General features: G+C 73.2%; 53 protein-coding genes and 1 pseudogene. 29 read left to right on the forward strand and 25 right to left on the reverse strand.

Annotation, left to right across the window (positions count from 1 at the left end):
• The 4 genes and pseudogenes from SLP03_RS04775 to SLP03_RS04790 all read left to right on the forward strand — a co-directional run.
• The coding region (locus SLP03_RS04775) for a sugar ABC transporter permease (protein WP_319459282.1) at window positions 1-759 on the forward strand (759 nt) is incomplete at its 5' end.
• Window positions 759-1,625: a carbohydrate ABC transporter permease gene (locus SLP03_RS04780; RefSeq protein ID WP_319459283.1), complete on the forward strand. Its 867-nt coding sequence runs from the start codon at window positions 759-761 to the stop codon at window positions 1,623-1,625. The genes SLP03_RS04775 and SLP03_RS04780, both read left to right, overlap by 1 nt.
• Window positions 1,626-1,742: 117 nt before the next feature.
• Window positions 1,743-2,585: pseudogene (locus SLP03_RS04785) on the forward strand (alpha/beta fold hydrolase).
• Window positions 2,586-2,800: 215 nt separating this feature from the next.
• Window positions 2,801-3,406 (forward strand): class I SAM-dependent methyltransferase, encoded by a 606-nt coding sequence (locus SLP03_RS04790; protein WP_319459284.1) that lies wholly within the window; start codon window positions 2,801-2,803, stop codon window positions 3,404-3,406.
• A gap of 12 nt (window positions 3,407-3,418) precedes the next feature.
• On the opposite strand, the gene eccB is transcribed toward SLP03_RS04790, so the two are convergent.
• Window positions 3,419-4,804: a type VII secretion protein EccB gene (gene eccB / locus SLP03_RS04795; protein ID WP_319459285.1), complete on the reverse strand. Its 1,386-nt coding sequence runs from the start codon at window positions 4,802-4,804 to the stop codon at window positions 3,419-3,421.
• 179 nt (window positions 4,805-4,983) lie between these two features.
• Between eccB and SLP03_RS04800 the strand changes: the two genes are divergently transcribed.
• The 5 genes from SLP03_RS04800 (at window position 4,984) to SLP03_RS04820 (ending at window position 8,921) form a co-directional block, all read left to right on the forward strand.
• Window positions 4,984-5,253 (forward strand): metal-sensitive transcriptional regulator, encoded by a 270-nt coding sequence (locus tag SLP03_RS04800; protein WP_319459286.1) that lies wholly within the window; start codon window positions 4,984-4,986, stop codon window positions 5,251-5,253.
• Between the two features lie 131 nt (window positions 5,254-5,384).
• Window positions 5,385-6,785 carry an MBL fold metallo-hydrolase gene (locus tag SLP03_RS04805; RefSeq protein ID WP_319459287.1) on the forward strand — a complete coding sequence of 467 codons (1,401 nt, stop codon included), beginning with the start codon at window positions 5,385-5,387 and terminating at the stop codon, window positions 6,783-6,785.
• Between the two features lie 126 nt (window positions 6,786-6,911).
• Complete coding sequence (locus SLP03_RS04810) at window positions 6,912-7,469, forward strand: rhodanese-like domain-containing protein (RefSeq protein WP_319459399.1); 558 nt, start codon at window positions 6,912-6,914, stop codon at window positions 7,467-7,469.
• Window positions 7,466-8,374, forward strand: a complete 909-nt coding sequence (locus tag SLP03_RS04815; protein WP_319459288.1) for a sulfite exporter TauE/SafE family protein — start codon at window positions 7,466-7,468, stop codon at window positions 8,372-8,374. Before SLP03_RS04810 ends, SLP03_RS04815 begins: the two co-directional genes overlap by 4 nt.
• Window positions 8,313-8,921, forward strand: a complete 609-nt coding sequence (locus SLP03_RS04820; RefSeq protein WP_319459289.1) for a class I SAM-dependent methyltransferase — start codon at window positions 8,313-8,315, stop codon at window positions 8,919-8,921. The genes SLP03_RS04815 and SLP03_RS04820 overlap by 62 nt, the downstream gene beginning before the upstream one ends.
• A 37-nt stretch (window positions 8,922-8,958) precedes the next feature.
• Here SLP03_RS04820 and SLP03_RS04825 read toward each other — a convergent pair whose 3' ends face one another.
• On the reverse strand, window positions 8,959-9,963 hold the full coding sequence (locus tag SLP03_RS04825) for a zinc-binding dehydrogenase (RefSeq protein WP_319459400.1): 1,005 nt from the start codon (window positions 9,961-9,963) through the stop codon (window positions 8,959-8,961).
• A 167-nt stretch (window positions 9,964-10,130) separates the two neighbouring features.
• On the opposite strand from SLP03_RS04825, the gene SLP03_RS04830 reads away from it, so the two are divergent.
• The gene (locus tag SLP03_RS04830) at window positions 10,131-10,844 is read left to right on the forward strand and encodes a spermidine synthase (RefSeq protein WP_319459290.1); all 714 of its coding nucleotides are present in this window, start codon (window positions 10,131-10,133) and stop codon (window positions 10,842-10,844) included.
• Window positions 10,845-11,162: 318 nt separating this feature from the next.
• The gene (locus tag SLP03_RS04835) at window positions 11,163-12,845 is read left to right on the forward strand and encodes a long-chain-fatty-acid--CoA ligase (protein WP_319459291.1); all 1,683 of its coding nucleotides are present in this window, start codon (window positions 11,163-11,165) and stop codon (window positions 12,843-12,845) included.
• Between the two features lie 117 nt (window positions 12,846-12,962).
• Here the strand turns inward: SLP03_RS04835 and SLP03_RS04840 are convergent, their stop codons facing one another.
• The 3 genes from SLP03_RS04840 to SLP03_RS04850 all read right to left on the reverse strand — a co-directional run bounded on the left by SLP03_RS04840 (window position 12,963) and on the right by SLP03_RS04850 (window position 18,769).
• Entirely contained in the window at window positions 12,963-14,777 is a 1,815-nt protein-coding gene (locus SLP03_RS04840) for an acyl-CoA dehydrogenase (RefSeq protein ID WP_319459292.1), read from the reverse strand.
• 23 nt (window positions 14,778-14,800) lie between these two features.
• Window positions 14,801-16,306: an ATP-binding protein gene (locus tag SLP03_RS04845; RefSeq protein ID WP_319459293.1), complete on the reverse strand. Its 1,506-nt coding sequence runs from the start codon at window positions 16,304-16,306 to the stop codon at window positions 14,801-14,803.
• Window positions 16,307-16,450: 144 nt separating this feature from the next.
• On the reverse strand, window positions 16,451-18,769 hold the full coding sequence (locus SLP03_RS04850) for a lamin tail domain-containing protein (RefSeq protein WP_319459294.1): 2,319 nt from the start codon (window positions 18,767-18,769) through the stop codon (window positions 16,451-16,453).
• A 356-nt stretch (window positions 18,770-19,125) separates the two neighbouring features.
• On the opposite strand from SLP03_RS04850, the gene SLP03_RS04855 reads away from it, so the two are divergent.
• Window positions 19,126-19,809, forward strand: a complete 684-nt coding sequence (locus SLP03_RS04855; RefSeq protein WP_319459295.1) for a triacylglycerol lipase — start codon at window positions 19,126-19,128, stop codon at window positions 19,807-19,809.
• A gap of 130 nt (window positions 19,810-19,939) precedes the next feature.
• On the opposite strand, the gene SLP03_RS04860 is transcribed toward SLP03_RS04855, so the two are convergent.
• Together SLP03_RS04860 and SLP03_RS04865 are read right to left on the reverse strand one after the other, a co-directional pair.
• Entirely contained in the window at window positions 19,940-21,073 is a 1,134-nt protein-coding gene (locus SLP03_RS04860; protein WP_319459296.1) for an acyl-CoA desaturase, read from the reverse strand.
• Window positions 21,074-21,085: 12 nt separating this feature from the next.
• Window positions 21,086-22,177 carry a ferredoxin reductase gene (locus SLP03_RS04865; protein WP_319459297.1) on the reverse strand — a complete coding sequence of 364 codons (1,092 nt, stop codon included), beginning with the start codon at window positions 22,175-22,177 and terminating at the stop codon, window positions 21,086-21,088.
• A gap of 83 nt (window positions 22,178-22,260) precedes the next feature.
• On the opposite strand from SLP03_RS04865, the gene SLP03_RS04870 reads away from it, so the two are divergent.
• Together SLP03_RS04870 and SLP03_RS04875 are read left to right on the forward strand one after the other, a co-directional pair.
• A complete protein-coding gene (locus SLP03_RS04870) occupies window positions 22,261-23,487 on the forward strand; it encodes a helix-turn-helix domain-containing protein (RefSeq protein WP_319459298.1) in 1,227 nt (408 codons plus the stop codon).
• Window positions 23,488-23,766: 279 nt separating this feature from the next.
• Entirely contained in the window at window positions 23,767-26,061 is a 2,295-nt protein-coding gene (locus SLP03_RS04875; protein WP_319459299.1) for a hypothetical protein, read from the forward strand.
• A 10-nt stretch (window positions 26,062-26,071) separates the two neighbouring features.
• Here the strand turns inward: SLP03_RS04875 and SLP03_RS04880 are convergent, their stop codons facing one another.
• Window positions 26,072-26,560 (reverse strand): MarR family winged helix-turn-helix transcriptional regulator, encoded by a 489-nt coding sequence (locus SLP03_RS04880; protein ID WP_319459300.1) that lies wholly within the window; start codon window positions 26,558-26,560, stop codon window positions 26,072-26,074.
• A gap of 84 nt (window positions 26,561-26,644) precedes the next feature.
• Here SLP03_RS04880 and SLP03_RS04885 point away from each other — a divergent pair, with 84 nt between their 5' ends.
• From SLP03_RS04885 to SLP03_RS04910, 6 genes are all read left to right on the forward strand, one after another.
• A complete protein-coding gene (locus tag SLP03_RS04885) occupies window positions 26,645-27,292 on the forward strand; it encodes an FMN-dependent NADH-azoreductase (protein ID WP_319459301.1) in 648 nt (215 codons plus the stop codon).
• A gap of 109 nt (window positions 27,293-27,401) precedes the next feature.
• Window positions 27,402-27,860, forward strand: coding sequence for an AraC family transcriptional regulator (locus SLP03_RS04890; protein ID WP_319459302.1), 459 nt, complete (start codon window positions 27,402-27,404; stop codon window positions 27,858-27,860).
• 9 nt (window positions 27,861-27,869) lie between these two features.
• Window positions 27,870-28,301 (forward strand): VOC family protein, encoded by a 432-nt coding sequence (locus SLP03_RS04895; RefSeq protein WP_319459303.1) that lies wholly within the window; start codon window positions 27,870-27,872, stop codon window positions 28,299-28,301.
• A 168-nt stretch (window positions 28,302-28,469) separates the two neighbouring features.
• Window positions 28,470-28,820 (forward strand): hypothetical protein, encoded by a 351-nt coding sequence (locus tag SLP03_RS04900; RefSeq protein ID WP_319459304.1) that lies wholly within the window; start codon window positions 28,470-28,472, stop codon window positions 28,818-28,820.
• The gene (locus SLP03_RS04905) at window positions 28,817-29,266 is read left to right on the forward strand and encodes a MerR family transcriptional regulator (protein WP_319459305.1); all 450 of its coding nucleotides are present in this window, start codon (window positions 28,817-28,819) and stop codon (window positions 29,264-29,266) included. Before SLP03_RS04900 ends, SLP03_RS04905 begins: the two co-directional genes overlap by 4 nt.
• A complete protein-coding gene (locus tag SLP03_RS04910; RefSeq protein WP_319459306.1) occupies window positions 29,263-29,532 on the forward strand; it encodes a hypothetical protein in 270 nt (89 codons plus the stop codon). Before SLP03_RS04905 ends, SLP03_RS04910 begins: the two co-directional genes overlap by 4 nt.
• A 24-nt stretch (window positions 29,533-29,556) precedes the next feature.
• Here SLP03_RS04910 and SLP03_RS04915 read toward each other — a convergent pair whose 3' ends face one another.
• The 14 genes from SLP03_RS04915 to coxB form a co-directional block, all read right to left on the reverse strand.
• The gene (locus SLP03_RS04915; RefSeq protein WP_319459307.1) at window positions 29,557-29,733 is read right to left on the reverse strand and encodes a YbiU family protein; all 177 of its coding nucleotides are present in this window, start codon (window positions 29,731-29,733) and stop codon (window positions 29,557-29,559) included.
• Between the two features lie 10 nt (window positions 29,734-29,743).
• A complete protein-coding gene (locus SLP03_RS04920; protein ID WP_319459308.1) occupies window positions 29,744-30,187 on the reverse strand; it encodes a PPC domain-containing DNA-binding protein in 444 nt (147 codons plus the stop codon).
• Between the two features lie 293 nt (window positions 30,188-30,480).
• Window positions 30,481-31,563 carry an enolase C-terminal domain-like protein gene (locus SLP03_RS04925; RefSeq protein WP_319459309.1) on the reverse strand — a complete coding sequence of 361 codons (1,083 nt, stop codon included), beginning with the start codon at window positions 31,561-31,563 and terminating at the stop codon, window positions 30,481-30,483.
• A 3-nt stretch (window positions 31,564-31,566) separates the two neighbouring features.
• Window positions 31,567-34,677, reverse strand: a complete 3,111-nt coding sequence (locus tag SLP03_RS04930) for an FAD-binding and (Fe-S)-binding domain-containing protein (RefSeq protein ID WP_319459310.1) — start codon at window positions 34,675-34,677, stop codon at window positions 31,567-31,569.
• The gene (locus SLP03_RS04935; protein ID WP_319459311.1) at window positions 34,674-36,440 is read right to left on the reverse strand and encodes a thiamine pyrophosphate-dependent enzyme; all 1,767 of its coding nucleotides are present in this window, start codon (window positions 36,438-36,440) and stop codon (window positions 34,674-34,676) included. Before SLP03_RS04935 ends, SLP03_RS04930 begins: the two co-directional genes overlap by 4 nt.
• Window positions 36,441-36,753: 313 nt before the next feature.
• Entirely contained in the window at window positions 36,754-38,526 is a 1,773-nt protein-coding gene (locus SLP03_RS04940) for a cytochrome bc complex cytochrome b subunit (RefSeq protein ID WP_319459312.1), read from the reverse strand.
• Complete coding sequence (locus tag SLP03_RS04945) at window positions 38,523-39,386, reverse strand: Rieske (2Fe-2S) protein (RefSeq protein WP_319459313.1); 864 nt, start codon at window positions 39,384-39,386, stop codon at window positions 38,523-38,525. The genes SLP03_RS04940 and SLP03_RS04945 overlap by 4 nt, the downstream gene beginning before the upstream one ends.
• A complete protein-coding gene (locus SLP03_RS04950) occupies window positions 39,383-40,180 on the reverse strand; it encodes a c-type cytochrome (RefSeq protein WP_319459314.1) in 798 nt (265 codons plus the stop codon). Before SLP03_RS04950 ends, SLP03_RS04945 begins: the two co-directional genes overlap by 4 nt.
• 3 nt (window positions 40,181-40,183) lie before the next feature.
• On the reverse strand, window positions 40,184-40,579 hold the full coding sequence (locus SLP03_RS04955; protein ID WP_319459315.1) for a c-type cytochrome: 396 nt from the start codon (window positions 40,577-40,579) through the stop codon (window positions 40,184-40,186).
• Window positions 40,576-41,490, reverse strand: a complete 915-nt coding sequence (locus SLP03_RS04960; protein ID WP_319459316.1) for a cytochrome c oxidase assembly protein — start codon at window positions 41,488-41,490, stop codon at window positions 40,576-40,578. Before SLP03_RS04960 ends, SLP03_RS04955 begins: the two co-directional genes overlap by 4 nt.
• Window positions 41,478-41,870: a hypothetical protein gene (locus SLP03_RS04965; RefSeq protein WP_319459317.1), complete on the reverse strand. Its 393-nt coding sequence runs from the start codon at window positions 41,868-41,870 to the stop codon at window positions 41,478-41,480. The genes SLP03_RS04960 and SLP03_RS04965 overlap by 13 nt, the downstream gene beginning before the upstream one ends.
• On the reverse strand, window positions 41,870-42,499 hold the full coding sequence (locus SLP03_RS04970; protein WP_319459318.1) for a cytochrome c oxidase subunit 3: 630 nt from the start codon (window positions 42,497-42,499) through the stop codon (window positions 41,870-41,872). Before SLP03_RS04970 ends, SLP03_RS04965 begins: the two co-directional genes overlap by 1 nt.
• Window positions 42,496-44,424 (reverse strand): cytochrome c oxidase subunit I, encoded by a 1,929-nt coding sequence (ctaD, locus tag SLP03_RS04975; protein WP_319459319.1) that lies wholly within the window; start codon window positions 44,422-44,424, stop codon window positions 42,496-42,498. The genes SLP03_RS04970 and ctaD overlap by 4 nt, the downstream gene beginning before the upstream one ends.
• Before the next feature lie 16 nt (window positions 44,425-44,440).
• A complete protein-coding gene (gene coxB / locus SLP03_RS04980; RefSeq protein WP_319459320.1) occupies window positions 44,441-45,484 on the reverse strand; it encodes a cytochrome c oxidase subunit II in 1,044 nt (347 codons plus the stop codon).
• Between the two features lie 134 nt (window positions 45,485-45,618).
• On the opposite strand from coxB, the gene ccsA reads away from it, so the two are divergent.
• The 5 genes from ccsA to SLP03_RS05005 are packed head-to-tail and all read left to right on the forward strand — an operon-like array spanning window position 45,619 to window position 50,173.
• Entirely contained in the window at window positions 45,619-46,374 is a 756-nt protein-coding gene (gene ccsA, locus SLP03_RS04985) for a cytochrome c biogenesis protein CcsA (RefSeq protein ID WP_319459321.1), read from the forward strand.
• Window positions 46,371-46,781 carry a cytochrome c maturation protein CcmE gene (locus tag SLP03_RS04990; protein ID WP_319459322.1) on the forward strand — a complete coding sequence of 137 codons (411 nt, stop codon included), beginning with the start codon at window positions 46,371-46,373 and terminating at the stop codon, window positions 46,779-46,781. Before ccsA ends, SLP03_RS04990 begins: the two co-directional genes overlap by 4 nt.
• Entirely contained in the window at window positions 46,771-48,708 is a 1,938-nt protein-coding gene (locus SLP03_RS04995) for a heme lyase CcmF/NrfE family subunit (RefSeq protein WP_319459323.1), read from the forward strand. Before SLP03_RS04990 ends, SLP03_RS04995 begins: the two co-directional genes overlap by 11 nt.
• A complete protein-coding gene (locus SLP03_RS05000; RefSeq protein ID WP_319459324.1) occupies window positions 48,705-49,271 on the forward strand; it encodes a TlpA family protein disulfide reductase in 567 nt (188 codons plus the stop codon). Before SLP03_RS04995 ends, SLP03_RS05000 begins: the two co-directional genes overlap by 4 nt.
• Before the next feature lie 17 nt (window positions 49,272-49,288).
• Entirely contained in the window at window positions 49,289-50,173 is an 885-nt protein-coding gene (locus SLP03_RS05005) for a cytochrome c-type biogenesis protein CcmH (RefSeq protein ID WP_319459325.1), read from the forward strand.
• Window positions 50,174-50,281: 108 nt separating this feature from the next.
• Here the strand turns inward: SLP03_RS05005 and SLP03_RS05010 are convergent, their stop codons facing one another.
• A complete protein-coding gene (locus SLP03_RS05010; RefSeq protein ID WP_319459326.1) occupies window positions 50,282-50,464 on the reverse strand; it encodes a hypothetical protein in 183 nt (60 codons plus the stop codon).
• A gap of 459 nt (window positions 50,465-50,923) precedes the next feature.
• Here SLP03_RS05010 and SLP03_RS05015 point away from each other — a divergent pair, with 459 nt between their 5' ends.
• Window positions 50,924-51,784 (forward strand): alpha/beta hydrolase, encoded by an 861-nt coding sequence (locus SLP03_RS05015; protein WP_319459327.1) that lies wholly within the window; start codon window positions 50,924-50,926, stop codon window positions 51,782-51,784.
• Complete coding sequence (locus SLP03_RS05020) at window positions 51,703-52,152, forward strand: aspartate 1-decarboxylase (protein ID WP_319459328.1); 450 nt, start codon at window positions 51,703-51,705, stop codon at window positions 52,150-52,152. Before SLP03_RS05015 ends, SLP03_RS05020 begins: the two co-directional genes overlap by 82 nt.
• Before the next feature lie 3 nt (window positions 52,153-52,155).
• Here SLP03_RS05020 and SLP03_RS05025 read toward each other — a convergent pair whose 3' ends face one another.
• A complete protein-coding gene (locus SLP03_RS05025; RefSeq protein WP_319459401.1) occupies window positions 52,156-53,379 on the reverse strand; it encodes a multidrug effflux MFS transporter in 1,224 nt (407 codons plus the stop codon).
• Between the two features lie 189 nt (window positions 53,380-53,568).
• On the opposite strand from SLP03_RS05025, the gene SLP03_RS05030 reads away from it, so the two are divergent.
• The gene (locus tag SLP03_RS05030) at window positions 53,569-53,964 is read left to right on the forward strand and encodes an NAD(P)-dependent oxidoreductase (RefSeq protein ID WP_319459329.1); all 396 of its coding nucleotides are present in this window, start codon (window positions 53,569-53,571) and stop codon (window positions 53,962-53,964) included.
• 548 nt (window positions 53,965-54,512) lie between these two features.
• Window positions 54,513-54,776: a hypothetical protein gene (locus tag SLP03_RS05035; protein WP_319459330.1), complete on the forward strand. Its 264-nt coding sequence runs from the start codon at window positions 54,513-54,515 to the stop codon at window positions 54,774-54,776.
• A 430-nt stretch (window positions 54,777-55,206) separates the two neighbouring features.
• Here the strand turns inward: SLP03_RS05035 and SLP03_RS05040 are convergent, their stop codons facing one another.
• The gene (locus tag SLP03_RS05040; protein ID WP_319459331.1) at window positions 55,207-55,740 is read right to left on the reverse strand and encodes a hypothetical protein; all 534 of its coding nucleotides are present in this window, start codon (window positions 55,738-55,740) and stop codon (window positions 55,207-55,209) included.
• Window positions 55,741-56,338: the final 598 nt, after the last annotated feature.

Below are 56,338 nucleotides of genomic sequence, written 5' to 3' on the forward strand. Positions count from 1 at the left end.
GCCACCCTGCGCAAGACCGGGCTCCTCGGCGAATTCACCATGAGCAACTTCGACCGGGTGCTGCACACCCCAGGGTTCGCCGACACGCTCTGGACCACGCTGCTCTACAGCCTCGGCGGGACCTTCGGCTCCATCGTGATCGGGCTGGTCGCCGCGCTGGTCGTCCGCCGGCCCTTCCGCGGGCGCACGCTGGTCCGAGCGTCGATGCTGCTGCCGTACGTGGCGCCGGTGGTCGCCGTGGCCTTCGTCTGGCAGGTGATGCTCGACCCGCAGCTCGGCATCGTCAACGCCTGGGGGCAGCGGTTCCTCGGCTGGGACGCGCCGATCCCGTTCCTGTCCCAGGACTCGACCGCGCTGTGGACGGTGATCGCGTTCGAGGCGTGGCGGTACTTCCCGTTCGCGTTCCTGTTCCTGCTCGCCCGGTTGCAGGCGGTGCCGGCGGACCTGGAGGAGGCGGCCCGGGTCGACGGCGCCACCCCGACCCAGCGCTTCCGGCACATCCTGCTGCCCCAGCTGATGCCGGTGATCGCGCTGCTGGCGGTGCTCCGGTTCATCATGACGTTCAACAAGTTCGACGACGTCTACCTGCTCACCGGCGGTACCGCCGGCACCGAGGTGGTCAGCGTCCGGGTCTACCAGTTCCTCACCGCCCGTACCGACGTCGGCGCGGCGGCGGCGCAGGCGGTCGTGCTGGCCGTGGTGCTGATCGCGTTCGTCGCGATCTACCTGCGCTTCTTCACCGCCCGCAGGGAGGCGTGATGGACCGGGACCGGGTCGAGACGGTCAGCCTGCGCTGGCTGCGTCGGCTGGTGATCGCCACCTTCCTGCTCGTCACCGTGCTGCCCTTCTGGTACATGCTGGTGCTCTCGGTGCGCCCCATCGAACGCCTGCTGCTCGACCCCGGCTCGCTGTGGGTGCCGGTCAGCGAGTTCACCGTCGCGACGTACGCCGAGGTGCTCAAGGCCGCCGAGGACGGCGGCCAGGGATTCCTCACCTTCATCCGCAACAGCGGCCTGGTGGCGCTGGCCGCCACGCTGCTGACCCTGGTGGTCGCCATTCCCGGCGCGTACGCGGTGTCCCGGCTGCGGTTCTTCGGCCGCCGGCAGGTCAACGCCCTCTTCCTCGCCGTCTACCTCTTCCCGTCGATCGTCATCGCGATCCCGCTGTTCGTGGTCTTCACCCGGGTCGGGCTGCGCGGCTCGCTGTTCGGGCTGGTGCTGGTCTACATCTCGCAGACCCTGCCGGTCTCGGTCTTCATGCTGAAGAACTACTTCGAGACGATCCCGATCAGTCTGGAGGAGTCCGCGGCCATCGACGGCGCCAGCCGGCTCGGCATCATCCGGCGGGTCAGCCTGCCCCTGGCCGCACCGTCGATCATGGCGGTGGCTCTCTACGACTTCATGATCGCCTGGAACGAGTTCCTCTTCGCCCTGCTCTTCCTGGTGGACAAGCCGAACCGGTGGACGGTGTCGCTCGGGCTGTCACTGCTCTCCGACGGCGTCGAGGTGCCGAAGACCGTGCTGATGGCGGGCTCGGTGATCCTCACCCTGCCGATCGTGATCCTCTTCTTCGCCAGCGAGCGGCTGCTCACCGAGGGGCTGACCAGCGGCGCGGAGAAGGGCTGACGTCTGCGCTGCCAGGTGCCGGGGTTTCTCGCCGGCGCCTGGCAGCGCCGCCTTTTCGACCCGAATTCGCCCGGTTACGGACTAGTGTCGGCGTTAGTTCACGGCGATCGGGGTCGTATGGCGGCGGTACGTGAGGCACTCAAGGTCCCCCGGGCCGGGCACCTGCTGCATGTCGAGGTGGCCGGTAGCGAGGGGGTGCCGCTGGTGCTGCTGCACGGCTTCCCCGACAACCTGCACCTCTACGACGAACTGATGCCGCACCTCGGCGATCGGCGGGTCGTCCGCTTCGACTTCCTCGGCTGGGGCCGCTCCGACAAGCCCGCCGGCTACCCGTACACGGCGGACAACCAGACCGGTGACCTCGCGGCGGTGATCGACCACCTCGGGCTCGAGCGGGTCGTGCTCGTGGCCCATGACGCGTCCGGGCCACCAGCGATCGACTGAGCGCTGCTGTATCCGCACCGGGTCGCCGCGCTGGTGCTGCTCAACACCTACTACCACCAGACAGCGGCGCTGCGCCGACCACCCGTCATCGCGCTGTACTCGACTCCGCTGCTGCGCAACGCAGCTCGGGCGCTGGCCGGCCGTGGGTCGGACCTCGCTCGGCGCCTCTACATCTGGCAGGTGGGCAGGTTCATCCGGGACGACCAACGCAGGGATCCTGTGGTGAACCGCCTGTACGACGACTTCACCGCGGCCCAGCCGGCATTCTGGCGGCTCAACGACGACCTGCTCGGCACCGTCTTGACGCGCCGGCGCCGGCTACCCGACCTGCGCCGATTCGACCGGCCGGTGCGGGTGATCTTCGGTGCGGAGGACCGCTCCCTCAACCCGAGGGTCGCGCGCCGCTTCGCGGAGCTCTTTCCGCGCGCCGACCTGCACCTGCTGCGGAATGCGAGCCACTTCGTGCAGGTCGACCAACCGGAGCGGACCGCGGAGCTCATCCTCTCCGCCGGTTGACGGGACGGTTCGAAAGGTTGACCGGCGGCGCGGAGACGGGCTGAACTTGACCTTGAACGTGGGGGGACACCAGGGTGACCCGGTGCGAGCGACCACGGTGGACGCGGACCGGTCGGCGAGCCGGTGGCTGGCGACATCGTGCCTGGTCACGCACGGTGGCGGCGCCCGGCAACCCATCCGGCTCCCGCCAACGAAGATCCGGTTACGGTGGTCCCATGAGCAAGCCGACCCGTTGGGTGACCGAGACGCAGCCCGGGCACTCGCAGTGGTACATCGACCGGTTCCGCCGGCTCGCCGCCGAGGGGGCGGACCTGGCCGGTGAGGCGCGGATGCTGGACGCGATGGTGCCCCCGGGGGCCCGCATCCTGGACGCGGGCAGCGGCACCGGGCGGGTGGCCGCGGCGCTGGCCGCCCGGGGCCACACCGTGGTCGGGGTCGACGCCGACCCCGCCCTGGTGGAGGCCGCCCGCGCCGATCACCCCGGGCCGCGCTGGCTGGTCGGCGACCTTGCCGAGTTGGACCTCGCCGCTCAGGATGAGGCGGAGCCCTTCGACGCGGCGGTGATCGCCGGCAACGTCATGGCGTTCGTCGCACCCGGCACCGAACGGGCGGTGCTGGCCCGGGTCGCCGCCCACGTCCGCCCGGACGGCATCGTGGTGGTGGGCTTCGGTACCGACCGGGGCTACCCGCTGACCGACTTCGACGCCGACGCGGTCGCCGCCGGGCTGCGGTTGGAGCATCGCTGCGCCACCTGGGACCTGCGCCCATGGCGGGACGACGCCGATTTCGCGGTCAGCGTCCTGCGCCGGCCGGCCGACTGAGCCGAGCCACGGTCAGGCCGGGGCGGCGACGGCGCGGGCGGCGGCGGGGTCGAGCGGGCTGCCCGCCGGCACCAGGCTGACCAGGCTCGCCGGCAGCCGCACCGGGCGAACACCGGCGTAGCCGAGCATGCCGAGCACCGCGCCGTCGGCGAGCACGTACCGCCGGCCCAGGTCGGTGACCACGGAGACCGCGGCGCCGGAGGCGCCCGGCGCCGCCGCGGACTCGACCACCGCGCCACGTCCGGGCTCCACCACCACCTGGTCGGCGAGCACCCCGCCCCGACCGGCCGGCGTGCGCGCGGTGGCGGCGAGGTCCGGCGGGGTGACGCCCAGCCGCACGTCGGGTACGCCGGTGTCGTCGCCGACCCGGGCGCAGACCGCGCCGCCGTCGACGGTCGCCAGCCGGGGCGGGGCGGGGGGCGGCGCGGTCGGCCCGGTGGGGACCCGGTCGGGCAGCTTGGGCAGGGCGGCGAACCGGCCCAGGGTGATCGGCTCCGGCTCACCCTGGCCGGTCCGGGCGAGCAGCAGGCCGGCCTGGAGTTCGGTGATGCCGGCCAGGCCGTCCCGCTCGGCCACCGCGTACTGCCGGCCACCGCCGGAGTTTCGGACCAGGTAGACGTCGCCGATGGTGGCGCCGGTGACCCGGGCGGAGCGGTCACCGAGGCCGCGGACCGTGGGCGGGGCCAGGTCGGCGCCGGCCGGCACGGTGTTCAGCAGCGCGGGCGCCACCGGCACCGCCCGTTCCCGGGTCGCGGCCAGCGCCGCCAGCACCCGGTCGGGGTCGCGGAGCAGGTAGCGCCGCTGGTGCCACAGCAGGTGCAGGCTGCCGTCCGAGTGCCGCAGCAGCACCCCCTGCTCGCCGAGGGGACGGCCGCCGGTGGCGTCCCGGCCGATCAGCAGCGCGGAGCGCGGCTCGGTACCCCCGGCCTCGGTCGAGGTGACCGAGCAGACCGTCCACGGCACGGTGGAGAGCCGACCCGGCGCGGGCAGCGAGTCGGGCGCGTCGGCGATGCCCAGCGGCAGCCCGCGCGGCACGCCCTCGATCGAGCGGCGGGAGACCAGCACCGTCTTCGGCCGGTCGGCGCCGATGATGAGCAGGGCGGAGGCGTAGTTGAGCACGGGGTGCAGCCGCTGCTCTCGGTAGACGAACCGGGCGCCGGACTCCTTCTCCACGATCACGGCGCCGGAGTTTCGCCAGGAGGTGCCACCGCCGGCGAAGAGGCCGTACAGGGCGAAGCCGCCGAGCCCGATGACCGCGACCAGGACGCTGGCCAGGCCCGCGCCCGCCAGCCGCCGGAACGGGGACTGGGCGGGGTCGGTCTCTCGCATCACCAGCGCGGCCACCGCCCGCTGGACGGTGAACTGGTACGAGTGGAGCTGGTCCTGCCGCGACGGCATGGGATCCCTTCCGGTGGGTCGGCCGGGGCACAGGATAAGCGTTCCGTCGATGTGTCGAGGACCCTGCGTCGCCATTCGGCGCTGAATGGGCGTTTCAGGCGGCCCGGCCGGCAATACCCTTGGGGGTATGTGGCGGACGGCTACCCCCGGGGGTATGTTGGAACGCAGGAGGTGGCGCGGTGAAGCTACGACCGGAGATGACCGGCGAGGCGTTGACCCGGCTCAAGCGGGCCCGGGGGCAACTCAACGCGGTGATCGAGATGATGGAGAGCGGGCAGGACTGCCGGGAGGCACTGACCCAGCTCGCCGCCGTGTCCAAGGCGATCGACCGGGCGGGCTTCAAGATCATCGCGTCGGGGATGCGGCACTGCAGCGCCGCGCGGGAGCGTGGCGAGACCCCGGAGATGACCGAGGAGGAGCTCGAGAAGCTCTTCCTCGCCCTCGCCTGACCGACGACCGTACGACCTGACACCCGCGCCGTGTGAACCCGGCGCGGGCGGGTAGGCGCACCCCGTGACCCGGGCGGACGTCTATCTCCCGCAAACCCCCCCGGGTATAAGACAGCGAAGGAGAATCGAACATGACCGTCGAGGTGTCCGTGATCACCACGTCCTCGTTGGGCGACCGGAGCTACCTGGCCAGCGACGGCACGATCGCGCTGGTGGTCGACCCGCAGCGCGACATCGACCGGGTGCTGCGCCTGGCGGGCGAGCAGGGCGTCCGAATCACCCACGTGCTGGAGACCCACGTACACAACGACTACGTCTCCGGCGGCCTGCACCTCGCCCGGGTGGCCGGCGCGCAGTACCTGGTCGCCGCCGCCGACGACGTCCGGTTCGACCGGGTGGGGGTCGCCGACGGCGACACCGTCGCCGTCGGGGACTCGCTGCGCCTGCGGGTGGTCGACACGCCCGGCCACACCTTCCACCACCTGTCGTACGTCCTCGACGAGGCCACCGCCGGCGCCTGGCGGCCGGTCGGGGTCTTCACCGGCGGCTCGCTGCTCTTCGGCACCACCGGCCGCACCGACCTGCTCGGCGAGCAGCACGCCCACGAGCTGGCCCACCACCAGCACGCCTCGGCACGGCGGCTCGCCGACCTGCTGCCAGACGGGGCGCAGGTGTGGCCGACCCACGGCTTCGGCAGCTTCTGCTCGGCCGCCCAGGCCGACGCCCCCGAGTCGATCATCGGGCGGGAGAAGCAGGCCAACCGGGTGCTCCGACTGGCCGCCGACGAGTTCGTCACCGAGACGCTCGCGGGACTGGACGCCTACCCGGCGTACTACGCGCACATGGGGGTGGCGAACGCCGCCGGTCCGGCACCCGTCGACCTGACCCCGGCGACCCGGGCCGACGCCGGGCAGCTGCGGGACCGGATCGCCGCCGGCGAATGGGTGGTCGACCTGCGCACCCGCAAGGCGTACGCGGCCTCCCACCTGGCCGGCACGGTCAGCCTCGGGCTGGACGGCCCGATGTCGACCTGGCTCGGCTGGCTGATCGACTGGGGCGTACCGATCACCCTGCTGGCGGAGACGCCGGAGCAGGTCGCCGACGCCCAGCGCGAGCTGGTCCGGATCGGCATCGACCGGCCCGCCGCCCAGGCCACCGGCGAGCCCGAGCAGTGGGCCAGCGACCCCGCCCAGCTCCGCGAGCTGCGGATGGCCGACTTCCCGGCGCTGGCCGCCGCACGCGCGGGCAACCCGCCCGCCGGCCTGCCCGCCCCCGACGTGGTCCTCGACGTCCGGATGACCAACGAGTGGCGCGGCGGCCACATCGACGGCGCCGTGCACGTCCCGCTGCCCGACCTGCCCAGGCGGCTCGCCGACGTGCCTGCGGGCACCGTCTGGGTGCACTGCGGATCCGGCTACCGCGCCACCGCCGCCGCCTCGCTGCTGGCGAACGTCGGCCGCCAGGTGGTCGTGATCGACGACAAGTTCGGCGAGGCCGAGGCGGCGGGCGTGGCCATGGCCGACAAGCCCTGACCCAACTGCGACACCGGCCGGCGCGGCTCCGCGCCGGCCGGCCCCACCCTGCCCGCCGAGAACGGCGTTGAGCCACGAACGAGGAGACATGAGCACTTCCGCCCCGCCACGCTCGACGCCGGCGCCCTGCGCCAGCTGATCGACTCGGGCCAGGGGCCCCGGCTGCTCGACGTGCGCACCCCCGCCGAGTTCGAGACGTCCCACATCCCCGGCGCCTACAACGTTCCGCTGGACCTGCTCCGGGAGCACCGGGCGGAGCTGCGCAACCACCTGGGCGAGGACGTGGTGCTGATCTGCCGCTCCGGCGCCCGCGCCAGCCAGGCCGGACGGTCCCTCGCCGGGGTCGGACTGCCGAACCTCAAGGTCCTCGACGGCGGCATGCTGGCCTGGCAGGCCGCGAACGCACCGACCCGGCAGGGCACCCCCCGCTGGGACCTGGAACGGCAGGTCCGCGTCGTCGCCGGCTCGATCGTGCTGCTCAGCATCCTCGGCTCGGTCTTCCTGTCCGGGCTCACGTGGGTCGCCGGCTTCATCGGCGCCGGCCTCACGTTCGCGGCCGTCACCAACACCTGTGCGATGGGCATGCTGCTCGGCAAGCTGCCGTACAACCGGGGCGCGAGCTGCGACCTGGACACCATCGTCGGCCAACTGCGGGAGGGCTCGACCGCGGGCAGCCGCTCATGACCGGCGCCCTGGCGCTGACCGTCGGGCTGGCCGTGCTCATCGGGGTGAGCCTCGGCCTGCTCGGCGGCGGCGGATCCATCCTCGCCGTACCCCTGCTGGTGTACGTCGCCGGACTGCCTGCCCAGGAAGCCATCGCCATCTCGCTGCTCGTAGTCGGGGTGACCAGCGCCGTCGCGCTCGTGCCGCACTCCCGGGCGGGCCGGGTCCGCTGGCGCACCGGCCTGCTGTTCGGGCTGGCCGGCATGGCCGGCGCGTACGCCGGCGGCCGGCTCGCCACCTTCATTCCGACGGCGGCGCTACTCACCGCGTTCGCCGTGATGATGCTCGGCACCGCCGTCAAGATGCTGCGCGGTCGTCGGGCCTGCGACGAGCCGACACCGCGGGAGCTTTCCGTGGGGCGGGCGCTGGCCGCGGGGGTCGCGGTCGGCCTGCTCTCCGGCCTCTTCGGCGCTGGCGGCGGGTTCGTCGTCGTTCCCGCGCTGACCCTGGTCGGGGGCCTCCCCATGCCCGCCGCGGTCGGCACCTCGCTGCTGGTCATCGCCATGCAGACCCTCGCCGGCTTCACCGGCCACCTGTCCAGCGTCTCCATCGACTGGCGCCTGGCCGCCGCCGTCACGGCCGCGGCGACCCTCGGCAGCCTCGCCGGTGGCCGGCTGGCCGGGCGGATCCCCGCCGACCTGCTGCGCCGGGCGTTCGGCTGGTTCGTCGTGGTGATGGGCGTCTTCGTCCTCGCCCAGCAGCTTCCCGCCGATCTGGGACTGGGGCTGGCCGCGGTGGCGGCGCTCGCGGTGGCCGGTACGGTCGCAGTGGCGGTGGTGCGACACCGCCAGAAGGAGAGACACAGTGGACAGCAGCGACTGGGACGCCCGGTACGCCAACACGCCAGGTCTGGTGTGGAGCGCTGAACCCAACCGTTTCGTCGTCGAGTCGGTCACCGGGCTGGCCCCCGGCAGCGCGCTCGACCTGGCCGCCGGGGAGGGACGCAACGCGGTCTGGCTGGCCGAGCAGGGTTGGCGGGTCACCGCCGTGGACTTCTCGCCGGTGGCCGTCGAGCGGGGCCGCGAGCTGGCCGCCGCGCGGGGCGTACCGGTCGAGTGGCGGGTCGCCGACGTGACCGCGTACCGGCCGGTGCCGGGCAGCTACGACCTGGTCCTGATCAGCTACCTGCACCTGCCCGCCGAGGAGCTGGCCCGGGTGCTCGCCGCCGCCCGGAGCGCGCTGCGCCCCGGCGGCACGATCGTCGTCGTCGGCCACGACCGGACGAACCTCGACGGCGGGACGGGCGGGCCGCAGGACCCGGCGATCCTGCTCACCCCCGAGGCGGTCGTTGACGGGCTCGCCGGGCTGCGGATCCAGCGGGCCGAGACCGCCCGCCGGCCGGTGCCCACCGACGATGGTGGCAGCGTGGACGCCCTCGACACGGTGGTCGTCGCGGCCCGCCCCGTCGGCTGACCCCGCACCGGCGCACGGGGCGCGCCCGGCCGACCGGTCAGGGGCGCAGGATGAGCCGGATCGGGTTGCCCTCCTTGTCGCGGACCCGGCGCACCGCCTCGGCCGCCTCGGCCAGCGGCAGCACGTCGCTGACCGAGGCGGTCAGGTCGAGCCGTCCCTGAGCGGCGAGCGACACGAGCTGCTCGACGTGTTGCGCCTCCGAGCCGTAGTGGCCGAGCACGGCCTGCCGGCTGTAGTTGAACCGGCTGTCCGAGGGGATGGTGACCGGCTGGTTGGCGATGCCGCTGAGCACCAGCCGGCCCTGCCGGCCGAGCACGGTCATGGCCTGCTCGCGTGCCGGGGTGACGCCGGCGAAGTCGAACGCGACGTCCAGGCCGCGGGCGTTGGTCACGTCCAGCACGACATCCCGGAAGGCGTTGTCCTTCGGGTCCAGGGCCATGTCGGCGCCGAGGGTCAGCGCCCGGTCCCGGGCCGCCGGCAGCGGGTCCACGGCGATGACCGGCGCCGCACCGACCAGCAGCAGCAGTTGCACCGCGTGCGCGCCGAGGCCGCCGACCCCCCACACCGCGACCGCCTCCCCCGCCCGGGTGCGGGCGGTGTCGGTCACCGCCGCCCACGGGGTGGAGACCGCGTCGGGGATGATGCAGGCCTGCTCGAACGGCAGGGCGTCGGGGATCGGCATGACGGTGTCCTCGCGGGCCAGCGCGTACTCGGCCCAGCCGCCGTCGTAGTCGACGCCGCGGGTGAGCACCGTGCCGCGCCGGTCCCGCTCCCCCGCCTGGAGCAGCACCCGCTGGCCCGGCTGCCAGCCCTCGACCCCCTCCCCCAGCGCGTCGACGGTCCCGGCCACCTCGTGACCGAAAGTCACCACGTCGCCGCGCAGGTACACCGGGGTGAGCGTGCCGTCGATCAGGTGCACGTCCGACAGGCACACCCCGGCGGCGGCGACCCTGATCCGGACCTCCCCGCGACCCGGCTCGGGCACCGGCACCGACTCCACCCGCAACTCCCGCCCGGTCACGTGCAACCGTCCGGCCAACATCTCCGCCACCGCGGTCCCCTTCCGCCGTCACCATCGACCGGGTGGCTTACCCGGGTCGGGGCGCAGGATGCCGAGGGCGGCGGAAAAGCCCGGCGCGGTCCGGTTCGTCCGGCGGCGGGCCGACGGGCCGGTAGCATCCGGTGACGGAACCGGCGGAGAGGACCCCCGTGGGCGCGCGATTCGAAGAACTGGCCTGGCGGGAGACCCCGATCGGCGAGATCAGCCTGCGCCGACGGCGCGACCCGTCGCTCGACGTCGACGTGTACGAGGTGAAGCTCGACGACGAGTTCCTGATGTCCAGCCTCTTCCCGGTCGCGGAAATCGAACTCGCCCGGCTCGGGCTGGCCACGCTGGCCGGCGACGCCCTCGACGTCGTGGTCGGCGGGCTCGGCCTCGGCTACACCGCGCGGACCGCCCTGGAGGACCCGCGGGTCCGTTCGCTGGTGGTGGTGGAGGCCATCGAGGACGTGATCGACTGGCACCGCCGGGACCTGCTGCCCTTCACCGCCGGGCTGGCCACCGATCCGCGTACCCGGTTCGTCCGGGCCGACTTCTTCGCCGCCGTCGCCGACGGGGTCGGGTTCGACCCCGACGCGCCGGGGCGGCGGTTCCACGCCGTGCTGCTCGACGTCGACCACTCGCCGCGCCAGGTGCTGCACCCCAGCCACGCCGACTTCTACACGGCGGCGGGGCTGCGCCGGCTCGCCGCGCTGCTGCACCCCGACGGAGTCTTCGCGCTCTGGTCGAACGACCCGCCCGACCCGTCGTTCCAGCGGGTGCTGACCGAGGTGTTCCCGACCTCGGTGGCGCACGTCGTCCGGTTTCCCAACCCGCTGCAGGGCCGGGAGTCCGCGAACACCGTCTACGTCGCCCGGCACTGACCCCCGACGCGCCCGACCGGGGGCGGTCCGCTGGCTGGTGATCATCGGGGTGATCGCGCTGGTGGTCGTCATCGTGCTGGCCGTCGTGAAGGGCCGCCAGGCCCGCCATCCGGCCGCCGGCCGCCGCTGACGACGACCCGACGGGTACGGCTCCGCGCAGCGCCGCCAGCACCTGGGGCCCGACGCCGGGGGAGCTACCTTCCGATGGTCGGGGCCGCCGCACCTCAGCTCCGGGGCCAGGGACCTACGCGGCGGTAGGTTACTGGCCCGTAGATTAAGGTGGTGGTGGCGCCACCCCACCAGCGAGGAGACACGGCGATGGACGTGACCGCGGATCGGCCCTGGACGCGCAGCTACGCCCCAGGCGTACCGGCCACCATCGCCACGCCGGCGGAGTCGCTGGTCGACCTGCTGACCGACGCCGCCCGCCGGTTCGGCTCCCGGGTGGCGTTGGACTTCTTCGGCGCCACCACCACGTACGCCGAGCTGGCCGCCCAGGTCGCCCGGGCCGCCGAGGCGCTGCGCCGGCTCGGCGTGGCGCGCGGCGACCGGGTGGCGCTGGTGCTGCCGAACTGCCCCCAGCACGTGGTCGCCTTCTACGCGGTGCTGCGCCTCGGCGCGGTGGTGGTCGAGCACAATCCGCTCTACACCGCGCAGGAGCTGGAGCACCAGCTCACCGATCACGGCGCCCGGGTGGCCGTGGTCTGGGACAAGGTCGCCCCGCTGGTCGCCGGCCGGGGCTCGGTGGAGACGGTCGTCGCGGTCGACCTGACCGGCGCGCTGCCCCCGTTCAAGCGCTGGGCCCTGCGGCTGCCGCTGCGCAAGGCCCGCGCCGCGCGGGCCGCGATGACCGCGCCGGCGCCCGGCACGCTCTCCTGGGCGGAGCTGGTCGCCGCCGCCGGCCCCCTGCCGGCCGACCATCCGACGCCCGGCGCGGACGACATCGCGCTGCTCCAGTACACCGGCGGCACCACCGGCACCCCGAAGGGCGCCATCCTCACCCACTGCAACCTGCGGGTCAATGCGGCGCAGGGCCGCGCCTGGGTGCCGGGCCTGCGCGACGGCGAGGAGACGGTGTACGCCGTCCTGCCGCTCTTCCACGCGTACGGGCTGACGTTGTGCCTGACCTTCTCGGTGAGTATCGGCGCCACCCTGGTGCTCTTCCCCCGGTTCGACCTCGAGCAGGTCCTCGACGCGGTACGCCGCCGCCCGCCGACCTTCCTGCCCGCCGTGCCGCCGATCTACGAGCGGCTCGCCACCGCCGCCCGGGAACGCGACATCGACCTCACCTCCGTCCGATACGCGATCTCCGGCGCCATGGCGCTGCCGCCGGCCACCATGGAGCTGTGGGAGTCGGTCACCGGTGGCCTGCTCGTCGAGGGGTACGGCATGACCGAGACCTCCCCGATCACCCTGGGCAACCCGGTCTCCCCGGCCCGCCGGCCCGGCACGGTCGGGGTGCCCTTCCCGTCCACCGAGATCCGGATCGTCGACCCGGAGGACCCGGCCCGGGACCGGGCCCCGGGCGAGGCCGGCGAGCTGCTGATCCGGGGCCCGCAGGTGTTCGCCGGCTACTGGGGGCGCCCCGAGGACACGGCGGCGATGCTGCTGCCGGACGGCTGGCTGCGTACCGGCGACGTGGTGACGATGGACCCGGACGGCTTCGTGACCGTGGTGGACCGGATCAAGGAGCTGATCATCACCGGCGGTTTCAACGTCTATCCGTCCGAGGTGGAGGAGGCGCTGCGCTTGGTGCCCGGCGTCCTCGACGCGGCCGCGGTCGGCCTGCCGGGCGAGCGCGGCGGCGAGGACGTCGTGGCCGTGGTGGTGCTGGACCCCGAGGCCGCCACCGCCCCCGAGGATGTCCGATCCGGCTGCCGGCAGCACCTCGCCGGCTACAAGGTGCCCCGCCGCGTCGTCGTGGTGGAGGATCTGCCCCGGTCCCAGATCGGCAAGGTCCTCCGCCGCGAGGTCCGCGACCGGCTGCTCGCCGGGGACTGACCCCTGGGCCGTGGTCCGGCGCGCGATGCCGGCGTCCATCGTGCGGTGCCGAACGTGCCGGCGGCCGCGGCGGCAGCAGCCCCGCCGGTCGAGGGCCGGCCCCGGCGCGCCGGGCGGTCAGAACCAGCTCTCGCGGGTGTCGAGGGTGGTCCGGTCGAGGCTCTCCAGCAAGTCGAACTGGGGGCCGGTGCGGGGCAGTTCGTAGCGGAAGAAGTACCGGGCGGCCTGCCGCTTGCCGGCGAGGAAGTCGGCGTCCGGCCCGTCCGGAGCGCCGGCCGCCTCGACGACGAGCAGCTGCTCCAGCCACATCCAGGCGATCACGACGTGGCCGACCGCCTCCAGGTAGGCGCTGGCGTTCGCCAGGGCCAGCTCCGGGTCGCCGGTGGCCCAGAGCCGGCGGGTCACCACGCCGATCCGGTCCACCGCCGCGCCGAGCTGGGCGGCGAGCTCCGCCGCCTCCCCCTCGGCCTTCCAGGCCCGGGTGACCGTCGCGCCGATCGTCTCCAGCAGCAGCGCCAGTCCGGCGCCGCCCTGCATGGTGGCCTTGCGGCCGAGCAGGTCCAGCGCCTGGATGCCGTGGGTGCCCTCGTGGATCGGGTTGAGCCGATTGTCCCGCCAGTGCTGCTCGACGTCGTAGTCCCGGGTGTAGCCGTACCCGCCGTGCACCTGGATGGCCAGGTCGTTGGCGGCGAGGCACCACTGCGACGGCCAGCTCTTGGCGATCGGGGTGAGCATGTCCAGCAGCAGGTGGGCGCGGTCACGGTCGGCCTCGGCGGGGGCGGTCTTCTGCTCGTCGAGCAGCCGTCCGCAGTAGAGGACGAGGGCGAGCGCGCCCTCCACGTAGCTCTTCTGGGCCAGCAGCATCCGGCGGACGTCGGGGTGGGCGACGATCGGCACCTGCGGCGCGGTCGGGTCCTTGTCGGCGAGCGGACGGCCCTGCGGCCGCTGGCGGGCGTACCCGACGGACTTGAGGTAGGCGGTGTAGCCGAGTGCGGTCGCGCCGGCGCCGACGCCGATCCGCGCCTCGTTCATCATGTGGAACATCTGCGCCAGCCCCTGGTGCGGTTGCCCGACCAGGTAGCCGACCGCACCCGCCCGCCCGTACGGCCGGTGCACCCCTTCCCCGAAGTTGAGCAGCGTGTTGGTGGTGCCCCGGTAGCCCATCTTGTGGTTGAGGCCGACCAGCACCACGTCGTTGCGCGGCCCGGGCGCGCCGAAGGCGTCGAGGAGCACCTTCGGCACGATGAACAGCGAGATGCCCTTGACCCCGGCCGGCCCGCCGGGGATCCGGGCCAGCACCAGGTGGACGATGTTCTCGGCCAGCTCATGGTCGCCGCCGGAGATCCACATCTTGGTGCCGACCAGCCGGTACGTCCCGTCCTCCTGCGGCTCGGCCCGGGTGGAGATGTCGGCCAGGGAGCTGCCGGCCTGCGGCTCGGACAGGCACATGGTGCCGAAGAAGCGCCCCGCCAGCATGGGGCGTACCCAGGTGTCGATCTGCTCGGCGCTGCCATGGGTGAGCAGCAGGTTGGCGTTGCCCAGGGTGAGGAACGGGTACGCTGCGGTGCCGACGTTGGCCGCCTGGAACCACGCGAAGCAGGCGGCGGAGACGACGTGCGGCAGCTGCATCCCGCCGACCGACTCGTCCAGGCTGGCGGCCAGCAGCCCGGTCTGGGCGAAGACGTCCAGGGCGGCCTTGACCTGTGGAATGGTGTGCACCCGGCGGCCGTCGAAGGTGGGCTCGGCGGCGTCGGCGGCCCGGTTGTGGGTGGCGAAGTGCTCGGCGGCCACCCGGGCGGCGAGGTCCAGCACGTCGTCGAAGGTTTCCCGGGAGTGCTCCGCGTATCGGGGCCGCCCGGTCAGCCGGGTCACGTCGAGCCAGTCGTGGAGCAGGAACGCCAGGTCGCGACGGGACAACAGGGTGGACGACACGGGTCTCCTTCCATCGTGCCGTCTCAGCCCCGGCGCAGCCCGGCGACGGCCTCTCGCAGGTCATCCTGGCTGATCGGGGCGGCCGGCGCACCCTCCGTCGCCTCCCGCATCGCCTTGGCCAGCTGTACCCGTCGCAGCACCTCCCGGATGTCCGCGCCGGTCAGGCCGGGGGTGAGCGCGGCCAGCTCGGCCGCGTCGACGTCGGCGGCGAACATCCGGAAGCCGGGCCGCTCGTGCCGGTCGATCAACTCGCGGATCATCTTGGTGATGATCTCGGCGCGGCCGGACTCGTCGGGTGTCGGGATGGCGAGTTTGATGTCGAAGCGGCCGGACCGGATCAGCGAGGCGTCCACCCGCTGCGGGAAGTTGGTGGTGGCCACCACGATGACGTCCGGGTTCTCCTCGAACAGGGTGTTCATCTCCTGCTTGAAGATGCCGGCGACCGCGTTCACCGCCTGGCTGGCGGCGTCCCCGCCCGCGCCGGCGTAGCTGATGATGCTGTCGAACTCGTCGAAGAGCATCACCGTCGGCTGCCGGTAGCGGCGGGCCTCCCGGAAGATCTGCTTGATGTTGCGCTCGGAGCCGCCCAGGTACTTGTCGAGGATCTCCGGGGTGCGGATCTCGGTGAAGTCGGCGCCGATCTCGTTGGCCAGTGCCCGGGCCAGCATGGTCTTGCCGGTGCCGGGCGGGCCGTACATGAGGATGCCCTGCGGCCGGCGAGCCCCCCAGCGGGCCATCACCTGCGGGTGGCAGAACGACACCGCGATCTCCCGGAACCGGGCGACCACCTCGGCCAGGCCGCCGACCTGGTCGAGGGTCACGGCCGCGCTGGCCGGCGCCGTCGCGGGTGGCTCGGCGTGCCGACCGATCGCGTACGACCGGCCGCGCAGCACCGCCGGCTCGGGGGTGTCGCCGGCCAGCTCGCGAACGGCCTGGAGCACGAGGGCGACCATCGCCCGCAGGTGCGCCGGGGTTACCTCGGCGCTGGGCACCGCGCCGCGGACGGTCACCGTCCGGCCGCCCGGCCCGGTGTCGTGCCCGATCACCGGCGCCAGGCCCAGCTCCTCGGCCTCCGCCAGCACGGCCAGGCCGGCGGGGTCGCGGGCCGGCTCGGCGAGCGGTGCGGCCGCCGGTGGGCGCAGGCCGAGGCGTCGGGTGGCCTCCGCCGCCACCCGGCCGGCGCCGGCCACCATGCCGCCGCCGACGTGCTCGAGGGCGGCGAGCCGGTGGGCGAGCAGGATCCCGGCCGGGCCGGCCAGGCTGACCGCGAGCAGGCCCGCCGTCATGCCGGGCCGGTCCGCCGTCAGATGCGCGTCGAACCGGTGGGTCGGCCGGCCGGCCCGGTTCTCGGTACGCACGGTGAAGCGGACCTGGCGGACCGGGTCGGGGAAGGCGGCGTGGGCGAGCAGCTCGACCGGGCCGGCGCCGGCGGCGGTCAGCAGCGCGGCCGCCTCGACGAGGGTGACCCGGGCGCCGAACAGCGTCACGGTCTCGGTGTCCGGTCGGAGGTCGTACCCGTGTCCCGTCATGCGCCCACGTCCCTCGCTGTGGTGGTCTCCGCTGGAAGTCTGACACCGGCCCACCCCGGCTGCCACCGGGTCCGCTGACGGCGGCCGGTCCCGCCTTCCACCGGTTGGTAGGTGGGAGCCGGGACCGGGCGGTGCCGCCGGAGGTCAGAAGGTCAGCCGGACCACCTGGGGCTCGTGGTCGGAGACCTGCGTCGGGAACTCGCTGTTGACGTGCACCACGTCGTAGACGTACGGCTGGGTGGCGAGCCAGGACGACAGCAGGATGTGGTCGAGGACCTGCGAGTTGCCCTCGTACACGTAGGTGTAGCGCTCGGCCACCGGCAGCGTGCGCGGCAGGTCGACCAGCTCGCCGGAGCCGACCAGCAGGTTCGTGGTCTGGCTGAAGTCGTAGTCGTTGATGTCGCCCAGGACGACGACCGCCGCGTTCGGGTCGACGGCCCGGATCGAGTCGACGAACGAGTTGACGATGGTGGCCTGCTGGTGGCGCTGGGTCTCCGACGACGCCGACGGCGGCTGGTAGCGACCCATCAGCGGGTCATCGCCACCCTTGGAGTTGAAGTGGTTGGCGATGACGAACAGCGGCCGCCCGTTCCAGCGGAACTCGCCCGCGAGGGGCTTTCGGCTGGCGTTGAACGCGGCGTCGCCCGGCTGCACCCGCCCCGGCGAGTACGACAGCTGCGGCACCCCGCTGACGGTGTTCACCGTGGTCGTGGCGGTCGCGGTGCCACCGGCCCGGTCGGTGAAGGAGAGCCCCCGGTCGGTACGGAACAGGAAGACCTGGCGGATGTTGCCGCCGGGCTCGCCGCCGTCCGCGTCGTTGGTCGGGTTGATCTGCCGGTACCCGTAGGACGGGCCGCCCTTGGCGCTGATCGCCGAGATCAGCTTGCTCATCGTCTGGTCACAGGCGACGACGCCGTTGTTGGTGGCCCCGTTGTTGTCCTGGACCTCCTCGAGTGCCACCAGGTCGGGTGAGCGCAGGTTGGTGACGATCTGGCCGGCCAGGGCGTCGAACTTGCTCTGCGGGTCGGTCGGGTCGAGGTTCTCCACGTTGAACGTGGCCACGGCGAGCTGGCCGGTGGCCGCCGCGGTGGTGGTCTCCGCGGTCAGCCCGCCGGAGACGACGGCCGGGAACGACGAGGGCAGCAGTAGGTAGTCGCCGAAGTCGTAGCTGAGAACGCCGGTCAGGGCCGCGCCGAAGGTGTCGCCGACCGCCACGGTCGGCGCGGTGGCCAGGGTGTCGCCGACGATCACCCGCTCCGGGTTGAAGTCACCGGCCTGGGTGACGATGCCGCCCCGGGCACTGCGTACGCCGGAACCGCCCGGCACGACCGGGAACTCGCCGTACTGATTCGTCGGGCCGACGACGGCGGCCGAGGCGATCTGCACCCGCATGCCCTCCAGCGACTCCCAGAAGTCGAGGCCGTCGCTGGCCGGGTCGAAGGTGCCGGAGGTCTCGACGTTGCCGGTGGCGTCGTCCTCGATGACGGCGCCGGGCGGTACCCGCCCGCCGGAACCGACCACGGTCGCCGCGGGCAGCGGCTTGCCGGTGCCCAGGGTGCCCTTGTTCGAGTACGCCATGGTGGTGACGGTCAGGTTGGTCGCCGCGCCGCCGGGCCGGACGTCGCTGACGCTGCCGGTCACCGACACGTCGTCGCCGACGCTGACCGTCGGCGAGCCGGAGGTGGAGACGTAGAGCCCCTCGGAGGTGGCGTCGGAGCCGTCCGGGCAGGGGTCCTGGAGCCAGAAGCCGGCGGTGGACTTCGCGGTGACGATGCCGCGGGTGGTCCGGCTGCCGGTCAGCGCCGCCAGGTGGCCGGCGCCCTGGATGTCGCGGATCCGGGTGCCCGTCGGGCAGGAGTCGGTGCCGGCGGCGTTGCGCGGGGTGGGCGTGCCGGCGGCGAAGTCGGCCGCGTTGTTGTCGCTGTCGACGGCCGGGTTGGTGCGGGCGACCGAGGCGGTGTTGGAGCCGCCAGCCGCGCGGGTGCCCTCCGCGTCGTTGGCCGAGCCGTAGCCGACGAAGTCCCGGTTGCCGGAGACGAACGCGCAGCTGGTGGAGCAGGTAAGGGCGGTAGTCGTGGTGCGCAGCGCGATCTTGCCCGAAGTAGCGGAGAGGTTGGTGGTGCCGGTGGCGTCGGCGGTGGGCAGGGCCGCGCCGGCGGTGCCGCCGGATGCGAGCTTGACCAGGTAGTACCCGCCGGCCGCGATGGAGCCGGACAGCCCCGTCACCGACCAGGTGCTGCCGGACGCCGATGCGTACTGGACGCTCCACCCGGTCAGGGTGACGCTGACCGAGGAACGGTTGTAGAGCTCGACGAAGTCGTGCTGGTACGTGGCGCCGGTGTTGCCGCCACCGCCGTAGATCTCGCTGATGACGACGTCGGGGGACGCCGCCGCAGCGGGCGCGGCACACAGTGTCGCCGCGAGAACTCCGACCGCGAGACCAGCCAGCACATGTCGACGCATCTTGCCTCCAGACAGGACGCTCGGGCGGAGGGGGTGTGCGCCCGAGCGGAGCGGGTCGGCCCGGATGATCCCAGGCCGCATAGGGGTGCGTCTATCATCGCCGACTCCGTCGATCTTGCGGAAGCCCCGCCGGGCAACGCGATGTGAACAGCGCGTGACCGTCCACCGACCGCCGCGCGCGTTCGACACCGCAGGAGTAGTCCTCCGGTGGCCATCCCGACCTGCCCACCGCAGTTAAATTGATGTATTGACATATGAAGGCAACCAGCCGGTAACATTCCGGCACCTCGGACGGCTCGTGGGCGGCCCGCCTACCGGCGGCGCATCGCCCGTCTCCCCCGGAAGGACACACTCCCGTGAAATCGCTGATGTCGAGGTGGCTGCTCGCCCTCACCGTCACCGCGGCGACCCTGGTCAGCCTGCAAACCCCCGCCCACGCGGCCTCGTACACGCCGTCGAGCAACCCGATCCTCTTCGTGCACGGCTGGAACAGCAGCGCGTCCACCTGGAACACGATGGTCAGCCGCTTCCAGGCCGACGGCTGGCCGGCCAGCCACCTGCGGGCGTTCTCCTACAACACCAGCCAGTCCAACGCCACCACCGCGCAGACCATCAGCCAGGAGGTCGACCAACTGCTCGCCGCCACCGGCGCGACCAAGGTGGACATCGTCACCCACTCGATGGGCGGGCTCTCCTCGCGCTACTACCTGAAGAACCTGGCCAGCAGCGGCAAGGTCGACCGCTGGGTCTCCCTGGGCGGGCCCAACCACGGCACCAGCTCGGCGAACACCTGCACCAGCACCGCCTGCGTGGAGATGCGGGTCGGCTCGACCTTCCTCGCCGCCGTGAACTCCGGCGACGAGACGCCCGGCGCCTTCGTCTACGGCACCTGGCGCTCCCCCTGCGACGGGGTCATCAACCCGGTGGACAGCACGATCCTCTCCGGCGCGACCAACACCCAGACGGCCTGCGTCTTCCACACCAGCCTGCAGAACGACGCCACCATCTACGGCCAGGTGCGCAACTTCGTCAACCCGTGACGCCCGCCGCCCGGCAACAGCAGCCCATGCGCACCAACAGGAACGACACCGGCCCGACCGGCCCGGGCACCGAGAGATCGGCGTCGGGACGGCCGGGCCGGCGTGCGAGCGGTCCCGGGTCGGCGACGGGTCAGGCCGCCGCGGAGGAGAGCAGCGCCGGCGCCATCGGCTGGGCGGTACGCCGGTTCGGCAGGGAGAGCCGGATGACCTTCCACCAGGCGGAGGCGACCTGCTTGGGCAGCGGACCGGTGGTGTACTTCAGCCCGTACCGGTCGAAGAGCGCACGGACCTGCGGGGCGATCTCCTGATAGCGGTTGCTCGGCAGGTCGGGGAAGAGGTGGTGCTCGATCTGGAACGACAGGTTGCCGGTCATGAGGTGCATCAGCTTGCTGCCGCTGATGTTGCCGGAGCCGAGCATCTGCCGCAGGTACCACTCGCCCCGGGTCTCGCCCTCGATGGAGGTCTTCTCGAAGGTCTCCACACCGTTCGGGAAGTGCCCGCACATGATCACCGAGTGGCTCCACACGTTGCGGATCAGGTTCGCGGTGAAGGTGGCGGCCAGGGTGCTGAGGAAGGACGGGCCGGACAGCAGCGGGTGGACGATGTAGTCCTTGAGCACCTGGCGGCGGATCTTGCGACCGACCGCGCGGGCCCGGGCCCGGAACTCCGGGGCCTTGCGCCGGTCCTTCTGCAGGTTGCGGCCGAGCTCCAGGTCGTACGCGGCGATGCCGTACTGGAAGAAGCAGGCGTTGAGGAGGTTCCACAGCGGCTGGCCGAGGTGCATCGGGTGCCACTTCTGGTCCTCGTCGACGCGCATGATGCCGTACCCGAGGTCGTTGTCCTTGCCGACCACGTTGGTGTACGTGTGGTGCAGCTGGTTGTGCGAGTGCTTCCACTGCGCGGCCGGGGAGACGTGGTCCCACTCCCAGGTGGTCGAGTGGATCTTCGGGTCGCGCATCCAGTCCCACTGGCCGTGCAGGATGTTGTGCCCGATCTCCATGTTGTCCAGGATCTTGGCCACCGTGAGGCCGGCGGTGCCCACCACCCAGGCCGGCGGGAAGAGCGAGAAGAGCAGCACCGCGCGGCTGCTGATCTCCAGCGTCCGCTGGGTCTTGATCACCTTGCGGATGTACCGCGCGTCGCGCTCGCCCCGGTCGGCGATCACCCGGTCCCGGATGACGTCCAGCTCCTTGCCGATGATCTCGATGTCCTCGGCGCTCAGGTGGGCGATCGGGTTACGGGCCTTCTTCTGGATGACGGTCACGTCGGCCTCCTGTCAGAGTTCGATGTCGCAGGTACCGGCCGCGGCCGACACGCAGGTCTGGATGAGCACGCCGTCACCGGGGACGGCGGTGGTGAGGTCGCCGTTGCGCAGGTCGCGGACGGCGCCCTGACGCAGCGGGAGGACGCAGCCGAAGCAGATCCCCATCCGGCAGCCGGAGGGCATCAGCACGCCCGCGTTCTCGCCGGCATCGAGGATCGGGGTGGCCCCGTCCGCCTCGACGGTCGTCCCGGAGCCGGTGAAGGTGACCGTGCCGCCCTCCCCGGGCGAGATCACGGTGGGTCGGAACCGCTCGGTGTGCAGCCGCTCCGACGCCCCCCGGGAGGCCCAGTACCCGTCGACCGCGTCGAGCATGCCGACCGGGCCGCAGGCCCAGGTCTCCCGCTCGACGTGGTCGGGCACCAGGTCGTCGAGTTCGTGCACGCCGAGCAGACCGTCGACGTCGGTGTGCCGCTCGACCAGCCGCAGCGCGCCCTGCCCGGCGAGCGCCCGCAGCTCCGCGCCGAAGATCACGTCGTCCGGGGTGGGCGCGGAGTGCACCAGCACGACGTCCGCCCGGGTGTGCAGGCCGGCGCGGAGCATCGCCATGATCGGCGTGATGCCGCTGCCCGCGGTGAGCAGGAGGACCCGCTCGGGGGTCGCCTCCGGCAGCACGAAGTCGCCCTGGGCCTGGTCGAGCTGCACGATCGTGCCGGGCCGCGTGCGGTGGACGAGGTGGTTGCTGACCTTGCCGTCCGGGATCGCCTTGACGGTGATCGCGAGGTGGCCGTCCCGACCGCGGGGCACCGAGGTGACCGAGTACGCGCGCCACTGGCGCACCCCGTCGACGTCCACGCCGAGGCGTACGTACTGTCCGGGGGCGTGGCCGCGCCAGCCGCGCCCGGGCTGGATGACCACGGTCGCCGCGTCCCGGGTCTCCGGTCGCACGGCGACGATCCGGCCGCGCAGCGGGGCGCCGGCGCGCAGCGGGGCGACCAGGTCGAGGTAGTCGTCCGGCAGCAGCGGGGTGGTGACCGTCTCGGCCAGCCGCAGCAGCCGGTCCCGGAGGGAGACCTTCGTGGGGGGCCGCGGGACAGTTGTGGTCATATAACCAGGGTGGACGCGCTATCGCATAACATCTTGACCGTCAAAGGTGAATCAGCAGCGGGTATTTGTTCGGGGAGAACAACATGTCGGACCAGTCCGGGACGACCCGGCGCGCCGCCCACCTCGAATTGGACGAGCGGGTAGCCGCCCAGCTCCGCGACCGCCTCCCCGTGGTGGCGGAGCGGACGGTCAGCGCGATCACCGGCGAGGTGCCCGGCTACTCCGGCGCCCTCACCGACACCATGCGGGAGAAGATCGAGAACGCCGTACGCATCGCGCTCGGCACGTTCCTGCAGCTCGTCGAGAAGGCCCAGTCCTCCGACCCGAGCACCCCGCTGACCCCCGCCCTGGAGGCCGCGTACGCGCTCGGCAGCGGGGAGGCACGCTCCGGCCGCAGCATGGACGCGCTGCTGGCGGCGTACCGGGTGGGGGCGCGGGTGGCCTGGCGGGAGGTTTCCACCACCACCGTGCGCGGCGGGCTGGCCGCCGAGACGGTCGCCGAGTTCGCCGAGCTGATGTTCGCGTACATCGACGAGCTCTCCGCCGCCAGCGTGGCCGGGCACGCCGACGAGCTGGCCACCGCCGGCCGGGTCCAGCGCCGCTACCTGGAGCGGCTCACCCAGCAGCTGCTCGCCGGCGAGCCGGAGGAGACGCTGCGCCGCAGCGCCGAGCGGGCGGACTGGCCGCCGCCGCAGACGCTCACCGTCGTCCTGCTGCCGCGCCGCAACCTGCGCGCGGTGCTCGCGCTGCTCAGCCCGCACACCCTGGAGAGCGGGGAGGACCTGCCCGGGGTGGACCTCGCCGAGGAGCTGGCCGTGCTGCTGGTGCCGGACGCGCACGACGCCGGACGCCGCCAGCTCGCCCGGGTGCTGCAGGGGCACCGGGCGGTGCTCGGGCCGGCACGCCCGTGGAGCCGGGTGGCGGCCTCCTACCGGCGGGCGACGCGGGCGCTGGCGCTCGGCCTCGGCCGGCCCGACTCGGGGCCGGTGGACACCGAGGAGCACCTCGCCGAGCTGGTGCTCAGCATGGACCCGGAGGGGCTGGCCGACCTGCGGGCCCAGGCGCTGAAACCGCTGGAGTCGCTGCCGCTGGCCACCGCGCACCGGCTCGCCGAGACGCTGCGTTCCTGGCTGCTGCACCAGGGCCGGCGCGACGACGTGGCGGCCGAACTGTTCGTGCACCCGCAGACGGTGCGCTACCGGATGGGCCAGCTGCGCGAGCTGTACGGCGACCGCCTCCACGACCCGGCCACCGTCCTCGACCTGACCCTCGCGCTGGCGCTGCTCCCGGCCGCCCCCGAGTCGGAGTGAGCAGGGGCGGCCGGCCCGGTGGCCCTGGGCCGTCCGGCCCTGTCCCCCGCCGGTCCCGTGCCGCAGGGTCGAAGGGGGACGAGTGCCCGGCGCGCCGGACGCCCACCGAGGTGACCACGGTCGCACGACCCGCCCCGGCGACCACCGGGGCCGGCGTGCCGGGAGCGCGGTTGGCGGGCCGCCGGGCGGGTAGTCAGCCCGGCCAGCCGGGTGGCGGCGCAACTCGTCGTCGGTCCGCGACCCGTGACGAACTGCTGGCCGCGCAGCGGGGGCGGGCCGATGTCGGAGGAGTCACCGCCGCCCGGACGCCAGGGCGTCCCGGGCGACGTCGTGGAGCTGCGGGTCCACGGCGTCTCGGGCGCCGGGGCCGGGCAGATGCTCGACCGGCCGCACGTCCACCAGGTGGCCGGGGACCGCAGCGGCGGCTTCTACCGGCCCCGGCCCGACTACCCGGACAGCAGCGGACCGGGCGGCGTGGTGCTCGAGGCGTACCGGTGGAGCGACCTGCCGTCGGGCACGGCCGCGCGGACGCTGTCCCTGGTGTTCCTGCTGCCGTTCATGCTCAGCAACGTGGCGTTCTGGATGCGCCCGGCGGACCGGGGCTCCGGCTCCGGGGTCAAGGTGCTCTGCCGGCTCATCGCGCTCAACCTCTCCCTGCTGTACGTGCTCTCCGCGGCCGGCGTCGCCCTCGACCTCATCGCCTGGAAGTGCATGGGCTCGTCCCGCTGCCTGACCGGGCGCACCTGGCTGTCCTGGCTGGGCGGCCGCCCGGTCGGACTCCGCCTGGTGGTGCTCGCCGTGCTACCGGTCGCCGCCCTTGGGCTGCTCTGGCTGCTCAGCGTCCGGCCCGGTCGCTCGTACGACGCCTTCCGCACGCCCGGTGGTGACCCCGAGGGCGACCGGCTCAGCGCCGTCGGCCAGTGGGACGCCATGCCGATGGTGGGCCGGTTGCGAGCGATCCACGTCGCCGCCGCGTTCGCGGTGCTGAACCTCACCCTCCTCGCCGCGCGGGGCGCCGGCGGGCCGTCGCCCCTGGTGATCGCGCTGGCCACGGTCGCCGGCGCGGTGCTCGCGGCCTGCCTGGCGATGCTCTGCGCCGGCGCGCCGCTGGAACGGGCGTCGGCCGGCCCGACCGACCGGCTGGCCGCCACCGCGCGCGTCGTCGCGTGCGTCCTGACCGTGCCGACCCTCGGGGTCGTCGCGCTGGACGGCGCCCCCTGGCAGCAATCCACCGGACTGCCCGGGTACAGCCGGATCGTCGCCTGGGCGTTCTTCGCGCAGATGACGTTGCTCTTCGCGCTGGCCGTGCTGACCCTGTGGCGGCGCCACGGCCGGGATCCCCGGTCGGCGCTGCTGCGCGGCCTCGGCGCGCCGGTCATCGCGGCCGTCGGGGTGGGCCTGGCCAGCGCGCTCTCCGCCGAGCTGGTCTACCGGACGGCGTACTTCCTCAACCGGCGGGCGATCACCCAGAGCGCCGGCGACCTGGTGCCCCCGCCGCTGGCGTACAAGTGGGCGATCTTCACGTTCTTCCTGTCGGCGATCGCCACGGTGGCGACGGGCGGCGCGGTCACCCTGCTCACCCGGCCGGGCCGGCGACGGGCCGCCGCGGCGATCGTCGCCCAAGACTTCCCGGACGCCCCACCGGAGGCGGCCGACCGCCTGGACCGGGTGGCGAAGACGATTGCCCGGGCCCGGTTCACCGAGCGGCTCGGGCCGCTGGCCATCGTGTACGCCTGCCTGGCCGCAGTCGGCCTGGCCGCGAGCGTGCTGGCCCTGTTCGAGTTCCATCCCAGCCCGTTGGCCGAGCAGTTCCTCGGCATACCGGGTGACTTCGTGAGCTTCGGGCTCACCGTCGGCAGCTACCTCATCGCCGGGATAATCGCCGGGCTGGTGGTGGGCGGCCTGTTCGCCTATCGAACGGCCGAGTTCCGCCGGTACGTGGGCGTGTTGTGGGACCTCGGCACCTTCTGGCCCCGGGCGGCCCACCCGTTCGCGCCGCCCTGCTACGCGGAGCGGGCCGTGCCCGAGCTGGCGAAGCGGATCTGCTACCTGGCCAACCAGCACGACGGCGTCCTGCTCACCGGCCACAGCCACGGCTCAGTCCTGCTCGCCGCGGCCGTGCTGCAACTGCCGGCCCCGGTGCGCCGCCGGGTCGCGCTGCTCACCTACGGGTCCCCGCTGGACCGCCTGTACACCCGGCTCTTCCCGGCGTACCTGGGCCGCGACGTGCTGCGCGAGGTCGGCGCCCGGATCGGCTGGCGATGGGTGAACCTGTGGCGGGACACCGACCAGATCGGCGGCTGGCTGTTCGCCGCCCACCGCCCCGGCGACCCGCCACCGGGGACCGACCCGAGCGAGCGGGTGGACCGCCGGCTCCGGGACCCGGAGGACGTGGTGGTGCCCCCGAGCGACAGCGTCCCGCCGCCCATCCGCGGCCACTGGCCGTGCGAATCCGACGAACGGTTCGCCGCGGCCGTCCGCGAACTCGTCGGCCGGCTCCAACGGGTGGCTGCTGCAGGAGGTGCGGACCAGGGCTCCGGGGCGATGAGGGAGCGCGAGGAGGGCGCGGCGTGAACGGCCGACCTCAGCAGGCCTCGGCGTCACCCGGCGGATTCTCCAACGTTTCGGCGCAGCAGACCGGGGTGCCGGTGGCGGCCTGCTGGAGCAGCTGGTAAAGCGTCTCGCGCTGGCCCGGGTCGAGGCCGCCGAGCACCTCCCCCTCCACCGTGGCGAGGGCGCATTCCGCCTCGCTGAGCCGTCGGGCGCCGGCGTCGGTGAGCTCCACGACGTGGCGCCGGCGGTCCTCCGGTGAGCGTCGCCGCTCGATCAGCCCCTCCCCCTCCAGCTCGTTGAGCAGGCCGACGATGTTCGTGCCGTCCATGGCGAGGGTGCCGGCGAGCGCCTGCTGGCTGCTGCCCCCCTGCGCGCGCAGCACGGTCAGGGCGACGAGGTGACGCGGCCGCAGACCCAGCGGCGCCAGCACCGTCTCGGCCCGCAGCCGCATCCGGCGCGCGAGGTGGTCGAGCAGCGGACCCAGGCGGTGCTCTGGCTGGTTGACCGGCGCGGCGGGCATGTGACCAAGTCTACCGACCAGCCGAGGAGTCTGCGTGTTACAAATGATTTGCGCACCACTAACTATTGACGGAGAGGCAAGCCAATGCCGCACCTTTTGCACATCGACTCGAGCATCCAGGGAGAGCGCTCGGTGAGCCGCCGGCTCACCGCCCGGGCGGCCGACGCCTGGCGGGCCGCCCACCCCGGCGGCAGGGTGACCTACCGTGACCTGGGCCGCGAGCCACTGCCGCACCTCGACGAGGCCGGCGGCCTGGCCCGGATGATGCCGGCGCAGCACCACACCCCGGCACAGCGGTCATCCTGGGCGTTGACCGAGCAGCTGGTAGACGAGGTGAAGCAGGCCGACACCGTCCTGCTCGGGCTCCCGCTCTACAACTTCGCCGCGCCCAGCAGCGTCAAGGCGTGGGTCGACCACCTCATCGCACCCGGACTGTCGTACCACCCGGAGACCCAGGCCGGCCTGCTCGACGGACGTGAGTTCATCGTGCTGGCCACCCGGGGCGGCGGTTACGGCGCGGGCACCCCGCGCGCGGGTTGGGACCACGCCGAGCCCTGGCTCCCGCACGGCCTGGCGATGACCGGTCTCCAGCCCCGCTTCATCACGGCCGAGCTGACCCTCGCCCAGCTGAACCCGGCCATGGCCGGGCTGATCCCGCTGGCCGAGGAGAGCCTCGCGGCGGCCGAGCGCGCCATCGACGACCTCTGGGTGCCGGCCGCCGCCGCCGCGTAGCGGCAGCCCGTTTCGTCTGGTCGTGACCCGCGCTCGCGGGCCGCGCCGGTCACGACCAGGCAGGTGCTGGCGCGGGCCAAGGCCCACCTGGGTCCTAAGCTGCCAGGTGATGAGCGCGCCGCCCCGTCGGGCCCCGGGTGACCTGCTGGTCCACCTGCGCCGGGCCCGCGACCACATGGACCGGAACTACGCCGAGCCGCTGGACCTCGCGGCGGTCGCCGCGGTGGCCGGCGTCAGCAAGTACCACTTCCAGCGGCTCTTCACCGCCACCTACGGCCTCTCCCCCGCCGCGCACCTGTCCCGCCGCCGGGTCGAACGCGCGCAGGACCTGCTGCGCGCCACCAACCTCACGGTCACCGAGGTCTGCCACGCCGTCGGCTTCTCCAGCCTCGGCTCGTTCAGCAGCCGGTTCCGGGAACTGGTCGGCGAGACGCCGAGCGAGTTCCAGCGCCGCTGGGCCGCGACCGGCGCGCCCCGCGTACCGGGGTGCTTCGTGCTCATGTGGGGCCTGGCCGAACGGCGCGGATCCGCAAGCCAGGAGAAGCCGGAATCCCGCGACGGTTCCTAGCCTGGTCGCATGATTACCAACATCTCCATCACCAGCGTGTTCGTGCAGGACATCGACACGGCCAAGGCGTTCTACCTCGACGTGCTCGGGTTCGCCGAGCACACCGACATCACCATCGGGGACGGGTCCTACCGGTGGTGCACCGTCATGCACCCGAGCCAGCCGGAGCTGGAGGTCCACCTGACCCTGCCCGGTCCGCCGTACTCGCCGGAGATGGCGGACACGCTGCGCCGCGCCCAGGCCGAGGGCGGCATGTTCGGCCTTGGCCTGGCCGTGGACGACTGCCGCAAGACCCACGAGGAGCTGCGCGCCAAGGGCGTGGAGTTCATCCAGGAGCCGTCCGAGCGGCCGTACGGAGTGGAAGCGGTCGCCCGCGACAACTCCGGCAACTGGCTGGTCCTGGTCGAGCAGCGCGAGTTCGACCCCGCCGCGCTCGGCTGACCCGCCGGAAGCCGGTGCCACGCAACCCCGACCAGGGACTGCGGAGTCCCCGGACACGCCGCCCCTGGTCGGGGTCGACACCGGTGCGACGGTCGAGCCGTGACGTCGTCCGCCGGTGACCTCACCGACTTGCATCCGGTACCCAGGTACGGGCTTACCGTTGGGCCCATGACCACCGACGTGAGCCTTGACCAGGGCTGGGTGCCCGAGGCGTGCACCCTGCCCACCGCGCAGCGGCCGCTGCGGCTGGCCGAGTTCGACGAACTGTTCGCCACCGCCGTGCGGCAGGCCGAGCGGCTCGACGACAGGCGGCTGCGGCTGACGCTGACCGGGCCGGCCGAGTTGGAGACCACCGTGCGGGACCTCACGGAGCGGGAGAGCCGCTGCTGTTCCTTCTTCACCTTCGGCGTCAGCACGCGGCGGCCGGGGCAGGTCGTCCTGGATGTCGCAGTCCCGGCCGGGCATGTCGACGTCCTCGACGCCCTGGCCGCCCGCGCCGTCCAGCAGGGCACCCCGTGAGCGGGTCCGACCCGGTGGTCGGGGCGCTGCGCAGCGGGGAGTTGGCCGAGGCCGCCGGGGTGAACCCGCAGACACTGCGGTACTACGAGCGCCGCGGCCTGCTCGCCGAACCCCAGCGCAGCCCCGGCGGGCACCGCCTCTATCCGCCCGACAGCCTGACCCTCCTCCGGGTCATCAAGACCGCTCAGCGGCTCGGTTTCACCCTCGACGAAGTCGCCGACCTCGTCGACCTCGGGCGGCACCGGCACGGGCGCCGCGAAGCGGGCCTGCAGGCGCGCGCCGCCGCGAAGCTGACCGAGATCGAAAGCCGCATCGCCGACCTCCAGGTCATCGCCACCACGCTGCGATCGGCGATCGACGCCGGCTGCGACGACCTGACCGCCTGCGCCACCAGCTCCTGTTGCCCGCTGCCGTTCGCCGACCTGCACCGAGGAGACACCCCGTGACCCGTACCGTCGAACGACTGCGCCGGCTGCTGCCCACCGGCCTGGGCTCCCTGGCCGGGGTGGCGTGCGCGGCGTGCTGCGCCATCCCGTTGCTGCTCGCCGCCGGCGTCCTCGGCGGCGCGGGATGGGCGGCGGCCGCCCGGTTCATGCCCGGCGTCGCCGTGGGCCTGACCGTCCTGGCCGCCCTCACCTGGTGGTGGAACGCCCGCCGCCGCGCCCACCCGAACGGCTGCGCCGGCGGCACGTGTTCCTGTCCTGCTTCCTGAACCGCGCCGACCACCCCGACATTCTCAGTCGAGGCCGAGACCGCGGCGTCCGGTCGCGTTGAGGTCTTCGGGCGGGAAGCGGTTGGGCCAGGTGCGTTCGTAGTGTTGGTCGGTGACGGGCGCCACGCTGTGGATCATGTCGCAGTGCCACCAGACGGAGTCGCCGGCCTTGACGTCGGGGATGCCGGCAAGGGCGCGCATGAGCAGGGGGTCAGCGCGGCGGGGCGCCGGCGATCAGGGCAAGGCCGGTCTCCGGATCCACCCGCTTGGCCAGCTCGGGCGCGACCTCGGTGACGACGACCTCCAGCGTCGGCCACACCTCGCCGCGCAGCAGATGCCCGCCCAGAGTGCTGCCGTCGGGTCGGCCGAGCACCGTGTGCACGTGCAGCGCCGGCTCGCCGTCCCGCTCGGCCACGTCGCCGAGCAGCGACAGCACCTCGACCTGCCCGCCGATCGGGATCCGGAGGTAGTCGCCCCGGTCCCGGTCGAAGTAGCCGACCTCGCCGCCGGAGAACCCGCCGACGGCGCTCACCTGGCCGGACCGGACGCCCTGCGCGGTCAGGGCCCGGCCGATGGTGGCCACCGCCTCCTCGCCCTTGTCGCAGACCACCACCAGGACCCGCCGGGTCTGGTGGTGCACCTCCTGAACCCTCATGCGTCTCCTCCTGTCCGTTTCCGCCGACGGCCGACCGGTCGGCCGTCCGCCACCCGCTGCGGGGTTGGCCCGCGCACCCCGGACGGCGGTCGGAGCACGGTGACCATTCGCCTGGGCAAGCTGCCGGACGCCGAGCACGCGCAGCGTCCACACGGCTGTCCCGCTCGGGAGGCCGACCCGCCTGAGCACCGGACGGGCGGCGACCAGCAGGGTCGTGCCCCAGGCCAGCCTGGCACCCGCCCGCGCCCCGATCATGCGGACCTCCCTCGGGGCGGCGTCGGGGCGCCCCCACGTCAGGCCACCCGGTACGGCTCGGCCAGCGCGGTCCGCAGCTCGAGTCCGATGCCCGGGGCGTCGAGGTTCACCGCGGCGACGCCGCCGGTCGCCCCGACGGTGCCGTCGAACAGCATCGACTCGATCCGGACGTGGTCGTGGAACCACTCCACGTGCCGCAGGTTCGGCACCGCGGCCGCCACCGGCAGGTGCTGATGCGGCGCGCAGTGCGCGGACACCTCCAGCCCCGCGGCGGCGGCCACCGCGGCCGCGCGGAGGAACTCGGTGATCCCGCCGCACCGGGTGACGTCGATCTGGAGGCAGTCGACGTAGGGCGCCATCCGGTGGAAGTAGACCAGGTCAAAGCCGTACTCCCCCGCCGCCACGTCCGGCAGCACCTGGTCGCGGACCAGCCCGAGCCCCGGCAGGTCGTCGGAGCTGACCGGCTCCTCGTACCAGCGCACGTCGAGATCGGCGGCGGACCGCATCACCTGGACGGCCTGCTTGCGCTGGTAGGCGCCGTTGGCGTCGACATACAGCTCGGTGTCGTCGCCGATGATGCGTCGGGCGGCGGCCATCCGGGCCAGGTCACGGGGCACCTCGGTGCCCCACGACTCCCCGATCTTGATCTTCACCCGGGGGATGCCCTCGTCGTGCACCCAGCCCGCCAGCTGCCGATGCTGCCGGTCGGAATCGTAGGTGGTGAAGCCGCCGCTGCCGTACACCGGCACCTGGCGGCGGGCGGTGCCGAGCAGGCGGGCCAGCGGCAGCCCGTGCCGGCGGGCCTTCAGGTCCCAGACCGCGCAGTCGGCGGCGGACAGCGCCAGCCCGGCGACCCCGGGCCGGCCGGCGTTGCGCAGCCGTCGTTGCATGGCCGACCAGACGGTCGGCACGTCATCCGGGTCGAGGTCGGCGACCACCGGGGCGAGCAGCTCGGTCACGACCGGGACCACCGCCGCCGGCCCGTAGGTCCAACCGACCCCGACCTGACCGTCGGCCTCGGCCCGGACCAGCACCATCGTGGTGCTGTCCCAGGCGAGGGTGCCGTCGCCCTCCGGCGCGTCGGTCGGCACCCGGTACGCCGCCGCGGCCAGGCGCATCATCGGTCACCGCGCCTTCCGGGCGGCCCGCGCGGCGAGCGCGGCGAGCGCGGCGACCGGGCCGAGCGCTGCCAGGCCGACCACCCCGGCGGCGATCCACCTCGTGGCCGTCGACGGCGGCGCGGGTCGCTGCGCCCACCGGCGTTCCGGCCGGGGCGGCACCTCGTCCGAGCGCAGACCGGCGCGGAGCAGCTCGGCGAGGTGCATCGCCGCCCGCCCGCCGGAGGCGCCCTGTTCGACCTGGATACGGCAGCTGAACCCGTCGGCCAGGATGACGTCGGTGTCGTCGGCGTCCCGCAGCGCGGGCAGCAGCACCCGCTCGGCGCACGCCTCGGACACCTCGTAGTGCCCCTGCGCGAAGCCGAAGTCGCCGGCCAGCCCGCAGCAGCCCGAGTCGAGGAACTCCGCCCGTACCCCGGCGGCGTTCAGCACCGCCTGGTCGGCGGCCGTGCCGAGGATGGCGTGCTGGTGGCAGTGGGTCTGGATCAGCGCGTGCGCCGGCAGCGACGGCGGGCGCCAACCCGGGCTGTGATCGTGCAGCAGTTCGGCCACGGTCACCGTCTGCTCGCGCAGCCGGGTGACGTCCTCGTCGGCGGGGAACAGCTCGTGGGCGTCACTGCGGAACACCGCCGCGCAGGAGGGTTCGAGACCCACCACCCGGGTGCCGGCGCGCAGGTGGGGTCGCAACACCTCGACGGTCCGCCGCAGCACCTTCTTGGCGATGCCGAGCTGCCCGGTCGAGATCCAGGTCAGGCCGCAGCAGACCGGCTGCTCCGGCACCCGCACCCGCCAACCGGCCGCCTCCAGCACCTCCACCGCAGCCTGCGCGACGCTGGGGTGGAAGTGGTTGGTGAAGGTGTCAGGCCACAGCAGCACCTCGCCGCGCGAACCGTCCCCGCCCGGGGTCCGGTCGGCGAACCACCGCTGGAAGGATTCCGGGGCGAAGACCGGGATCTCCCGGTGCCGGTCGATTCCGCCCACGAACTTGGCCAGCTGACTCACCCCGGGGGCCTGGGTCAGCGCGTTGACCACCCGGGGCGCCAGCCCGGCCGCCGCAGCCACCGCCGGCAGCCAACCCATCGAGTAGTGCGCCCGGGGGCGGAGCCGGCCCTGGTAGTGGTGGGACAGGAACTCGGCCTTGTACGTCGCCATGTCGACGTTGACCGGGCAGTCCGCCTTGCAGCCCTTGCAGGCCAGGCAGAGGTCGAGGGCGTCCCGAACCGCCTCGGACCGCCAGCCGTCACCGATGGTGCCGCCCCGAGCCGTGCCGTCGAGCATCTCGAAGAGCAACCGGGCCCGGCCCCGGGTGGAGTGCTCCTCCTCCTGGGTGACCATGTAGGACGGGCACATCACCCCGCCGTGTTGCCGCCGGCAGTTGCCGACCCCGACGCAGCGCAGCACGGCCCGACCGAAGCTGCCGGAGTCGTCCGGGTAGCGGAAGTTGGTTTCCACCTCGCCGTGGTTGAAGTCGACGCCGAGTCGGAGGTGGCTGTCCAGCGGGTAGGGGGCGACCTTCTTGCCCGGATTCATCCGGTCGTCCGGGTCGAAGATCGCCTTGAACTGCCCGAACGCGCGGATCAGCCGGTCGCCGAACATCTTCACCAACAGTTCGCCGCGGGCCTGCCCGTCGCCGTGCTCGCCCGAGAAGGAGCCACCGTAGGACACCACCAGGTCGGCGGCCCGCTCCACGAACGAGCGGAACTGGCGTACCCCGTCCGCGGTCGTCAGCCGGAACGGGATCCTGGTGTGTACGCAGCCCTGCCCGAAGTGGCCGTAGAGCGCGGCCTGATCGAAGTCGTACTCCCGGAACAGGCGGTTCAGGTCCCGCAGGTAGTCGCCCAGCCGGTCCGGGGCGACCGCCGAGTCCTCCCAGCCCTCCCAGGTGTCCGGCTCGTCCGGTACTCGCGCGGTGGCACCGAGCCCGGACTCGCGCAGCAGCCACATCTGCTCCTCGTCGGCCTCGTCGTCGAACCGGCGCACGCCGGGGGCGCCGTCGCCGCGCAGCGCGGTCACCATCCGCTCGACGGCGGCGTCCGCCTCCTCGATGGTGTCGCCGCCCATCTGCACCATCAGCCAGGCGCCGCGCTCCGGCAGCTTGTGCAGGGCCTCCGGATGCAGGTGCTTGCGCTTCTCGAAGTTGATCAGTTTGTCGTCGATGCCCTCGATCGCGACCGGGCCGTGCGGCAGGATCCGGGGTACGTCGTCGCCCGCGGCGGCGATGTCCGGGTAGGAGAGGAACACGAGTGACTTGGCCCGGATCACCGGCAGCAGCCTCAGCCGCGCCCGCAGCACGGTGACGAGGGTGCCCTCGGAACCGATCAGCGCCTGCGCCACGTGAAAGTTCTTCTCCGGCAGCAGGCTGTCCAGGTTGTAGCCGGACACCCGGCGCGGGATGTCCGGATAGCGGGCGCGGATCTCCGCCAGGTACTCGTCCCGCAGCGTCCGCAACTGGCGGTAGATCTCGGCCTGGCGGCCACCGCGCTGCTGGATTTCCGCGTACCGCTCCTCGGTGGTCTCGCCGACCCACATCCGGGTGCCGTCGTAGAGCAGCACCTCCAGGTCGACGATGTTGTCGACCACCTTGCCGCCGCGCTGCGCGCTCGATCCACACGAGTTGTTGCCGATCATCCCGCCAACGGTGCAGTGGCTGTGGGTGGACGGCCGTGGGGCGAACTCCAGTCCCTCCGGTGTCAGCAGTTCGTTGAGCGTGTCGAGCACGATGCCCGGCTCGACCAGGCAGGTACGCGCCTCCCGGTCGACCTCGAGCAACCTGTTGCAGTACTTCGACCAGTCGATGATCACCGCCACGTTGGTGACCTGCCCACCGAGGCTGGTACCGCCGCCCCGGGAGAGCACCGGCGCCCCGTGCCGCCGGCAGGCGGCCACGGCGGCCACCGCCGCCTCGACGGTACGTGGCACCACCAGGCCGAGTGGCACCTCGCGGTAGTTGGAGCCACCGGTGGCGTACGCCGCCCGGGAGCCGGCGTCGAAGCGCACCTCGCCATCCACCTCGGCCCGCAGGTCCGCGGCGAGCGCGGCCAGGTCGGTGCCCTCGGCCGGCTCGGGCGGGCGCAGCACCGGTTCCGGCAGGGACACCACGCTGGTTCGCTCGCTCATGACCGCAGCTCGTTGATCTTGTCTCGGGCGACGGTGGCCAGGGTGGCCACCTTGTGCGGCTGGCCGCGCAGAAACGCCTCGGTGAAGTGCTTGGCCTGCTCGTACTTCACCTTGCCGGGCATCGGCGGCTCGTTCGGGTTGACGTCGCAGTCGACCAGCGCCGGGCCGGGGTGGGCGAGGGCCTCCCGGATCGCGCCGGTCACCGCCTTCGGGTCGGTGACCTTGGCGCCGTACCCGCCGCAGGCCCGCGCCCAGGCGGCGAAGTCCGCCTCCGGCTGCCGGTGCCGTACCGCGTATTCCGGGTAGCCGAGGACGATCTGCTCCCAGAGGATCTGGCCGAACGAGTGGTTGTTGTTGACGACCACCTTGATCGGCAGGTTGTGCCGCACGGCGGTGAGGAACTCGGCCATCAGCATCGCGAAGCCGCCGTCCCCGACGAACGCGATCACCTGCCGGCCCGGGTACGCGTGCTGCATCGCGATCGCGTACGGCAGCCCGGGGGCCATGGTCGCCAGGTTGCCGGAGAGGTAGAACTCCCGGCCGCCGCGGATCGTCCAGTGCCGGGCCGCCCAGGTGGCGATGGTGCCGGAGTCGCAGGTCAGGATGGCGTCCGAGGTGGCCGCCTCGTCCACGCAGCTGATCAGGTACTGCGGGGCGATCGGATCCCGGGTCGGATCCTGCAGGGCGCCCATCTCCGAGCGCCAGGCGTCTCGCTCCCGCTGGTACTTGCTGAGGAAGGACCGGTCGGTGCGGGTCTGGAGCAGCGGCAGCAGCTGCTGCAACGCCAGTCGGGCGTCGGCGGTCACCGCGGCGTCCACCGGCAGCCGCATGCCGATCAGGCTGGCGTCGATGTCGATCTGCACCACCCGGGCCTGGCCCGGCGACGGCAGGTACTTCCCGTACGGGAACGAGGTGCCCACCATCAGCAGGGTGTCGCACTCCTCCATCAGCTCCTCGCTCGGCCGGGTGCCGAGCAGGCCGAGGCCGCCGGTGGTGAGCGGGTGGTCGTCCGGCACCACCATCTTGCCGGGCAGCGTCTTGACGATCGGGCTGGCCAGCGTCTCCGCCACGGCGAGCACCTCGTCCCGCGCCTCGCGCGCCCCTACACCGACCAGCATGGCGATCTTCTTCCCGGCGTTGAGCACCTCCGCCGCGCGGGCCAGGTCGGCCTGCGCCGCCGCCACCGGAGGCTGCGACACCACCGTGCTGCTCACCGGCGGCTCCCCCGGACTGACATGCCGGTAGGGGTCCTCGCCGGCCGTCGCGACCTGCACGTCGTTCGGGAAGGTCAGGTGCGCGACGGTCCGCAGGGCCAGGGCGTGCCGGATGGCGATGTCGACCACCCCGGGAATCTGCTGCGGGTTGGTCACCATCTGGTTGTAGGCCGCCACGTCCTGGTAGAGCAGCGTGGTGTGCACCTCCTGCTGGTAGTGCGAGCCGAGCACCGAGGTCTCCTGCATGCCGGTGAGGGCGAGCACCGGCACGTGGTCGAGCTTGGCGTCGTACAGGCCGTTGAGCAGGTGGATGGCACCCGGGCCGGAGGTGGCGCAACAGACGCCGAGCCGGCCGGTGGCCTTGGCGTAGCCGGTGGCCATGAAGGCTGCCGCCTCCTCGTGGTGCACCAGCACGAACTTGAGCTTCTCGCGCTGCCGCCGGAAGCCCTCCATCAGGCCGTTGATGCCGTCGCCGGGGAGCCCGAAGACGGTGTCGACCCCCCATTCCACCAGTCGCCGGGCCAGGCTCTCGCCTACGATCTCCTGCACGTCACGCCTCCTGATCTGGAGTTCCCGCGTTCTCGGCCCCCGCTGGCGCCGACCGGCGTGCGGGCGACGGCGAGCGACGCCAGCCCCGTGGGAGGGTCGACCGCGTACGGACCCGCGCGCTGCGGCAGGACCGGGCGTGGAGCTGTCCCGGGCGACCGCCCGCACGTACCAATGTTCCGGCAGCCACCCCTACCCATTTGCCGGAAACGTCCAATCTGGTGCGCTTTCCTGCAGCCGGCCGACGCGCCGGGGCGCCCGCCCCGACCGTCACCACGCCGCACCCGCCAGGCGCGACCTCGTCCCACCCGAGGGCTCATGTCCGCCCGCCACCGCTCGACGCCTTGTCCGCGGCCTCCGGCGGCGACGCCTGCTCCGCCCCCTCGCGCTCCTGTCGCCGCCGGTCCCGTCGGCGGTCCAGGAGGGCCGCGAGCAGCAGCGACCCCGCGGCCGCCGCGCGGCCCCACCGCCGCAGGGCGGCACGGACCGGACCGGGCGGCGGGGCCGGGGGCGGCCCGGGCACCACGACCCGGTCCACCCCGGGGTACGCGAGCCGGGCGGCCGAGGCGGCCTCCTCCTCGGACAGCACCGCCCGGTTGCCGATCAGCACGACGTGCCGGTCCTCGTCCCGGTAGCGCCACCGCCACAGGTCGCCCTCCGGCCACATCTCGATCCGCTCCCCCGGCCGGTCTCGGGCGGGCGTCTCCGACTCACCGGAGTCGGCTGCGGGCGGCCGGGCCGAGCGGTGTGCGGCCCGGCGCAGGTCCGCCCGGGTGAGCTCGCCGACACCGGCGGCGTCGCCGCGCCGCAGCGCCCGCGCGACCAGGAACGCGAGCAGCCCGGCGAGCACCGGCAGGACGAGCACCAGCACCCGGAACAGCGACAGCAGGTCGTAGACGGGCACCCGGACCAGCCGGGCGATGATGTCGTCCCCCGCGGCGACCGTCAGCACCCCGTAGAAGGTCAGCGCGCCGACCCCTACGCCGAGGCGGACCGGGTGGTCGCGGGGCCGGTCGAGCAGGTGGTGCTGCCGGCGGTCGCCGGTGCGGAGCCGCTCAGCGAACGGCCAGGCGTACAGGGCGAGGAAGGTCACCCCGCCGAGCACCACGCCGGGGAGGAACGGGCCCGGCACCAGATGCCCGGCGATCCGCAACTCCCAGGGCGGGAAGAGGCGCAGGGCCCCGTCGCCCCAGGCGACGTACCAGTCCGGCTGGGCGGGGGCGGTGGACTGGGCCGGTTCGAACGGGCCGTAGAGCCAGACCGGGTTGATCTGCACCAGGCCGCCGAGGGCGAACAGCACCGCCAGCACCCACGCGAAGAGGGCGAGCGAGCGCAGCGTGTAGCTCGGCCACAGCCGGGAGCCGACCGCGTTGTGTTCGGTGCGCCCCGGTCCGGGGAACTGGCTGTGCTTCTGCCGCACCAGGATGCCCAGGTGCAGTGAGATCAGGGCGACGAGGAGGGCCGGCACGAGCAGCACGTGGGTGACGAACATCCGGGGGATCATCGCGTCGGAGGGAAACTCCCCGCCCAGCGCCAGGGCGGCCAGCCACGCCCCGACCAGGGGGATCGACTCCACCACCGAGGTGATGATCCGCAGGCCCAGACCGGAGACCAGGTCGTCCGGCAGGGAGTAGCCGGTGAAGCCGTTGGCCAGGGCGAGGGTCAGCATGGTCACGCCGATCAGGAAGTTGAGCTCGCGGGGTTTGCGGAACGCCCCGGTGAAGAAGATCCGGGCCAGGTGCAGGACGATCGCCGCGACGAAGACCAGCGCCGCCCAGTGGTGGGTCTGCCGGATCAGCAGGCCGGCCCGGACGTCCCAGCTCAGCCGCACCGTGGAGGCGTACGCGGCGGACGTGGTGCCGCCGTCCAGCGGCGCGTAGTCGCCGTGGTAGACCCGGTCCGCGTTGCTGGCGTCGAAGAAGAAGGTGAGGTAGACGCCGGTGAGCAGCAGCGCCACGAACGAGTAGAGCGCGAGCTCGCCCAGCATGAACGACCAGTGGTCGGGGAAGACCTTCGCCAGCGCCCGGCGGGTGATCGGGGAGAGCCGCAGCCGGTCGTCCAGCGCCCGGGCCAGCCGGTCGGTGATCACGGCGAGTCCCAGAAGCCGGCGCCGGGCGGGGCGGTGAAGTCGCCCGTGGCGTGGAGGAAGCCGTCCGGGCCGACCTCGATCGGCAGGCCGGGCAGCGCCCGGGCCGCCGGACCGGCCACCGGCCGGGCGCCTGCCAGCAGGTCGAAGGAGGACTGGTGGCAGGGGCAGAGCACGCGTCCGGCGCCCTTGAGGTAGAGGCGGACCGGACAGCCGGCGTGCGTGCAGAGCAGCGACCAGACGACCAGACCGTCAAGGTGGCCGCCGGAGGGCGGCCGGGAGAAGCGTTGCGGTTCGAGGCGCACCGCGAAGGCGGGAGCGTCCCCGGCATCGACGTTGCCCTCGGGGAAGACCGCGACCGTGGTGTCCGCGGGCACGTCCTGCGGCCGCAACGGCCGTCCGCCGGCGTCGACCAGCCGTACGCCCGGCCCCCACGGGGTGTCCTTGAGCGCCCGTAGCGGGCGGGCCCGGTCGAACGGCAGCAGGGAGCGCAGCGGGAACAGCGCCGCGGCGCCGAGCGCGGTCAACGCCAGCCCGAGCGCGGCGAGCAGGCCGCGCCGGCGTACCGGGCTTTCCGGCGCGGTCAGCACCGCGGCGGTCAGCGCCTGCTCCCGCGGCGGCGGGGTGAAGCCCTCGTGTTCCTCGACGTACCCGCCGACCGGCACGAGCCGTCGCGCCCAGACAGCCAGGCCCACGGCCAGCCCGGCGAACGCCACCGCGAGGCAGACCCCCTCCCACGCGGTGTTTCCTCCCAGCCCGTACGTCACCGCGAAGCCCACCGCCCCGGCGGCGCTGACGCCGAACGCGGCGACGATCCGGCGGCTCGCTGCCCGCTCGGCCGCCGACGGACCCCGGGCGCTCACTCCCCTGCCCTCCGGCCCAGCCACCGGGCGGCGGCCACCAGCAGACCCAGCGCGGCCAGCCAGGCGACCAGTCCCTCGGCGAGCGGGCCCAGCCGGCCGAGCGGGTTGCCGCCCCGGTCCAGCCGCTCGCCGCGCAGCCGCTGCACGTAGGCGGCCAGGTCGTTGACCTGTCGGTCGTCGAGCACCTGGCTGGGGAAGACCGGCATCAGGCCGGGACCGACCCGGACCGCCTCCGCCACCTGCACGGCGGTGCTGTCGTACAGCGGCGGCGCGATCCAGCCGTTGGTCAGCGCGGCGCCCGCGCCGGTCGCCCCGTGGCAGGGCGCGCAGTTGGCGGCGAAGATCTCCCGGCCGGAGCCCAGGTTGCCCGGCGCGACCCGGGGAATCCGCGGCCCCCCACCACCGAAGCTGGCGACGTGGTCGACCAGCGCCGAAATGTCCCCGGCCGAGAACACCGGTTCCCCGCGGCGCGCCTGCTGCACCTCGTGCGACACCGGCATCCGTCCGGTCGAGAGCTGGAAGTCCACCGAGGCGGGGCCGACGCCGATCACGGACGGCCCCCGCTGGGCACCCTGTCCCCGCTCGCCGTGGCAGCTCGCGCAGTGCTCCAGGTAGAGCTGGGTGCCGCGGTCGGCTGCGGCCGGCGCAGCGGCGGCCACGGCCGCCGGCTCCGCCGGTGACCGTCCGGGGGCGAGCGCCACCGGCCCGGCGGCGAGCACCAGCGCCGCGCCCACCGCGAGGGCCCGACGCGGATGCAGGTCGGGCCGGACCGTCGCCACTCGTGGTCGTCGCACCGGTCAGTCCAGGGTGTACAGGTAGGCGGCGATGTCCTGCGCGTCGATGGCGCTGACACCCAGCTTCGGCATGGCGGTGCCCGGCTCGACCGCCTGCGGGTCGGTGATCCAGCGGCGCAGGTTGTCGGCGTTGTTGGGCAGCTGACCGGCGATGTACGAGCGGGCGCCGAACCGGGTCAGCGGCGGGCCGACCAGGCCGTCGGCGCGGCTGACGCCGGGGATGGTGTGGCACGAGCCGCAGCCGTACTGGGCGATCAGCTCGGCGCCCCGGTCCGGCCGTCCGTTGCGCACCTCGGGTGGCGGTGGTGGCGGCGCGGTCGAGGCGCATCCGCTGACCGCGGCGACCGGCAGCACCGTCAGCGCCACCCCGAGCGCCCAGATCCGACCGGGCAGCTTCATCGCACCATCCCTTCCGTTCCGGGCCCGGTCGGCACCGGGCCGCCACCGCGGCGCACCACGCCGCCGATCAGGGCGTCGGGCCGGTCGCGGTCCATGCGCAGCAGCCAGCGCAGGAACACGGTCAGCGCCACGACCAGCGCGACCACGTCCATCGGCGCCCACATCAACAGGCCGGCCAGCTGCTGGTCGGCCAGCTGGTCGGCACCGAGCATCCGGTCGGGATAGACCGGGGCCGGGGCGAAGGTGAGCACCGCGCCGAGCGCCGAGGCCGGCAACATGGCGCCGACCAGCAGCAGCACCGGCACCGGGGCGGGCGGGCGGTGGCGCGGCGGGCCGAGCACCGGCGCCCAGAACAGCCAGGCCGCCGCCAGCAGGCTGAGGTGCTCGGCGGCGTGCACGGCGGGCCGGTCCACCGCGGCGGCGTACGGCCCCGGCAGGTGCCAGAACCACAGCACGACGGTCTGTCCGCCCCCGGCCAGCAGGGCGTACGTGGTGGGGCGGCGCAACCGGCGCACGGCCGGCGCCACCCGCCACCGGGCCAGCAGTCGGCGCAGCGGCACCGGGGCGGCCAGGCTCAGCGGCAACCCCACCGCGCCGGCCGCCAGCAGCGGCCCCGCCACCAGCAGGAGCAGCATGTGCTGCGCCATGTGCCCGGCGAACGAGGACTCGGCCAGCTCGTGCACCGGGCCCTGGTCGGCGGCGAGCACCGTCAGCACCCCGGCGCCGAACGCGGCCACCCGCCAGCCCGGCACGACGCTGCCGTCACCGCGCCGGGTCCACAGCTCCTGGACGCCCCGCCCGTAGCCGGCCACCAGCAGGCAGAGCGTGACGACCGCGAGCATGGTCAGCAGGCCCTCGGCCACCGGATCCGGACCGGGCTGGTGGGCCCGGTGCGCGCTCAGCGCTGACATGGCGGCAGCACCAGCACGGCGACCCCGCCGAGCACGATGATGGCCAGGAACAGGAGGTTGGCCCAGACGCCGACCACGGCGAGCATCCGGGACCGGCCGAACGCCCGGTCCTCCTCGCCGGCCCGCCGGGTCCGCCGCCACACCAGCGCGGCGACCAGCAGCGACCCCACGGTGAACAGGCCCGGGATCACCACCGCGAGCCCGACGGCCTGCCAGAGCGGTACGGCGGAGACGCGCTCGGAGCCGGCGGCGCAGGTGAGCTCGTCCAGGCTCCAGGCGGCGAGCAGGTGCACCGCCCAGGCCACCGCGCCGCCGAGCACGCCGTACCAGAGCAGCAGCCCGCCGGTCAGGCGCGCGTGCGGACCGGGTCGGGTGTTCATCACAGCCACGGGGAGAGGTAGATGGTGAACAGGATGGCGACCCAGACCAGGTCCACGAAGTGCCAGTAGATCGCGGCGTTGCGGACCCGTTCGTGCCGGTGGGAGCCGAAGCTGCCGCCGCGCAGCGAGGCGGCCAGCAGCCAGCCGATCATGGTCAGCCCGACCAGGACGTGCAGCCCGTGGAAGCCGGTGATCAGGTAGAACAGCGAGCCGTACGCGTCGGTGGTCATGGTGAAGTGCTTCAGCTTCTCGACGTACTCGCCGGCCAGCAGGGTCAGGAAGGTCACCCCGAGCACCATGGTGGCGGCCAGCCCGGACTGCAGTCGCCAGCGCTGGCCCTGCCGGATGCCGCGCTCCGCCCACACCACGGGCAGGCTGCTGGGCACCAGCACCGCGGTCATCACCAGGGGCGTGAGCAGGTTCGGGGCGCCGATACCGGCGGGCGGCCACGTCGGGCCGTACTGGAAGCGGAGGTAGAAGTAGCTGCCGAGCAGGCAGGCGAAGAGGGTGGCCTCGGTGGCCACGAACATCACCATGCCCCACCAGCCGGCGGACCGGCCGACCGGCAGCTCGGTGCTCAGCGCCTCGGCGCCGGTGGCCGCCGCGACGACCCCGCCACGGTCGCTCACCTGGCCACCCCCAGTTCCTCGTCGGGGCGGCGGGGCGGCCAGAGCCAGACCGCGATCGTCGCCGCCACCGCCAGTACGGCGACCGCCGCCACCGGGTACCAGGCGAGGAGCATCGAGGTGAAGAAGATCAGCAGCGCGCCGGCCAGCACGAGTGGCTTGAGGGTCGACTCCGGCATCTGCACCGCCCGCTCCGGGTGCGCGTCGAGTTCACTGGTGACCAGGGTGCGCCGCCCGTCGCTGAGGATGCGGTCCCCGGTGGCGCCGGCGCCCACCGACTCGGCGGTGCGCTCGTCCCACGCCGGGTGCAGGCTGTGCACCCGGGGCAGGACCGGGAAGTTGTACGGCTCGGGCGGCGACGCCGTGGACCACTCCAGGCTGTCGCCGCCCCACGGGTCGGCCGGGGCCGGCCGGCCCCGGCGGAGCGCGTGCACCACGCCGACGAGAACGAGCAGCAGCCCGACGGCGAGCAGGTACGACCCGACGGTGCTGACCAGGTTCCAGCCGTCCCAGCCGGGCTCGCTGCGGTAGGTGTAGACCCGCCGCGGCATGCCGAACAGGCCGTACAGGTGCATCGGGAAGAAGGTGACGTGCATGCCGGCGAAGACCAGCCAGAACGCCGAGCGGCCCAACCGCTCGTGGTACATCCGCCCGGTGATCTTCGGCAGCCAGTAGTAGATGCCGGCGAGCATCGGGAAGACGGCCCCGCCGATCAGCACGTAGTGGAAGTGCGCCACCACGAAGTAGGAGTCGGTGACCTGCTGGTCGAAGGCGGTCAGCGCGAACATCGCGCCGGTGAACCCGCCGAGCACGAAGGTCACCAGGAAGCCGATGACGAACAGCAGCGGCACCCGCAGGACGAGCCGGCCGAGCAGCATGGTGGCCAGCCAGGCGAAGATCTGGATGCCGGACGGGATGGTGATGATCGTGCTGGCCGCGCTGAAGAAGCTGTACGACAGCTGGGGCAGCCCGGTGGCGAACATGTGGTGCACCCAGACCCCGAACGAGATGATCGCGATCGACACGATGGACAGCACGATCAGCGGGTAGCCGACCACGCCGCGCCGGGTGAACGCGGGCAGCACGGCGGAGACGATGCCCAGGGCCGGCATGACGATGATGTAGACGTCGGGGTGGCCGAAGATCCAGAAGAGGTGCTGCCAGAGCAGCACGTTTCCGCCGGCGGACGGGTCGAAGAAGTGGGTGCCGAACCGGCGGTCGAGGAAGAGCATCGCGTTGTCCGCGTTCAGCGCCGGCAACGCGAAGATCACCATGAACGCGGTGGCGACGATGGCCCAGACGAACAACGGCACCCGGTTGAGCGACATCCCGGGGGCGCGCAGCTTGAGCGCGGTGACGATGAAGTTGATCGCCCCGGCGGTGGTGGAGATGCCGAGGAAGAGCAGCCCGAGCGCGTAGACGTCCATGTGCAGGCCGGGGTTGTGCTGCTCCCCGCTGAGCGGGGCGTAGGCGAACCAACCGTTGTTGGGAGCGGCGCCGAACGGCAGGCTGGCCCACATGAACAGCCCGGCGAAGAGGAAGACCCAGTAGCCGAAGGCGTTCAACCTCGGGAAGGCCATGTCCCGGGCGCCGATCATCAGGGGCACGAGGAAGTTGCCGAAGCCGAAGAGCATCGGCGTGGCGAACAGGAAGATCATCGCCGTGCCGTGCATGCTGAAGAGCTGGTTGTACTCCTGCGGCGACACCACCCCGGCCTCCGGCCGGGCGAGCTGGGTGCGCATCACCAGGGCGCTGAGCCCGGCGAGGACGAAGAAGAACCCGGCGGTGACCAGGTAACGCCGGCCGATCCTCTTGTGGTCGACAGTGCTGAACCAGCCCCGCAGCGAGGGGCGCTCGCCCCAGTGTTCCGCCAGCCGCGCCAGGTCCTGCGCGCTGACGCCGGGCGACGGTGTGGTGGTCGTGGACATCGCTTCTCCCCCCGACCTACTCCAGCGACCGCAGGTACGCGATGAGGTCGGGCAGTTGCGCGGCATCGACCGGCTGTGGGGGCATGGCGTTGCCCGGCTTGACCGTCTGGGCGTTGGCGATCCATCCGCCGAGGTGACCGGCGTCGTTGGGCACCGCGCCGGCGCCGAGGCTCCATCGGGAGCCCACGTTCGACAGGTCCGGCCCGACCCGGCCCTCGGCGCCGGTGCCCCGTACCGCGTGGCAGGCGGCGCAGGTGCCCTGCACGAAGGCCTGCCGGCCCCGCCGCTCGGCGTCGGTCCGCGGCTCCCGGGCCGGGGCGTCGAGCCGGGCCAGCCAGGCGTCGAAGTCGGTGCGGGGCTGCGCCACCACCAGGAAGGCCATGTGGGCGTGCTGGGTGCCGCAGTACTCGGCGCACTGGCCCCGGTAGCTGCCGGCCCGCTCCGCCCGCAACCACGTCTCCCGGGTCTCGCCGGCGATCAGGTCCGTCTTGGGCATGAGCTGCGGCACCCAGAAGCTGTGCAGCACGTCGTCGGTGCGCAGACGGACCCGCACCTGCTCCCCGACCGGGATGTGGATCTCATTGGCGGTGGCCCCCGAGGCGCCCTGGTAACGCACCTCCCACCACCACTTGTGGCCGGTCACCTCGACGGTGGGGGCGTCTGGGCCGGGGCCGTCGCCCAACGCGGCGAGGTCGCGCAGACCCACGCCGTAGACGGCGACGAGGATCACGAAGGGCAGTCCGGCGCCGGCGATCGTGACGAAGCGCAGCGGCTGACCGTGGCGGACGCGGGCGTTACCCCGCCGGAACACCAGCGCCCAGACCAGCAGTGCCATGACCTCGGCGAAGACGGCCACGGAGATCCAGAAGAGCAGCCACCAGAGGCCGGCGACGCGGGTTGCCCCGGCCCCGCCGGGATTCAGGGCGGAGGGTGAGTCGCCGGCGCACCCGGTGAGCAGGAGCAGGCCGCACAGCGTGGTCAGCACCGGAAGACGGCGCGGTAGCCCGCGCCGCCGGGCGTGCCGGGCGGCGCTCACGGTCACGTCCGCTTTCTTCTCCACCGGGAGCGACATTAGACGCTTCCAGCTGGTTCAGCCGCTTTTGCGCGATATGGGCAGATCCGAGCGTTTGAGGAGCTTATGGTAAACGCGCAGCGAACCCATCCGGCAAGCGCCCGGGCGCGGACAGGGAGATCATGCGAGCCTCCACGGTGGACCTCGTCGCGGACACCGCCAGAGCGGCCGCCGCCCGTCGGACGATGGCCTGGACCGCCGGAGGGCTCGCCACGGCGGCGACGGTGGCCGGCGGCTGGCTCGCCCCGCCCGACGCGGTGCAGGGCCCGGCGCAGCGACTGATGTACCTGCACGTCCCCGCCGCCTGGGTCGCCTACGCCGCGTTCGCCGTCGTGCTCGCGGCCAGCGGCGCCTACCTCGTCGGCGGGGATCTGCGCTGGGACCGGTTCGCCCGGGCCGGCGCCGAGATCGGGGTGGTGCTGACCGCCGTCGCCATCGCCACCGGCTCCCTCTGGGGGCAGTTGGTCTGGGGCACCTGGTGGGCGTGGGACCCCCGGCTGGTCAGCACCGCGCTGCTGCTGCTCGCGTACGCCGGCTATCTGGCCCTGCGCCGCGCGGTGAGCGACCGGACCGACGCGCGCGACGGGGACGACCACCGGGTGGCGCGCCCGGCGGCACTGGTCGGCATGGCGGGCTTCCTGCTCGTTCCGGTGGTGCACTTCTCCGTCGTCTGGTGGCGGTCGCTGCACCAGCAGGCGACCGTGTTCGCCCCGCAGCGTCCGCCGATCGATGCCCGGATGGGCCTCGCCCTGCTGCTCGCCGTGGCCGCCGCGACGCTCGCCGCGCTCTGCGTCCTGCTCCACCGGGTCGTCCGGCTGGAGCGCCGGCTCGCCACCGACCCCCGCACGCGCGACCGCGTCCCGGCCCGGGTCGGATGAACCGCCGCCGCACCGGCCGGACCGCCGTCGTCGTCGTGCTCCTCACCACCGGCGCCCTCCTGGTGACCAGCGCGCTGCGCGGCACCCTCACCTACTACCGCACCCCCGGCGAGGTGCTGCGCGACCCGGACTCGGCCCGGGAGCGGGTACGGCTCGGCGGGGACGTGGTGCCTGGGTCGCTGCGCCGCGACGGCGACCTGGTGGTGTTCCGCCTCGCCGAGGGGGGCCAGACGATCACCGTCGAGCAGCGCGGCGCACCACCGGGGACGTTCCGCGAGGGCGAGGGGGCGGTGGTCGAGGGCACCCTGTCGGCGGACGGGACGTTCCGCTCCGACCACGTCGTGGTCCGGCACGGCAACGAGTACCGCCCGTCCACCTCCCCGGTGGAGCCGGTCGATGCTCGGTGAGCTCGGCACGTCGGGCCTCACCGCCGGGCTGCTCTGCGCCACGCTGACCGCCCTGCTCTGGCTGCGGGCGGCCCTGTTCGGCACGCCCACCCGACCGGCCCGGCTCGCGACCGCCGCGACCCTGGCCACCGCCGCCGTCGCCTGCGGCGTGCTGGAGGCGGCCCTGCTCCGGCACGACTTCAGCGTCCGGTACGTCGCGGAGAACGGCGGACGCCGGGTGCCCCTGTACTACACGGTGACGAGCCTCTGGTCCGCCCTGGACGGGTCGTTGCTGCTCTGGCTGTTGATCCTCGGCGGGTACGCGGTCCTGCTCGCCGGCCGGCGGTACCCGGCCCGGCTGCACGCGTACGCGATGGTGGTCGTCAGCGCCGTGACCGTGTTCTTCTTCGCGCTGTCCTGCTTCGCCGCGAACCCGTTCCGCGCGGTGGATCCGGTACCCGCCGACGGTCCCGGACCCAACCCGCTGCTGCAGCAGCACCCGGCGATGGGGGTGCACCCGCCCCTGCTCTACGCCGGCTACATCGGCCTCATCGTGCCGTTCGCCTTCGCGCTCGCCGCGCCGCTGGCCGGGCGGGACGGACGCGGCTGGCTGCGGGTGGCCCGGCCCTGGACGCTGGTCGCCTGGACGGCGCTGACCGCCGGCATCGGACTCGGCGCCTGGTGGTCGTACGCGGTGCTGGGCTGGGGCGGCTACTGGGCGTGGGACCCGGTGGAGAACGCCTCCCTGCTGCCCTGGCTGACCGCCACCGCGTTCCTGCACACCGGCCTCGGTCCGGGCGCCCGCCGCGCCGGGTGGAACCTGGTGCTGGCCTGCGCGAGCTTCGTGCTGGTGCTGCTCGGCACCTTCCTCACCCGGTCCGGTGCGGTGGCCAGCGTGCACGCCTTCACCGATTCGCCGCTGGGCCCGATGCTGCTCGGCTTCGTGCTGCTGGCGGTCGTCGCGTCGACGATCCTGACCGGGTGGCGGCCCCCCGAGCGGGCCAGCCGCGCCGCGTCGCCGGCGCTGTCCCGGAACACCGCCGTCCTCGTCAACGGCGTGCTCCTGGTGACGATCGCGGCGGTGGTGCTGATCGGCACGATCTTCCCGCTGCTGTCCGGCCCGCTCGGCGGCGTCCGCACCTCGGTCGGCCCGGACTACTACCACCGCACGGCGGTGCCACTGGCCATCGTGGTGCTGCTGGCGATGGGGGTGACGCCGGCACTGCGGGTCCGAGACCGGACCCGGGCGCTGCGGCGTCTCGCCGTACCGGGTGCCGTGGCGCTGGCCACGGTCGCCGTGGTGGGATTGCTCAGCCGGCCGGGCCTGCCCACGCTCACCGCCTTCGGCACCGCCGCGTTCGTGCTCACCGGCCTGCCCGGGGAACTGCCGGAGCGGCTCCGCCGGTCCGGCCGGGGCCGGCTCGCCGGTCTGGTCGCGCACACCGGGATCGCGCTGGTCGCGGTGGGGGTCGCCGGGTCCTCGGCGTACGGCCGGGACGCCGAGCGGACCGTCCGGACCGGCGAGGTGCTGCGGGTGGGTGACGTGAGCGTCCGCCTGGTCGGCGTGGACCGGACGGGCGACACCGGTGGCATGGCGGTGCACGCACGGCTCCGGCTCTCCGAATCCGGCGGCACGGAACGGACGGTCACCCCGGCCCTGCGCTACCACCCGGCCCGGGACACCGCCGTCACGGTGCCGGTGATCGACACCGGGCTGCTCCGCGACACCTACGTCACCCTCATCGCGGTCTCCCCCGACGACGGCAGCGCCACCCTGCGGCTCGCGGTCAACCCGCTGGTCGGCCTGCTCTGGGCCGGCGGCGCGCTGACCGCCGCGGGGGGACTCGGGTCGGCGATCGGCGCGGCCCGCCCGCGACGGCGGACCGGGACGGCCGGCGAGGAAGCCCGGCCTACATCCGTCCCCGTCCGCGCCGGAGCCGCCGGATGATCCGCCCCGCCGGTCGGCGGCCACGCCGGGTACCTGTCTGGCCGGCGCTGGTCCTGGCGGTCACCGTCGCCGTCGGCGTGGTCGTGGCCCTCGGCCTGCGGTCCGGGCCGACGCCGCCGGGCAGCGACGCCGGCACCACAGGGCCGCCCGTCCCGGCCCCGGCACTCTCCGGCCCCACCCTGGACGGTGGCCGGTTCGACCTGGCCGACGCCCACGGCCACGTGCTGCTGGTCAACGTCTTCGCCTCCTGGTGCGGGCCGTGCCGGGACGAACTGCCGCTGCTGGTCGACGCCGGGCGGCGCTGGTCCCCGCAGGGGCTGCGGCTGGTCGGGCTGAACGTCCGGGACGGCAGCGAAGCCGTCCGCGCACTGCTGGACGAGACGGGCGCGGCCGGGCTGACCGTGCTGCCGGACCCGGACGGCACCCGGGCGGTCGACTGGGGCGTCCGCGGCGTGCCGGAGACCTTCGTGGTGGACCGGGACGGCCGGATCGTCGACCGGCAGCGGGGTGTGATCACCCGGCAGTGGCTGGAGCAGCGGGTGGCGCCGCTACTGGCCGGATGAGGTGGCGCCCGGTCGCGGTGACGCTCGTCCTCGTGGCCCTGCTCGCCGCGGCCGGCGCCGGTCTGACCCGGTCGGCCGCCGGCGCGGGCCAGGACGACCCGGTCCGCTCGGTCGCCGCCGACCTGCGCTGCCCGGCGTGCCAGGGCGAGTCGGTGGCGGACTCCCGATCACCGATCGCGGCGGCGATGCGGCAGGCGGTGGCGGACCAGGCGGCCCAGGGGCGCAGCCGCGACGAGATCCGGCGCTGGTTCGTCCAACGCTACGGCCCGGACGTGCTGGCCGACCCGCCGGCCCGCGGCGTGGAGCTGCTGCTCTGGGCCGTACCCGCGCTCACCCTGCTGGCCGCCGGCTACGCGGCCCGGCGCACCCTGCGCGCCCGGCCACGGCGAAGCGGTGAGCTTCCGACAGCGCCACCGGCCGCCGGGCCGGCACCTGGCGGCGCGGCCCGGTGGGCCTGGCGGTGGTCCGCGCTCGGGCTGATCGCCGTCGTGGTGTCGGTGGCAGTCGCCGCCCGCGGCCTCGACCGGCCAAGGTCCGACCCGACGCCGGCGGATCCGGTCGCGGTGGCGGTCGGGCTGGCGCGCGATCTGGAGGCGCAGGACCGGTACGACGCCGCCGCGCAGATGTACCGGGAGGCGCTGCGCGACCGCCCCGACGACACGATCCGGCTGCGACTCGCCTTCGCCCTCCTCAGGGCGGGGGACGCGGCCGGCGCGGCGCAGGCGGCGACGGAAACCCTGGCCCACGCGCCGGAACTCCCGGACGGCCTGCTCGTGCTGGGCCTCGCCCAGCGGCGCACGCGCCCCACCGAGGCGCCGCGCACCCTGCGGCGCTTCCTGACCGTCGCGCCGGAGCACCCGGCCGCCCCGGAGATCAGACGGTTGCTGGCCACCCGCCCCTGACCGCACTGCGGACGCGGGCGGCGCGTCGGCAGGGCGCACGCCGGGACATCCCGGCCGCGTCCGGGACCGAACATGTCGGTCGCTCCGGGAAGCCGGCGTCCCCGGGCGTCACGCCCGGCGTCGTGACCGTGCCACCAGGTAGCCGATGACCAGGCCCGCCGCCACGGTTACCAGGGTCCGCCCGGAGACCGCCGAGCGGAGCTGGCTCAGCCCCTTGCGCGGATCGACGACCGTGCCGGCCACGTTGCCCGCCGCGCCGACGAGCATGTCACCCAGTCGACCACTGTTCATCGCCGTACCGCCCTCCGTGCCCCCTGCGCCGTTGTCGGCCGTACCCATCGCACCTGGCCCAAACGGCGGGGCAACTGTTCCCGGTTTACAGCAAAGGCCTCGTCATCCGCGAATCACGCGTCCTATGCAAAACGACCGCGACGGGTGGGAGTTACCCGGCGGCAGGCTCGATCCTGGCGAGGAGACGGTCACCGACCTGGCGAGTTCCGGGTGCTGGCGATGACCCGGGCGGCCGGCAACCCGGTCGAGACGCTGGGCCGCCGGGCCCGGTACGCGACCTGGCGCGGGGAAACGTGTCTGATCCAACCTCGTCACCTGCCCGGTTCCCGACCAGGGCAGCGTGATTAACGCGCCGCGCCGCGGGGATGCACGCCTGTCGCCGGTGCAGCCGCCTTCGAGGCTTCGCCCAGGGCGCCACGCTGGCGCTTCCTCGATTCGCGCAGGGAACAGGAGATGCTGATGCCATTCATCACCGTCGGCGCGGAGAACCGCGCGGCCGTCGACCTGTACTACGAGGACCACGGCGACGGCCAGCCGGTGGTGCTCATCCATGGTTTCCCGCTCAGCGGCGCCGCCTGGGAGAAGCAGGTGCCCGCCCTGATGTCGGCGGGGTACCGGACGATCACCTACGACCGGCGCGGGTTCGGGAGCTCGAGCCATCCGGCCACCGGGTACGACTACGACACGTTCGCCGCCGACCTCGAGGCGATCATGAATGAACTCGACCTGCGGGACGCCATCCTGGTCGGCCACTCGATGGGCACCGGTGAGGTGGCGCGATACCTGGGCACCAGAGGGTCCGGTCGGGTGAGCAAGGCGGTAATGATCAGCACGATCCCGCCGTTCCTGCTGAAGACCTCCGACAACCCGGAGGGCGTGGACCAGAGCGTCTTCGACGGCTTCATGAACGCGATCATGGTGGACCGGTTCGCTTTCTTCACCAGCTTCCTGAACAACTTCTTCAACTATGAGCAGACGAAGGGCAAGCTGGTCAGCGAGGAGGCGTACCGGGCCAACTGGAACATCGCGGCCTCCGCCTCCGCGATCGGCACGCTAGCCTGCATCAAGACCTGGCTGGAGGATTTCCGCGGCGATGTGTCGCGGATCGACGTACCGGTGCTGATCATCCACGGCGACGCCGACAACGTCGTGCCGTACCCGCCGACCGCCCCGCGCCTGCAGTCGATGCTGTCGGACAGCAAGCTGGTGACGTTGCCGGGCGCGCCGCACTCGATCCCGTGGACGCACGCCGACGACGTCAACCGCGCGATGATGGAATTCATCGGTGCGCCCGCTCCGGCCATGGCGGGGCGCCGGTAGTCCGCCGCGAGCCGCGGGCACAGCGCTCCCCGCGATCAGCCCCTGCGCGTCGGGCCGATCGCGGAGGCCCGACCAGACGCGATGGCGAGCGGCTGCCCACCTACGTCATCGAAGGTCCCCGGAACTCCGGGGTCATCGGTATCAACGGGGCCGCGACTCGGCTGATCAGCCCCGGGGATCTCGTCATCCTCATCGCCTACGCGCTCGTTAAGGAGTCGGGCGCGCACGAATTCAAGCCCAGCGTCGTGTTCGTGGACGCCGAGAACAAGGTGGTCAGCCAGGGGCATGGCGCCGCGGAGGTGCCGGACGGCCACGGCCTGGTCTCCGGCGCGGTGCTGCGGGGCGCCGGCGATCGCTCGGGTGACTAGATCCTAGTGCGCTGCCACGACCACCGCGTCCGGCTCGAGGTCGGCGAGCCGGGCGGGCCGGACGACCACGAGCAGAACCGCCATCGCCGCCACCATGCCACCCGCAACGACGAGGGACATGGCCACCGCGCCGGTGCCCAGCACGCCCACCAGGGGCGCGGCCAGCGCGCCGACGCCGAACTGCACGGCGCCGAGCAGAGCGGAGGCCGTACCGGCCGCTTCCCCGTGCCGGGACAGGGCCAGGGCCGGCGCGTTCGGCATCGCGAGGCCCGCCGCCGCGAGCACCACCCACAACGCCACCAGCAGGCTCGGCAGCCCGCCGAGCCCGGTCGCGGCGAAGGCGAGCAGCGCCAAACCGGCCGCGGTCCCCACCCCCAGGGCCGCGACGAGGATCCGCTGCGGCGAGTAACGGCGCAGCAGCCGTACGTTGAACTGGGTAGCCGCGATCAGCCCGACCGCGCCCGCGCCGAAGGCCAGCCCGAACTGCTGCTCGTCCAGCCCGTACTGCTGCTGCAGGACGAACGACGACCCGGCCACGTAGGCGAACAACGCCGCCATGGCCAGCCCGGCAACCAGAACCAGGCCCACGAACGTACGGTCCCGCAGCAGCGAGCCGTACACGATCACCGTCGCGACCACCCCGCCGCGCTGGCGCCGATCGACCGGCAGCGTCTCGCGGAGGCCGAGCGCGGCGACCACGACGAGCAGCACACCGAAGGCGGCCAGGGCCACGAACACGCCGCGCCAGTCCGTCCAACGCAGCAGTCCGCCACCGAGGGTCGGAGCGAGGATCGGCGCCGCCCCCATGACCAGCAGCAGCCGGGAGAGCAGCGTGGCGAAGGCCGCGCCGCTGAACAGGTCGCGGACCACGGCCATCGCGACCACCGAGGCTGCCGCGACGCCGAGGCCCTGCACCACCCGCAATCCACCGAGAACGGCGATGTTCGGTGCGACGACGCAGAGCACCGACGCCACGACGTGCAGCACGATGCCGGCGATCAGCGGCGCGCGCCGGCCGACAGCGTCGGACAGCGGGCCGATCAGCAACTGGCCGAGGGCGAGGCCCGCCAGCGTGCCGGTGAGGGTCAGTTGGACCGCCGCCGACGTGGTCTGAAAATCGGCGACGATCGCGGGAAGCGCGGGCAGGTACATGTCGATGGTCAGCGGACCCACCGCGATGAGCGACCCGAGCACGAGGACGAGCCGCAGGCGTTGCCGGGGGCTCATCAGGTCACCCGGCGTCAGCGGGGCTGCCGGGCCCTCGGGGGCGTCGACGGTGGCGGTCATCGGATCGCCGCCGACCGGTCGTCGTTGCGCAGCCGGGCGGAGAACAGGGCAGGAGTCACATTCGGCTCCAAGCCCGGATCCGGTGGGCTGATTCCCCGTCGGCCGGGAGGTATCGGAGGTCACACCGCGGTGGTGCGCCGCCCGGAAGCCCTGCAGGCCCGACCCGGTCTGCAGATCGCCGTCGTACCGGACCTGAACAGCGCCGAACTGGTCGATGATGCGGTGAGTGGCCGCGATGTGGTGATCAGTGCGCTGGGCACCAACGCCAAGGGACCGGTGAGCGTCTGCGCCGACGGCATCCGCTCGATTCTCGGTCCGACGACGCGGACCGGGGTGCGACGACTGATCGTGGTGAGCGCTCATGGCGCCGCCGAGATGCACGACCGTTCGCTCTACTCGCGGATGTTGTGGGCGATGCTGGCCGACAAGATGCGCGACAAAGACGAAATGGAAAGGCTCATCCGAGCCTCCACCGTCGACTGGACGATTGTGCGCCCGAACCAGTCCCCACGGATCGCCGCATGACTGCGGTGAAGTGAATCTGACCGGCAAGGTCAGCCTGATCACCGGAGCCGCTGGCGGGATGGGCCATGTGATCACGACCCAACTTGCTGGGCTGGGCAGCACCATGGTGATTGTGGTCTGAAACCGCAACAGTGGCGAACTGGTGAGGCGGCGGGTCGCCGCACAAGTCGGCGACGACCGCGTCGAGGTGCTGACCGCCGACCTCGCCTCCCAGCCTCACCTGCACCATCCGGGGGTGGCGGAGACGCCGGCGTGGCCTTGTTAGCGGGGTTAGCGGACCACCAGCGTCGCCGTGGCCTGGTGGACCACGGAGCCGCTGGTGCCGGTGATGAGCATCGTGAACGTGCCGCGGGGAGTCCGGCTGGTGGTGCTCACCCGCAGGGTGGAGGCGCCGGAGGCGCTGACGGGGTTCGGCGTGAAGCTGGCTGACGAGCCACGGCAGGCCGGCTGTCGACAATGCCACCGCGCCCGTTAACCCGCCGACCGCCGAGGTCGACACCGTGTAGGTGGCGGTCCCGCCCCGCAGCACCGTCGCCGACGACGGCGAGATGGTCACCGAGAAGTCCGGTGCTGGCGTGACCACCAGCGTGATCCCGGTCGAGTGGCTGGTCGAGCCGCTCGTACCCGTCACCGTCAAGGCGTACGTCCCTGGCGGCGCCGACCCGGACGTCGCGATGCTCAGGCTCGCGCTGCCCGATCCGACGACGACCGACGGCGAGAACGATGCCGTCCCGACCGAATCCGGCAGGCCGCCCAGGCTCATCGCGACGGTACCGGTGAAGCCGTTCAGGCCGGTGACGCCGATCGTGTAGCCGGCGCTGGACCCCGCGACGACGCTGGCGGAGGTCGGCGTCGCGGCGAGGCCGAAGTCGGGCGGAGCGGTCACCACGAGCAGCACCACAGCGGTCCGGCTCAGCCCTCCGCTCGTCGCGGTGAGCTGGTAGCACCGCTCCGGCGCGACGAGTCCGACTGGGGCCGTGGTGATGAGACGCGCAAGTTCGCTGACGTTCGCCCGTACAGCCGGCAGATCCTCAAGCCGACCCGGCCACGACTCGTCGTGCGACGCGGTTCCGATCAGCAGCGCGATCGAGCGGTGCGGGTCGGGCCGGCTCACGAACCTTTCTCCTCGGCCGTTGGATCACCCTGCCACACCGCCCCACCGGGCAATCTCAAGGCGCGAGGTTAGTAGGTCTTCAGCGGCTGGCCCGCCCTGCATGGGCCGTGGCAGACATGCCGCCGGCCTTAGCGCGCGGCGCCGCCCGGTCGATCTGGGCCGGACCCGGAGCGCCGGTGACCGAGGCGTGGAGCCCTTATCACCGGGGAGTTGCCAGACGCCGGGCGGAAATCCCGCGCCGCGCCAGCCACCATGTCGTCGGGATCGCGGCCGAGGGCCCGCCGGATGTGCGGCGGGATGACCTCGGATGTTGCCATCGCCAGTCGGACCTGCACCGAACGGTCGTCAACCAGGCGTTCCAGATCCGCCTCGTCCAGCTCGACCGCGCGGACCAGCGCGGCACGGACGTCGACCGCGGGGTCCTGGGCAAGCGCCCTGCGCTGCTCGGCGGTGGTCCGCGGGTTGCGGGCGACCCCCTTGCGTACCCGTACGGTGCGATCGGCCATCAGGGCGGTGATCACGCCGGGGTCGTGGGTGTGGGTGGCGAGTCGTTCCCGTACCTCGGGTGAGACGTCGTCGATCAGCCTGGCGGCCAGATCGGGCTCCAACTCCCGCACCTCCGCGAGGAGACCACGAAGCTCCTTGTCGGGTGCCTCTGACATCACCCGGCGAACCGACTCGTCGCTAGCCGGGTTTCCGGCGACCGCCCAGCGGACCCACCGGTCGGCGTCCTTGACGAGACGCAAGAGATTGGCGACCGAGGTCGAAGGGTTTCTCGCCACAGCCTCCCGGACCTGACGATCATGGTCCCGGGTCAGCGGTCGCAGTGCCTGGGCGGGTGCGTCGGTCCGGGCCGCGACCGCCTTACGGACCACGGCCGAAGGGTCGGACGCCAAGTCGAAGAGGGTCATCTGTGGCGTTGCGGGGTCCTGCGCGAGGGCGAGCCGCGCGTCGGCGCTGCCACCGGTCGCACGGTGGGCGGTGGTACCTGACCCGCTGTGACGGTCGGGCCCGCCGACGTCCTGCTGCTTCCCCATGGGCGCAATCATGTCACGGGCTGACTGGGGGTAGCGCGAGCCTGACCAGCGCGTTGACGATGGTCGAAGCGTTACCTCGCGGATGCGCCCTTCGGTACGTCAACAGTGACCTAGAACTCCTAACGAAATAATGTTGGGCGTAACCGGTGGACGTGAGGATCGTTCCGTCTGAACGTGAGGAGGGGTGATCGAGCCGTTGCTGCCACCCCGTCGGCACCGGTTC

It is taken from the genome of Micromonospora sp. RTP1Z1, assembly GCF_033804685.1.
Taxonomy (GTDB): domain Bacteria; phylum Actinomycetota; class Actinomycetes; order Mycobacteriales; family Micromonosporaceae; genus Micromonospora.

Excerpts from the sequence above, each read along its gene's own strand:
- ctaD (WP_319459319.1), bottom strand. The coding sequence starts at position 44,424 with ATGTCCACGACCACCACACCGTCGCCCGGCGTCAGCGCGCAGGACCTG.
- SLP03_RS05010 (WP_319459326.1), bottom strand. The coding sequence starts at position 50,464 with ATGAACAGTGGTCGACTGGGTGACATGCTCGTCGGCGCGGCGGGCAAC.
- SLP03_RS04930 (WP_319459310.1), bottom strand. The coding sequence starts at position 34,677 with ATGAGCGAGCGAACCAGCGTGGTGTCCCTGCCGGAACCGGTGCTGCGC.
- SLP03_RS04880 (WP_319459300.1), bottom strand. The coding sequence starts at position 26,560 with ATGCCCGCCGCGCCGGTCAACCAGCCAGAGCACCGCCTGGGTCCGCTG.
- SLP03_RS04915 (WP_319459307.1), bottom strand. The coding sequence starts at position 29,733 with ATGCGCGCCCTTGCCGGCATCCCCGACGTCAAGGCCGGCGACTCCGTC.
- SLP03_RS04925 (WP_319459309.1), bottom strand. The coding sequence starts at position 31,563 with ATGATGCGCCTGGCCGCGGCGGCGTACCGGGTGCCGACCGACGCGCCG.
- SLP03_RS04900 (WP_319459304.1), top strand. The coding sequence starts at position 28,470 with ATGACCACCGACGTGAGCCTTGACCAGGGCTGGGTGCCCGAGGCGTGC.
- SLP03_RS04870 (WP_319459298.1), top strand. The coding sequence starts at position 22,261 with ATGTCGGACCAGTCCGGGACGACCCGGCGCGCCGCCCACCTCGAATTG.
- SLP03_RS04845 (WP_319459293.1), bottom strand. The coding sequence starts at position 16,306 with ATGACGGGACACGGGTACGACCTCCGACCGGACACCGAGACCGTGACG.
- SLP03_RS04955 (WP_319459315.1), bottom strand. The coding sequence starts at position 40,579 with ATGAAGCTGCCCGGTCGGATCTGGGCGCTCGGGGTGGCGCTGACGGTG.
- SLP03_RS04895 (WP_319459303.1), top strand. The coding sequence starts at position 27,870 with ATGATTACCAACATCTCCATCACCAGCGTGTTCGTGCAGGACATCGAC.
- SLP03_RS04885 (WP_319459301.1), top strand. The coding sequence starts at position 26,645 with ATGCCGCACCTTTTGCACATCGACTCGAGCATCCAGGGAGAGCGCTCG.
- SLP03_RS04965 (WP_319459317.1), bottom strand. The coding sequence starts at position 41,870 with ATGAACACCCGACCCGGTCCGCACGCGCGCCTGACCGGCGGGCTGCTG.
- SLP03_RS05040 (WP_319459331.1), bottom strand. The coding sequence starts at position 55,740 with ATGTCAGAGGCACCCGACAAGGAGCTTCGTGGTCTCCTCGCGGAGGTG.
- SLP03_RS05025 (WP_319459401.1), bottom strand. The coding sequence starts at position 53,379 with ATGAGCCCCCGGCAACGCCTGCGGCTCGTCCTCGTGCTCGGGTCGCTC.
- SLP03_RS04835 (WP_319459291.1), top strand. The coding sequence starts at position 11,163 with ATGGACGTGACCGCGGATCGGCCCTGGACGCGCAGCTACGCCCCAGGC.
- SLP03_RS04890 (WP_319459302.1), top strand. The coding sequence starts at position 27,402 with ATGAGCGCGCCGCCCCGTCGGGCCCCGGGTGACCTGCTGGTCCACCTG.
- SLP03_RS04825 (WP_319459400.1), bottom strand. The coding sequence starts at position 9,963 with ATGTTGGCCGGACGGTTGCACGTGACCGGGCGGGAGTTGCGGGTGGAG.
- SLP03_RS04960 (WP_319459316.1), bottom strand. The coding sequence starts at position 41,490 with ATGTCAGCGCTGAGCGCGCACCGGGCCCACCAGCCCGGTCCGGATCCG.
- SLP03_RS04865 (WP_319459297.1), bottom strand. The coding sequence starts at position 22,177 with ATGACCACAACTGTCCCGCGGCCCCCCACGAAGGTCTCCCTCCGGGAC.
- SLP03_RS05000 (WP_319459324.1), top strand. The coding sequence starts at position 48,705 with ATGATCCGCCCCGCCGGTCGGCGGCCACGCCGGGTACCTGTCTGGCCG.
- SLP03_RS05015 (WP_319459327.1), top strand. The coding sequence starts at position 50,924 with ATGCCATTCATCACCGTCGGCGCGGAGAACCGCGCGGCCGTCGACCTG.
- SLP03_RS04850 (WP_319459294.1), bottom strand. The coding sequence starts at position 18,769 with ATGCGTCGACATGTGCTGGCTGGTCTCGCGGTCGGAGTTCTCGCGGCG.
- SLP03_RS04920 (WP_319459308.1), bottom strand. The coding sequence starts at position 30,187 with ATGAGGGTTCAGGAGGTGCACCACCAGACCCGGCGGGTCCTGGTGGTG.
- SLP03_RS05035 (WP_319459330.1), top strand. The coding sequence starts at position 54,513 with ATGGTCACCGAGAAGTCCGGTGCTGGCGTGACCACCAGCGTGATCCCG.
- SLP03_RS04805 (WP_319459287.1), top strand. The coding sequence starts at position 5,385 with ATGACCGTCGAGGTGTCCGTGATCACCACGTCCTCGTTGGGCGACCGG.
- eccB (WP_319459285.1), bottom strand. The coding sequence starts at position 4,804 with ATGCCGTCGCGGCAGGACCAGCTCCACTCGTACCAGTTCACCGTCCAG.
- SLP03_RS04995 (WP_319459323.1), top strand. The coding sequence starts at position 46,771 with ATGCTCGGTGAGCTCGGCACGTCGGGCCTCACCGCCGGGCTGCTCTGC.
- SLP03_RS04875 (WP_319459299.1), top strand. The coding sequence starts at position 23,767 with ATGTCGGAGGAGTCACCGCCGCCCGGACGCCAGGGCGTCCCGGGCGAC.
- SLP03_RS04790 (WP_319459284.1), top strand. The coding sequence starts at position 2,801 with ATGAGCAAGCCGACCCGTTGGGTGACCGAGACGCAGCCCGGGCACTCG.
- SLP03_RS04780 (WP_319459283.1), top strand. The coding sequence starts at position 759 with ATGGACCGGGACCGGGTCGAGACGGTCAGCCTGCGCTGGCTGCGTCGG.
- SLP03_RS04990 (WP_319459322.1), top strand. The coding sequence starts at position 46,371 with ATGAACCGCCGCCGCACCGGCCGGACCGCCGTCGTCGTCGTGCTCCTC.
- SLP03_RS04815 (WP_319459288.1), top strand. The coding sequence starts at position 7,466 with ATGACCGGCGCCCTGGCGCTGACCGTCGGGCTGGCCGTGCTCATCGGG.
- ccsA (WP_319459321.1), top strand. The coding sequence starts at position 45,619 with ATGCGAGCCTCCACGGTGGACCTCGTCGCGGACACCGCCAGAGCGGCC.